This is a genomic window from Yinghuangia seranimata (assembly GCF_029953285.1).
Classification (GTDB): Bacteria; Actinomycetota; Actinomycetes; order Streptomycetales; family Streptomycetaceae; genus Yinghuangia; species Yinghuangia seranimata.
Genome location: NZ_JASAOI010000077.1, coordinates 1 through 57671, shown reverse-complemented (window position 1 = coordinate 57671; position 57671 = coordinate 1). Strand labels below are relative to the sequence as shown.

Genomic DNA, 57671 nt, shown 5'->3' with positions numbered 1-57671 from the left:
ACGCGGCCGGGCTCGCTGATGCCGGCGCCGCTGACGACCAGGGCGCGGACGAGGTCGGGGTGCTCCACGGCCGTCTCGACGGCGATCGCGCCGCCCATCGACACGCCGACGAGGACCACCGGGCCGAGGCCGAGCGCCCGCAGCAGGTCGGCGACGTCGTCGCACTGGCGGAACGGCCGTGAGGCGTTGGCGGATCCGCCGTGCCCGCGGGCGTCCGCGGCGATGACGCGGAAGCGCTCGGAGAGGAAGGCGACCTGCTCGTCCCACATCCGGTGGTCGACGAACCCGGCGTGGAGCAGCACGACGGCCGGTCCGTCGCCGACGTCGCGGAAGGCGAGGTGGCCGTCGGCGACGGCGATGACGGACAGGTCGGAGACGGGCAGGCCGGTGACGGCGTCGGAGATCATGACAACCAAGGTGCCATTGTTCGACGAACATGGCAACCGAGGTGTCATGATGGTGGGGTGACCGAGAAACCCCTCGCGCCGGACGAACTCGCCCTCCGGCTCACCGAAGTGTTCGCCCTGGTCGGACCGCTCTACCGGCGCGTCCAGCGCAAGGTCGAACAGAACGCGCCGATCGAGGGCGTGTCCGTCGGCGTGCGCGCGGTCCTGGACCTGCTGCGCGAGAACGGCCCGATGACCGTGCCGCAGATGGGCCGCGCCCAGGCACTGAGCCGCCAGTTCGTCCAGCGGATGGTCAACGACGCGGCCGAGCACGGCATGGTCGAGGTCACCCCCAACCCCGAGCACCAGCGCTCGTCGCTGATCCGCCTCACACCCAAGGGCGACGCGACCATCACCGCCGTGACCACCCGCGAAGGCGCGTTGCTCCGCGAGGTCGGCGGCGACCTCACCGACGCGGAGGTGACGGCGTGCGTGAAGGTGCTCGGCCACATGCTGGATCTGTTCGCCAACGTGGACGTGAACTGACGCCGGATCAGTCCACCCACGCGACGACCGCGAGTCCACGCGAGGCGGCCTCGACGTAGAACGCGCGCAGCGCCTCGACATGCCCGCGCAGATACGCGCGGAGGTCGCCACGGAACCAGCCGAAGCCGCAGACGCGCGCGGCCTCGTCGGCGTCCGAGGGAAGCCGGTCCAACGCGGCGTCGACATCCATGGCGGCGAGCGCGCCGGCGAGCGCGCTGACGGCGGCCGGCTCCACGAGCATCGGCGGCCCGTCGAAGCCGTCGTAGACGTCGTCGTGGACGAGGTAGTCCAGCGCGGCCCCGCCCTCGGTCGCGATGGCCTGGTCGATCATCCGCAGCACGGCGGGATCGTGGCCCGATCGCCGGAGCATCCGGGCCAGGCCCCAGATCGCCCAGTCGAGGTCCAGGGTGTCCTCCAGCGGAGGGTCCCAGCCCGGCGCGGCGGTCGGCGAGTTCGCCGCCGTCGCGCGGCAACGCTCGAGGTAGGCCGGAGTCACCCGGGCGAGCTGTTGCGTCAGGGCCATACCGAGCAGTCTCGCGACGAGGCCCGTCCCGTGTCGCGTGGATTTTCCCCGGATGCGACACGCCCCCTCCGGGCGGGCGTGGGGCCGGTCGGAGGGGGCGTGACCGTCGGCTGTGCGTCAGCGGGCGCTGCGGAGGAAACGCTTCGGGCGTTCGCCCAGCGCGTCCGCGCGGACCTGGGCGGTCAGGGCCAGGTCGGCCTTGTCGGCGGCGTCGCCGGCTTCGAGGACGGCGTCCCACAGGGCGTCGGAGCCGCGCTGCGGCGGGCTGTCCGGGAGCGTCCCGTAGGTCTTGTGGTACGAGCGCCACGCCATCAGCGCCATCAGCCACTTCGTCAGCGCGTCGAACGCGGTCTTCTGCGCGGTGCGCAGTTCCACGGAGCCGTACAGCCCGGCCTGGGCGGCGAGGCGGGCGGCGTCCTCGGCGTCGGGGTTGGCCAGTCGGGCGAGGCGGAGCTCGCCGGTGCTGGTGGCCTCGCGGCGTTCGCCGCGCAGCCGGGCCATCGAGACCAGGATGTCCTCGTAGGCGGCGGCCCGCCGTTCCCACGTGCGGTGTGAGCGCTCGCGGCGAGCGGACAGGCCCTGCGAGACCCACACACCGAGGATCGTGGCCGCAGAGCCGATTCCCGCTCCGGACAGCCCGGCTATCGCCGGGGTCAGCGTCGTCATGGCGGGTGATTGTGCCACCAGCGATCACGGTCGGGTCAACCCACGTCCGCGTCCGGACAGTTGGGGTACGCGTGGCGAACAAGCCCGGTCAATGGGGCGGATGCGAAGATACTGCCCCGCACGACTGGGAGGATTTCCCCGCATGAGCGACTACCGCGTCCGCGTCGAGGCCGACGCCGATCAGGGCGCCGTGTACGCCGTGAACGCCGCCGCGTTCCCCACGCCGGACGAGGCCGAGCTCGTCGACGCGCTGCGCGAGGACGCCGCGTGGATCGCCCCGCTGTCGTTCGTCGCGACCGACGGCGACGCGGTCGTCGGCCACGTGCTGCTGACCCGCCTGCCGATCGTCGGCGAGGACGGCGAGCACCGCGGCGACGCGCTCGCACTGGCCCCCGTGGCGGTCGCCCCCGAACACCAGGGCCGAGGCGTCGGAGCCCGGCTCGTGCGCGCCGCGCTCGACGCCGCCGCGACGGCGGGCGAGCACCTGGTCGTCGTCCTCGGCGAGCCGGCCTACTACGGCCGCTTCGGCTTCGGCCCGGCGGCCGACCTCGGCGTCGAGTCGCCGTTCGACGTGCCGTCCGAGGTGTTCCAGGCCCTCGCCCTCCCGGCGTACGACAGCGCCGTGCGCGGCCGCCCGCTCTACCCCGAGCCGTTCGGCGTCGTCTGAACCGGCCCGCGGTGTCGGCCTGATGACGCATGATTCGGCGTGACCGGTCGCCCGACCGGGCCACCGGGAGGGCCGTCATGCCGATCACGAATCCGCAGTTCGAGAACCACGTGTTCCTCGACGAGACGCGCGGCGACGACTTCTACCCGGAGCCCCTGGTCGACCGAGGCGCGCTGATCCTCGTCCGACTGTGCGAGCGCATCGAGGAGCGGCAGCCGGCCGACCTGGCCGCGCTGTACGTGCTGACGCACGCGGCGACCGAGGAGTTCAACCGGCTCGAACAGGACTTCGACGCCGCCGACAGCGAGATCGAGACCATGGCGCGCGACGCCGTCTCGATGGACTTCTGGTTCATCGCGAGGGCCTACGGCTTCGAAGACGCCGACATCGAGGAACTGGTCGCCCCTCGCGAGTGGTGACCGGTCCGCCGGACAGGACGTGGCACCCGCTGCGTCGTCCGTGGGCAGCGTCGGCGTGGTCGGTGAACTCCTCTGTATCGCGCCGCTGTTGCGTTCCGCCTCGCGGAGTATGCGTCACGCCAACAGCGGGGCCAGTTCCGTCGAGAACCGGTGCAGGGCGGTCAGTTCGCCCGACGTCAGCGTGTCGAGGCGCTCTGGGGTCGTCGACAGGGCGAGTCCCGCAACGAGGGCGCCGTCCGCCGGGCCGCGGACCGGGACGGCCAGGCACGCGTGCCCGGCCCGCAGTTCGCCGCGTTGGGCGGCGTGTCCGTCGGCGATGATGCGGTCCCGTTCGAGGCCGGACAGGCGCGGATCGGCCGTCGCGGCCAGCAGGAGCTTCCCGAGCGCGCTCGCGTTCGGCCGCGCGCTGAGCAGCGAGTCGGCCGACGGCGGGTGGTCCGGGTCGGGGTCGACGAGCACGATGCGGGCTCCGGAGTAGAGCGCGAGGTGTACTCCCCAGCGGGTCCTGGTGCGCAGCCGGGCGACCGCCTCACGTGCCGCCGTCGGGACGTGCGGTGGCAGCGCGGCGTGGGCCAGCCCCTCCATGCGTCGGCCGAGGGCGAAGCCCTTGAGGTCGGGCAGACGCACCAGGTACTCGTCGGCGACCAGCAGGTTCACGATGCGGTACGCGGTGGCCGGCGCCAGGTCGAGCGTGGTCGCGATCTGCCGCGCCGTCACGCCGGGCCCGGCCTGCGCGACCGCCTCCAGAACCGCCAACGCGGCACGCACCGCACGTGGCTGACGGCCGGTCAGGGAGAGCGCGGGCGGCGGAGCGAGCCGCCCCGGGGCGGGCACGTTGGGGGACGCCACGCGCTCAGCCGTTCCCGCGCGCGGCCGACGCGGTCACGGCCACACCCGTCGTCGCGCCACCCGATTCCGCAGCGGCACACAGGTCCTCGACGGTCGTCTCGTCGTACAGCCCGACCGCCGCCAGCCGGTGCGGCGCCCGCGTACGCAGCCAGTGGACACCCGCGAGCCCCGCGGCGAGCAGCCCCGCGAAGGTGACCGGCACCCACCCGTCGGCCCCCGGCGCCCCCGAGCCCGAATACGTGGCCGAGACCACGACCAGCACCGGCACCACGACGGCCGCGGTCGCGACCGCCGGGACGGTCAACTCGCCGATACGGCGCAGGAACACGGGAGCGGCGACCGACACCAGCAGGTAGGCGGTCATGTGCCCGTACGTGAGCATGCCCATGACCCACGCGAACACCTGCGCGGGATCACGGCCCAGCGCGAGCAGGCCGCACGGCACCGCGGCGACGACCGGGGCCGCGCACAGCGCCGCCACGTGCGGCGTACTGCGGGCCGGATGCGTGCGTCCGAGCGCGGTCGGCGCCACGCCCTCACGCCCGAGCACGAACAGCAGACGGGTGAGCGCCGTCGTGGCCGCGAGCGCGCACGCGAGGAACGACGTCGCGAGCCCCGCGTCGAGTGCCGCCGCCCACCCGCGGGCCGCGTCCGCCCGACCCCCGCCGGGGTGGCGGACCTGCGCGTATGTCGCGAACAGGTACAGCGCCGTCGCGACGCCGACCGTGCCGAGGATCGCGCGCGACACGGTGCGGAACGGCCGCCTCGCCTCGGGCCCGAGCGCGGCGGCGCTCTCGAACCCGATGAACGCCGCCAACGCGGGCACCACCCCCGCCACGATCCCCGCCGGGCCGCCCCCGTCGAGCCCGAGCGGCGCCGCGCCGGGAAGGCCGCCGCCGTGCCCGAGGACGACCACCAGCACCCCCGCGACCAAGGCGATCGACACGGCCTCGAGGGCCAGAGTGACCCGCGCCGACACCCGCGCCCCGACGGCGACGCACGACGCCACGCCCAACGAGCCGACCGCCACCAGTCCCGCGACCGCAGGCGCCGCCGGAAGCGCGGACCAGCCGACACGCACGGCCAACGCATGGGCGTACTGGGCGAATCCGACGAGCGCCGCCATCGCGAGAAACGCGTATCCGATCAGCAGCGCGACCGCGCACACGAGCGCCGCAAGCGGGCCGAGCCCCTTGGCCGTGAACGTATAGAGCGACCCGGGCGCGGCCATCCGACGCGTGAACGCCGTAATGCCGGACGCGACGAGCAACGCCACGACGGCCGCGATCGCCACGGACACCGGCGCCCCCCGCCCCGCGGAAGCCGCGACGAGCGCGGGCGTCGTCGCCATAGCCGCCGACGGCGCGACCGCCGAAACAGACTGCGCGACCACATGCGCCCGAGGCAGCTCCCGACGAGCCAACCCCGCAAGCGGCGACCTGCGCCGCAGCACCGACGAGACGTTCATGGCATGCGGTACCGGTGTGGACGTACGGCTTCGACACCCTGCACACGGACGGCGAGGCCGGCCGCCCGGCGTCCTGCGGGCGTGGCCCGGACAGAGCCCGACTGCCGCCGATGCTCCTCCGCGTGCGCCGCCGACGCCGCTTCCGGTTGCCATACGCGACGCCTTGCGGGTGCGTCCATCACAGCGCCCGGTGACCCTGCGCGGCACCCCGGTCGCGCGGTCGGCGCGGTGCGCGGTTGCCTTCTGCGGCCGGCTGTCGGCGTGCGCAGTGGCGCGTTCGGTGACCCCGGCCCCGCGTCGCTGGTTCGTCCGTCGATGGCCTGCCTCCCTCGCGCGGCGTCGGCTGTCAGGGCCCGTGAGGCTAACCGCAGCGCGTTGCCGGTGTATTGCGCCCGCATTGCGTCGGGGCGCGTCGCAAACCGGAATCCGCGTTGTGCGATTCCCGCTCGTGAAGCCGCCGCGGGTCACGGCGGTGTGACGGCGTCGAAACCCCGGCGGCCCACACTCCCTGCCAAGTGACGCCGTCCCGCAACCACCGGAGACCGCCGTGCCCCGTTCCTCGCCCGTGTCCCCGCAGTCCAGACCGGCCGCCCGCACCGACCGCCAGGCCGCGGCCGGTCCCGCAGCCGTCACCGCCACGTCCCCCGTCGGGGGTACGGCCCGCCTGACCGGCACGCTCGGCCCCGGCGCCGTCGTGTTCATGGTCGTCGCCGCGGCCGCCCCGCTCACCGTCGTGGGCGGGAGCGTCCCGCTCGGGATCGCGCTCGGCAACGGCGCCGCCTTCCCCGCCGCGTTCGCCGTCTGCTGCGTGGTGCTGCTGCTGTTCGCCGTCGGCTTCTCCGCGATGTCGCGGCATGTGCCGGACGCCGGTGCGTTCTACGCCTATGTCGAGCGCGGGTTCGGCCGCGCCGCGGGCCTCGGTGCGGCGATGCTCGCGCTGGTGACGTACACCGCCGTCCAGGCTGCCGTGTACGGCTACGGAGGGGCCGCGCTGCGGGCCCTCGTCGCCGACCACGGCGGCCCCGAACTCCCGTGGTGGCTCTGGTCGTCGGTGATGCTGGCGGCCGTAGCGACGCTCGGGTTCCGGCACATCGAGCTGAGCGGGCGCGTGCTCGGCGTCCTGCTGCTGTGCGAGGCCGGGATCGTGCTGGCGCTCGACGTGGCGGTCGCGGTCAAGGGCGGCGACGGCGGCCTGTCGACGGCGATGTTCCATCCGAGCGCGTTCACCGACGGCTCGCCGGGCATCGGCGTGATGTTCGCCGTCGCCGGGTTCATCGGCTTCGAGGCGACCGCGGTGTTCCGCGACGAGGCGCGCGACCCGGAGCGCACGGTGCCTCGCGCCACCTACCTGTCCCTCGTGCTCATCGGCGTGTTCTACACCGTGTCCGCGTGGGCGATCGTCAGCGCGTGGGGTGACACCAGGGTCGTCGAGCGCGCCGGTGCCGCGCCGGACGCGCTCATCGGCGACACCGCCGACCGCTACCTGGGGTCCGGCGCCGCGGACGCCGTCCAGGTCCTGCTGGTGTCGAGCCTGTTCGCGGCGATCCTGGCCTTCCACAACGTGGTCGCGCGCTACCTGTTCGCGCTCGGGGGAACGGGCGTGGTGCCCGGCGCGTGCGGCCGTCGCCACCCCCGCCACGGTTCGCCGCACGTGGCGTCGCTCGTGCAGACCGGCAGCGCCGCCGTGCTGGTGGCGGTGTTCGCGCTGGCCGACCTCGATCCGGTGCTGGAGGTCTTCTCCTGGATGAGCGGCCTCGCCACCCTCGGCGTGCTCGTGCTGATGGTCGCGACCTGCGCCGCGGTGGTCGTGTTCTTCCGCCGCACACGCGCCGACACCCGTGTGTGGCACACCCTCGCGGCCCCGCTGCTGGGGCTCGCCGGCCTGGCCGGCTGCCTCGCCCTCGTGATGGCGAACTTCCCGACGCTGATAGGCGGTTCGGAGCGGCTGGCGTACGGCCTGGAAGCCCTCGTGGCGGGCTCGTGCCTGCTGGGTGCGGTGCTGTCCCGACTGCCAGGCACCGCGACCCCGGCGTCCGCCGCAGCCGTGTCGGCGACCTGAGCCGCACCGCGATCCCTGAGCCCGAGCCTGAGCCCGGGCCCGAGCACGAGCCGGGCCCGGGCCCGGAAACCCGTACCCGGGCCGCGGGCTCGGTTCGGGCCCGGGACCCGAATCCACCCCGAACCTCGGAACGACACCCTGGAGCACGCATGTCCCTGACCGCCCCGCCCCCCGTCGCCGTCGAAACGCCGCCGCCCGCCCCCGCCCCCGCCGCGCATCCGCTGGAGGCCCTGACCGCCGACGAGATCCGCGCCGCCCGGGGGATCCTGGCCGACGCCGGACTGCTCGGCGACACCGTCCGCTTCGCGTACCTCGGCCCGTTGGAGCCGGTGAAGGCCGACGTCCTCGCGTTCCTCCCCGGCGACGTCCCGGACCGCCGCGTGGAGGCGCTGCTGCTCGACCTGGCCACGGGCGCGCAGAAGTCCGTGGTCGTCTCCGTGACCCGGGGCGCCGTCGACGCGGTCACCCCGATCGACCCGGCCGTCGACGGCCAGGTCCCCATCCTCGACGAGGAGTTCGGATCGGTCGAGGAGATCCTCGCCGTCGACGACGGCTGGGTCGCGGCGCTCGCCAAGCGCGGCCTGGACGTCGCGAAGGTGCGCGCCGTCCCGCTGTCCGCGGGCGTCTACGGGCACGAGGACGAGGTCGGCCGCCGCATCGTCCGCTCGCTCGGGTTCGTCCAGGAGCACGCCGACGACCACCCGTGGGCGCACCCCGTCGACGGGCTGGTCGCGTACCTCGACCTGACCGACCGCCGCGTCACGCGCATCGTCGACGCCGCCGACCTGCCGGTCCCCGCCGAGCCCGGCAACTTCCAGGACCCGGCCTACGTCGGCCCGCAGCGCACCACCCTCAAGCCGATCGAGATCACCCAGCCCGAGGGGCCGAGCTTCACGGTCGAGGGCAACCTGGTGCGCTGGGAGAACTGGAGCCTGCGCGTCGGCTTCAACATGCGCGAGGGCCTGACCCTGCACCAGGTCGCGTTCCGGGACGGCGGCCGCGACCGGCCGGTGGTCTACCGCGCGTCGATCGCCGAGATGGTGGTGCCGTACGCCGACCCGTCCCCGGTGCGCTACTGGCAGAACTACTTCGACACCGGCGAGTACATGTTCGGCCGCTACACCAACTCCCTGGAGCTGGGCTGCGACTGCCTCGGCGAGATCCACTACTTCGACGCGGTCGTGCCCGACGAGCTCGGCGAGCCGCGCACGGTCCGCAACGGCATATGCATGCACGAGGAGGACTACGGGGTGCTGTGGAAGCACTCCGACCTGTTCACCGGCTCGCACGAAGTGCGCCGCCAGCGCCGCCTGGTGATCTCGTTCTTCACCACGATCGGCAACTACGACTACGGCTTCTACTGGTACCTGTACCTCGACGGCACGATCCAGCTGGAGTCGAAGGCGACCGGCGTCGTGTTCACGTCGTCCCTGCCCGACGGGCCGAGCGACTTCGCGACCGAGATCGCGCCGGGCCTCGGGGCGCCGTACCACCAGCACCTGTTCTCGGTGCGCCTCGACATGACCGTGGACGGCGTCGCCAACACCGTCGAGGAGGTCGACGCGGTCCCGGCCCCGGTCGACGCCCGCAACCCGCACGGCAACGGCTTCCTGGCCCGCCGTACCCCGCTGACCCGCGAGTCCGAGGCGGCGCGGCTCGCCGACGGCGCGACGGGCCGCGTGTGGCACGTGGTCAACCCCGAGGTCCTCAACCGCCTTGGGCAGCCCGTCGGATACGCGCTGCACCCCGAGGGCCTGCCGGTGCTGCTCGCCGACGAGTCCTCGGTGATCCGCGACCGCGCCACGTTCGCGACGAAGCACCTGTGGGTGACCCGGTACGACCCGGCCGAGCGGTTCCCGGCCGGAGACCTCGTCAACCAGCACCCGGGCGGCGCCGGGCTGCCGGCGTGGACCGCGGCGGACCGCGAGCTGGAGGGGCAGGACGTCGTGCTGTGGCACACGTTCGGCCTGACGCACTTCCCGCGCCCCGAGGACTGGCCGGTCATGCCGGTCGACTACGCCGGCTTCACGCTCAAGCCGGTCGGGTTCTTCGACCGCAACCCGACGCTGGACGTGCCGCCGACGCGTTCCGCGCACTGCGCCGCGCCCGCCCCCGGGCCGGACGCCGGTACGTCGGGCGGCTGCCACTGACCCCGTTCGCCACCGCGCTCGGTGTGGCGGCGGCCCTGGTCGGGGCCGCCGCCCACCGGCGCGGACGGGTGCGCGGGGTCCTGCCGTACGCGCTGATGGGCGCCGCCATGGCCGCCATGGCGGCGCCCGACCGCGATCCGCTGGGCCCCGGAGGCTGGACGGTCGTCCTGGGCCTCGCCGCCGCCTGGGCGCTCGGCCGCCCGGGCGCGCGGGCGGGACGCCCCGGTACGGCGCTCGACCTGTACGCGATGGCTGTGCTCACGCTCGTCGCCCCGGCGGCGCACCCGGCGGGCCACGCCGGGCACGACGCCGGGTGGTGGCACGGGCCGTACCTGGCGCTGCTCGTGCTGTGGGGCGGCTGCGCGGCGGGCCTGGCGCTGCGCCCTGTGCGCGTCGACCCGGGGGAGGGGCCGCGGAGACGGACCCGTACCGCCGAACTCGCCTGCACAGCCGGCATGTCCGCGGCGATGGCCCTGATGGTCCACGGCATGTGAGCCGCCCGTCGGCAAGGGAGGAACGGAAGCGAAGCGACCTCGAATATGGGCGGCGGGGGCGACGGGCGGGCGGTCAGTACGACTGGAGTTCGAGCAGGGTGCCCTCAGGGTCGCGGACGTGCGCGGTGCGCAGGTTCGGGCCCCAGTCGGGCCGGTCGGTCGCGGCGACGGCGAGGGTGCCGCCGTTCTTCAGGCAGGTCTCGACCGCGTCGTCGACGTCGGTGACGCGCAGCACGAACATGGTGCGGTCCTGCGCCGGCGGCGCGGTGCGCGGCAGGTCGCCGGTGCCGGCCACGGCCGACATCGCGCCCCGGTCGAACAGCACCAGCAGGGCCTCGTCGTCGACGTCCCAGTTCGCGTACGGGCCCGCCGCGGCGCCCTTGACCAGGTGCGCGCCGGCGAGTGCCGGCAGGACGGCCGAGTAGAACCCGAAGCACGCGGCGAAGTCGTCGACGAGCAGGCGGGGGTGCAGTGCGTCCATGGCCTCACTCCAAAAATAGTGGGTGTGCACCCACTATAGGAGAAGACCTAGAATGAGGGCCATGGAGCCCACCCCCGCCGCCCCGCCGAGCCTGCTCGGGCTCAGCACCTACCTGCTGTCCCTCACCGGCAAGACGGCACGCGGTCGACTCGCCGCGCGGCTTGGCGAACGCGGCCTGCGGCTCTGGCACTTCGCCGTCCTGGCCGCGCTCGCCGACTTCGGTGCGCAGGCGCAGCGCGCGCTGTCCGACCGGCTCGGCGTCGACCCCAGCGACATCACCAAGGTCGTCGACCAGCTCGAGGCCGCCGGCCAGGTGTCGCGCGCCCGCGACACGGCTGACCGGCGGCGCGTCGTCGTGACCGTCACCCCGGCCGGCCGCGCCGCGTTGCGCGGGCTGCTCGACGAGGCCGCCGCCGTCCAGGACGAACTCCTCGCCCCACTCGGCCCCGACGAGCGGGCCCAACTGCACGCGCTGCTGCTGCGCGTCTTCACCGCCGCGGGCGACACCCGCGGCGGTGAAGACTGAGCGCGGTCAGCGGTGGTCGACCCCGAGGGCGCCCATAAGCATCGGCAGCGACTCGTGCAGGTGGTGCTGCCAGTACGGCATCGTGTGCGTGCCCTTGCCGAGCGCCAGGGTCATCCGCAGCCGGAACCGGCGCCCCGCGGCCGCGAAGTCGTTCGACATCGGCCCGAACAGCGCCTCGTTCGGATCCCACGCGGTCCCGGGAGGGTCCAGCGGCCCGGGCGTGCCGTCGCCCGCCGAGATGTAGAGCGGGATGCCGCGCAGCCGGTACGCCAGATCCGTCGGGTTGTTGGCCGCCCAGATCGCCGCCTGCGCGTCGCGGTCACCCCACAGTGCGAGCGGATCGGCGCCGTACCCCCGGATGAACGCCGCCTGCCCGGCCGCGAAGTCCACGTCGCCGTACGGTCCCAGCGTGACCCTGCGAGGCGACGTCGTGTTCAGCACACCGCTGTACGACGCGGCCGCCAGGAACATCCCCGGCCGCGCCGCCGCGTACTTGAACGCGCCCTGGCCGCCCATCGACAGTCCGGCCACCGCGCGCCGGTGCCCCGCGCCGTAGCGCGCCTCGAGGAGCGTCCGCAGCTCGTCGAGGTGGAACGCCTCCCACGCCGGGGCGCCGAACTTCCCGTGGTTCCACCAGTTCGAGTAGTAGCTGTAGGGGCCGCCGTCCGGGATCACGACCAGCACGCCGAGGTCCTCGGTGAGCGCCGCGACGTCGGAGTGCTCGCTCCACATGCGGTGGTCGCCGGTCGCGCCGTGCAGCAGGTACAGCACCGGCCAGCGGTGGCCCGAGCCGGCGCGCCAGCCCTGGGGGAGGAGCAGGCGCACCACGGCCGAGCCGCCGAGCGACGGCGACTCGACGGTCAGGTCCAGGACGCGGCCGTCACGCCGCTCTTCCGTCACCCGGATGTGCCGGGGCGGTGCGGCGGGCACGGCGGGTGCCGCAGGCACGCCCGACGGCGCGGCGGCCGCCGACCCGGGCAGGACGGCGGCGAGCGGCAGCGCCGCCATCGGTGCGAACAAGCCGCGACGACTGATCACGGGACCTCCAGGTTCTCGAAACCCCAACCCGGAAGCGGTACTTCCGGGTGTTGTAGGGAGGGTCCGCAGCGCCGGTGCGCGGCCGGTTAACCCGCACGCATCGCTTCAGCGCGCCCGGCGGCGTGCACGGTTCCGCCGTCAGCCCAGCAGCGTCGGGCGGCGGGCGCCGTATCCGGTCGCCTGCTCGAACGCGTGCCCGTACTGCAGCACCGCGAAGTCCGCGCGGTGCGGCCCCACCAGTTGGACGCCGACCGGCAGTCCGCCCGGCGTGAACCCGGCCGGCACCGCCAGCGCGGGGGAGCCGGTCGCCGAGACCAGGTAGGCGGAGCGCATCCAGTCCAGGTACGTCGTCATCTCGGTGCCCGCGACCTCGTGCGGGAAGTCCCACTCGACCGGGAACGGCGCGAGCTGGCTGACCGGCAGCACCAGCACGTCGTAGCGGTCGAAGAACAGCCGTACACGGTGGAACAGTTCGCCGTGCAGCCGCTCCGCCCGCGCGACGTCCTCGCCACGCAGCCCGCGCCCGGCCAGGACGTTCCAGGTGAGCGACGCGTTGACGCGCTCCGGGAAGGCGTCCAGCCACGGCCCGATCAGCGACGCGAACTGCCAGGCCCGCAGCGTCCGGAAGACCTCCTCGGCGCCGGACAGGTCGGGGCAGTCCTCCGTGACCGCGCAGCCCATGCGCTCGAACACCGCCGCCGCGTCGGCGACCACCGCGGCGACCTCCGGCTCGACCGGCACCCGCCCGCCGAGGTTGGGCGACCACGCGACGCGCAGCCCGGCCATGTCCCGGTCCAGCGGCTCCGCGAACGACGTGCCCGGCTCGTCCAGCGCGATGGGGGAGCGCGCGTCGGGCCCGGCGAGCACCGACAGCAGCAGCCCCGTGTCCGCGACCGTCCGCGCCATGGGCCCCTGCACGGCCATGGTCGCCCACGGCGTCGCGTCGGGCCACGTCGGCACCCGCCCCGGCGACGGGCGGAACCCGACCACGTTGCAGAACGACGCCGGGTTGCGCAGCGAGCCGCCCATGTCACTGCCGTCCGCGAGCGGGTGCATGCCGCACGCGAGCGCCGCCGCCGCGCCTCCGCTGCTGCCGCCCGCCGAGCGGGTCAGGTCGTACGGGTTGCGGGTCGCACCGAAGACGGTGTTGACCGTGTGCGAACCCGCCGCGAACTCCGGCACGTTGGTCTTGCCGAGCGGCACCGCGCCGGCCGCGCGCATGCGCTCGACGACCAGCTCGTCGCGCTCGGGCACGTTGTCGGCCAGCAGCGGGCTGCCGTACGTGGTGCGGACGCCGGCCGTGTCGTGGGTGTCCTTGTGGGCGATCGGCAGCCCGTGTAGCGGGCCGAGCGCTTCGCCGCGGGCGTACCGCGCGTCGGCCGCCGCGGCGTACTCCCACGCGGCGTCCGGCACGAGCGTCACGATCGCGTTGACGTCGGGGTTGGTGCGCTCGATACGGGTCAGGTGCGCGTCCAGCACCTCGCGCGCGGACACCGCGCCCGAGCGCAGCAGGGCCGCGAGGTCGCGCGCGGTCATGTCGCACAGGCCACCCGGCGCGGCGGCGGGGGGCGACGCAACAAGGGGGGCGGGCGCGGAGCGCCCTCGAATATGGGTGGTGGGGGGCGACGGGCGGGGGGGGACGGCGGGGACGGGCTGGGCGGCGGACGCCATATCGGTCATCGAACCCTCTTCGCTTCGACATGCCCTGGCCGGACAGTGCGCCCACTTTCGCCGAGCCGAGGGGTTTGTGGACAGACCCCGCTTCAGGATGACGAAAACAGACGCATACTTGACGGATGCAGACACCAACCGTCGGAGAACTCGACCGCCGCATCATCGGCTGCCTGCAGGTGGACGGCCGGGCCTCGTGGCGCCGCATCGCCGCCGCACTCGGCGAGCCCGAACGCACCGTCGCCCGGCACGGCACCCGCCTCCTGGCCGACCGGACCGTCGTCGTGACCGGGCTGTCGATCCACGGCGAGGCCTCGCTCCTGCGCGCGGCCTGCATGCAGGCCGCGACCCGGGTCGCCGCCGCGTCGCTCGCGCGTCGGGACGGGGTGACCTTCACGTACATGCTCACCGGATCCGCCGACTGCGTCGCCGAGATCATGTGCCCGGCGGGCCGGCTCGGCGAGCTGCTGCTCGACGAGATCCCCGGCATCCCGGGCCTGACCCAGTTCACGTCGCTGCCGATCCTGCGCTACTTCCGCACCGTGCACGAGTGGCAGCCCGGCCTGGTCACCCCCGCCGAGGCCGAGGCCGTGCGCGGCTACCCGGCGATCACACCGGTGCCCAGCGACCAGCGCATCGCGTCGCTGTCGCGCGAGGAGCGGCAGATCCTGCGCGCGCTCGCCACCGACGGACGCCGGACGCACGACGAGATCGCGCGCCTGGTCGGGCTGTCCGAGCCGACCGTGCGCCGCCGCGTGGACTACCTGCGCCGCGAGGGGCACGTGCACTTCCGCGCCGTCGTCGACCCGGCCGCGCTCGGCCTGCCCGTCGAGGCCATCCTGTGGATCAAGGCCGCCCCCACCCGGGTCCCGCAGCTCGGCGACGCACTCCTGCTGTCGCCGAACGTGCGGTACGCCGCGGCGGTCATGGGAGAGCACCAGGTCGTCGCGGACGTCACCGTCGCCGACCGCGCCGCCCTGTACGCCTTCGTCACCGAGGCCCCGTGGGTGCGGCACGCCGAGAACGTGGAGACGTCGCTCGTCGTCCGCGCGCTCAAGCGCAGCGGCATCCTCGACCACCGGGCGGACTGAGCCTCCCGACCAGGGCGCCGATGGTGCGTCAGGCCGTCCGATCGTGGCGGATCACGCCATCGAAATGGCGGTTTCCGTCAATCCGGAACCAGCAGTAGGCGATCTTCGCAAGCAGGACGCACCATGGCAGCGGCCCGGCGGATCCGACCTGCCGCCGGGCCCTGACCCGCCCGGGAGACACCGCCATGCCGACACCCGCGCCAGACCACCCGTCGCCGCCCACAGCGCGCTTCGCGCCCGCCCCTCTTTGTGCCGCCACGCCGGAAGGGCTGCCCGACCACCCCGACGCGCTGGTCGTCGACGGCCGGGCCACCGACCGCGCGGCGCTGCTCGCCGCGGCCGCCGCCGTCGCCCAGGACGTCCGCGGCCTGCCCGCCGTCGCCGTCCGCGCGACCGCGTCGCTGGAGACGGTCGCCGCCGTGCTCGGCGGACTGCAGGCCGGCGTGCCCGTCGTCCCCGTGCCGCCGGACTCCGGCCCGCTCGAGCGCGCGCACATCCTGCGCGACTCCGGCGCCGCCGCGCTGCTCGACCCGGGCTTCGGCCCCGCCACCCCCGGGGCCTGGGCCGACACCGGCGTGCCCACGCTCCCGATCGACCTGGCCCGTCAGGCCGGCACGTCCTTCCCCGCGCCGGCGTCCGACACCGTCGCCCTGATCCTGTACACCAGCGGAACCACCGGCGCCCCCAAGGGCGTTCTCACCACCCATGGGGCCGTCGCCGCCGACCTGGACGCGCTCGCCACCGCGTGGGACTGGAGCGCGGACGACGTCCTCGTGCACGGACTCCCGCTGTTCCACATCCACGGCCTCGTCCTCGGCGTCCTCGGCGCGCTGCGCACCGGATCGCGCCTCGTCCACACCGGCCGCCCCACCGCCGAGCGCTACGCCGCGGCCGCCGAACAGCACGGCGGAAGCCTGTTCTTCGGCGTGCCGACCGTGTGGTCCCGCATCGCCGACGAGCCCGCCGCCGCACGGGCCCTGCGCGGCGCACGCCTGCTGGTCTCCGGCAGCGCGCCGCTCCCCGCACCGGTGTTCGCCCGCGTCGCCGAGCTGACCGGCCACCACCCCGTCGAGCGCTACGGCATGACGGAGACGCTCATCACCGTCAGCACCCGCGCCGACGGCGAGCGCCCGCCCGGCACCGTCGGGCACCCGCTCGACGGCATCACCACGCGCCTGGCCGCCGAGGACGGCACGCCCGTCCCCGCCGACGGCCGCACGATCGGCGAACTCCAGGTCAGCGGGCCGACGCTGTTCGCCGGCTACCTGAACCGGCCGGACGCCACCGCCGCCGCGCTCACCCCCGACGGCTGGTTCCGCACCGGCGACCTCGCCACCGTCGACCCCGACGGCCGGCACCGCATCGTCGGCCGCGCCGCCACCGACCTGATCAAGAGCGGCGGCTTCCGGATCGGCGCCGGCGAGGTCGAGGACGCGCTGCTCTCCCATCCCGCGGTCCGCGAGGCCGCCGTCGTGGGCGTGCCGCACGCCGACCTCGGCCAGGAGATCGTCGCGTTCGTCGTCGCCGAGCCGGCGGTCACCGACCGCGAGCTGACCGACTTCGTGGCGGCCGGGCTGTCCGTGCACAAGCGGCCGCGCCGCGTGGTCCGCGTCGACGCGCTGCCGCGCAACGCGCTCGGCAAGGTCCAGAAGAAGCAGCTCAGCACGGACGCGTGAGCCCGGAGGCCCGATGACATCCACCGCCACGGCACGTGCCGCGACCGGCTTCGCGGGCGCGGCCGCCCCCGCCGTCCTCGACGAACTGGACCTCGCGCTGGTCGACGCCGTCCTGATCAGCCCGCGTGCCTCGTGGGCGGCCCTCGCCCCGATCCTCGACGTCGACCCCGCGACGCTGTCGCGGCGGTGGGCCCGGCTCTCCGCCGAAGGCGCCGCCTGGGTGACCTGCCACCCGGGCGGCAGCACCCCGACACCGGCCGGCGTCGCGCTGGTCGAACTCGACTGCCACGCGGGCAGCGTGGCCCGCGTCGCCGACACCCTCGCCCGCGACCCGCAGGCCGTCACCGTCGAACTGCTCACCGGCGACCGCGACATCCTGGTCACCGCCGCCGCCCCCCAGGGCACCGCGCTCACCGAGTACGTCCTCGACCGGATCCCCGCCGTCGACGGTGTCCGCGCCGTCCGCACCACCCCGGTCGTCCGGGTCCACCGCGACACCGGCCACTGGCGCCCCGACGCGCTCGACCGCTCCCAGCGAGCCGCCCTCCGCGCCCACGAACCCGCCCGCGCCGCCCCCGTGTCGGTCGTCGGCTTCGACCGCGAACTCCTCGCGCACCTCGCCGAGGACGGCCGGATGAGCTACGCCGAGCTCAGCGTCCGCACCGGGCAGCCGCAGAGCACGGTGCGCGCCCGCGTGCGCCGGCTCCTCGACTCCGGAACCGCCGTCCTGCGCGGCGACGCGGCGCACAGCCTGCTCGGCTGGCCCATCCAGGCCCACCTGTGGCTGTCGGTCCCCACCGACCAGGCCGCCGACACCGCGCGCGCCCTCGCGTCGTTCAGCCGCACCCGCATGTGCTCCTCAACGGTCGGCGCGGCGAACCTGACGGTCACCCTGTGGCTGCACCGCGTCGAGGAGGTCCAGCGGCTGGAGGCGGCCATCGTCCGCCAGTTCCCGAAGGCCACCGTCGTGGACCGCGCCCTGGCGCTACGCGTGGTCAAACGCGTCGGCCGCATCCTGGACCCGGCGGGACGCGCCGTCGGCCACGTCCCTCCGGACCTCTGGACCGACGCACCCACCGACCCCCGCCCCCGTGTCCGGGCTTAGCACCCGTCCGGAATCCTGCCGACGCCGCGCTGCCTGGAACCACACGCGGGTCGGCCACGGATTCTCGCCGCGTTTGCGCCCGTCCCGGTCGCCTCCTCGTTGAGCTGCGGCGGTGACGCGTTGGCGCCCCGGCGCTACGGGTCCGGTGTCGACCACCCCCGCGAGGGGGGGCGCGGCGCGGCGCGCGGGACCGGCGCCTCGTGTCTCAGGGCCGGCGCGCAACCACGGGCAGCTCCGGGCCCGGCGGCCCTTGTCGCCGCGCTCTCCGGCCGAAGCCGGGGGAGCCTTGCGATGGCACGGCGGCAGAACCCGGGTGCAGTCCAAGGCCGTCCCACCGCGCACGCAGCATGTGTCCGGAACCCCCACCGCCCTCGCCGACGCCGCGCCGCCTGGCGCCTCGCCGCGTTGCGGGACCTCGCGAGCACGACCGAGTACGAGCAGCCGGGTCCGTCCGGCCCTCCCCACCCCTGCGCCTTGCGACGCACGGCCCGAGGGAGGGCCGGAAGGACCCGGCGCGACGTGAGACCCGCCCCGGCCAGGGCCGTCCAGAGGATCCTGCGCGGGCCGCGGCTCGGGCACCGCACGTCGGGCTTGCTCCGCGCCCGTCACCGACAAGACCTCCCGGACCGGTCCCACGGGTGATCCGACGCCGCGCCCACCGCATGGCTGCCCGTCCGGGCAGCGCGACCGCCTTGATGTCGGCGCGCACCGTCGTGCCGGCCACCGCGTCCCGACCAGCAGCGTGTGCGCGGCGCCTCGCGACAGCGCTTCCAGGCCGACGGCGCCCGAGCCCGCGTACAGGTCGAGGACGCGCGCCAGGGAAAGTGCCGCGGCCACGTCGCGGGCCTACGCCGATCCGCCGCGCCCCGGGACGCTCGCCAACAGGACCTTCGTGTACGGCTCGCGCGGCGCGCCGAACACCTCGGCGCACGGGCCGTGTTCGACCAGCCGCCCGTGCCGCAGCACCGCCACCTCGTCGCTGACGTGCCGCACCACCGCCAGGTCGTGCGAGATGAACAGCATCGTCAGGGACAGCGAACGGCGCAGCCCGGTCAGCAGGTTCAGCACCTCGGCCTGCACCGAGCTGTCCAGTGCGGAGGTGACCTCGTCCGCGATGACCACTTCCGGCTCGACGGCGAGCGCCCGCGCGATCGCGATGCGCTGCCGCTGGCCGCCGGAGAACTGCGCGGGGTATCGGTCGGCGGCCTCCGGGTCCAACGCCACCTGCGCCAGCCGCGCCTCGACCGCCGCCCGGTGCCGGGCCAGTCCGCCGCGCCGCGGGTCGATCGCCTCGGCGATGGCCTCGCCCACCGTCATCCGCGGGTTCAGCGACGCGTACGGGTCCTGCGGCACGAGCTGGACGCGACGGCGCAGCGCGAGCGTGGCGGCCCGGCCGCGCGGCCCGGTGACGTCCTCGCCGTCGAGGGCGACGTGCCCGGAGACCGGCCGGACCAGCCCGACGATCACCTTGGCGAGCGTCGACTTGCCCGACCCGGACTCGCCGACCAGCCCGACGGTGTGCCCCTGCCGCAGCGACAGGTCGACCCCGTGCAGCACGGTCTTCCGGCGGGCGCCCCGCCCGAACGCGACGGTCACCCCCTCGGCGCGCAGCACCTCGGCCGGCTCGGCTGTCTCCACCGCGTTCCTTTCGGGTGCACTCCGGGCCGTGCCGGTCGGAGTGGTGTTCATCGGATACCTCCGTGGGGATGGCGGCCTTCCGGCCGGGAGGCGGCGGGTTGCCCGAGTCGCAAGGCGCGAGCGGCTTCCGCCGGGGCGGAACGCCGCTCGCGCGGCCGGCGCGTCAACCGACCGCCTCGACGGCCGCGTCGTGCCGGCCGGCCTTCGGGCCGGCCTGCACCGGGACGGGGGCGCCGGTCTCCGGGAGGTGGCACGCGACCGTGCGCCCCGGCGCGAGCACCCGCACCGGCGGCGGGGTGTCCCGGCACACCGGCAGCACCGCCGCGCACCGGTCGGCGAACGCACAGCCCGCCGGGCGCTCGTCGGGCTGCGGGGGCCGCCCGGGGATCGCCGCGAGCAGGCCGTCCCCGGTCTCGGCGTCCAGCTTCCCGTCCGCCTCCCCGTCCGGCTCCAGGCGCGGGGTCGCGGCCAGCAGTGCCTTCGTGTACGGGTGCCGCGCGTGGCCGTCCCGCAGTTCCGCCGCGGTCAGTTCCTCGACCAGCCGGCCCGCGTACATCACCAGCACGCGGTCGCACAGGTCCGTCACGACGCCGATGTCGTGCGAGATGAACAGCATCGCCGTGCCGTCCCGCCGGTTCGCCGCCCGCAGCAGGGCGAGCACCTCGGCCTGCACCGTCACGTCCAGCGCGGTGGTCGGCTCGTCGGCGATGATCAGCCGGGGCCGGGTCAGCAGGGCGGACGCGATCATCGCGCGCTGGCGCATGCCGCCCGACAGCTCGTGCGGATACGCCCGCAGCCGTGCCTCCGGGTCGACGATCCGTACGAACTCCAGCTGCTCGACCGCGCGTTCCCGCGCCTCGCGGCGGGACACCCCCAGGTGCACCCGCAGCGTCTCGGTCAGCTGGCCGCCGAGCCGCAGCGCCGGATTGAACGACGCCGACGGGTCCTGGTAGACGATCCCGATCTCGGTGGCGAGCCTGCGCCGCACCGCCGCGCCGTCCCGTCCGGGGGCGGCCAGGGCGAGCGGCTCCGCGCCGGGGTTCCGCAGCTCGAGGGCGTGCGCCTCGGCCCGCAGCCCGCCGGGCAGGAGCCGTGCCGCGGCCATCGCGGTGAGGCTCTTGCCGGACCCGGACTCGCCGACCACGCCGACGATTTCGGCCGCGCCGATGTGGAACGTCACACCGTCGACCAGCGCGGTCCCGTCCGGCCGCCGGACGCGCAGGTCGGACACGACCAGCACGGCGTCGTCCGGCACGGAGTGGTCGGTGCCCGTCGCAACCGGCGCCGACGCGGACGCCTTACGGGAACCGGGCTTGACCGCAGCCGAGTTGCCCGAGGTCGACGCCGCCCGCGCGGCGAGCCCGTCGCCGACGAACCCCGCGCTCAGCCCCGCCAGCACGATCGCGACCGCCGGGCCGACCGCCTCGGCCGGGTTCGTGTACAGGCTCTGCAGGCCGGTGCTGAGCAGCTGCCCCCAGTCGTAGTCCGGCAGTTGCACGCCGAGGCCCAGGAACGACAGTCCGGACAGCGCCATCAGCGAGTGCGCGAACGACACCGACACCAGGACCAGCAGCGGTTCGGCGATGTTCGGCAGGATGTGCCGGCGCATCAGCCGCAGGGACGGCACGCCGAGCAGCCGTGCCGTCGCCACGAAGTCCCGTCCCGCGACCGACGCCGCCAGGTTGGCCGTCAGCCGGGCGAACGACGGGCAGCCCGCCACGCCGATCGCGATGACGCACGCCTTCGGGCCCGGGTCCAGGATCGCGGCGATGGTCAGCGCGAGGATGACCGCCGGGTACGAGATCATCACGTCGACCACGCGCAGCCCGACGGCGCGGACGCGCGGGCCGCTCACCCAGATCAGCGTCCCCAGCACGGTCCCCGCGATCGACGCGATGGCCGTGGCCAGCGCGGCGAGTTCGAGCGTCAGCCGGGTCGCCACCAGGGTGCGGGCGAACAGGTCGCGCCCCAACGCGTCGGTGCCGAGCCAGTGTTCGCCCGACGAACCCAGGTGCACGCTCGGCCCCAGCTCGTCGGCGCGGTCGCCCCAGATCCAGGGCGCCACCACGGCGAGCACGAACAGCGCGGTCAGGCCCACGAGTCCGGTCACCAGCATGGCGTTGGGTCGTGCGCGCTTGCGCACGCGGGTCGCGGTCATGAGCCGGCCGCCTTCCCGGACAGGGTGCGCGGGTCGAGCAACCCGAGCACGACGTCGATGAGCAGGTTGATCAGGCACGCCAGCGACCCCAGGACCAGCACGACGCCCTGGACGACCGGCAGGTCGCGCTGCGTGATCGCCTCGACGACGCGCGTGCCGAGACCGGGCCACGCGAACACGCTCTCCGCGATCACCGTGCCGCCCAGCAGCCCGGCCAGCAGCAGGCCCGCGAGTGTGAGCGTGCTGGTCAGCAGGTTCGGCAGCGCGTGCCGCAGGTAGAGCCGGCGGGCCGGCAGCCGCCGCCCGCGCGCGGTCCTGAAGTAGTCCTGGCCGAGCACCACGGCGGTCTCCCGCCGCACGATGCGTGCGATCGTGCACACCGGCCCGAGCGAGATCGCCACGACCGGCAGCACCAGCGCGTCCACCGTCGCGGCACCGGCCACCGGGAGCCAGCCGAGCTTGATGCCGACCACGTACACCAGCAGCGTGCCGAGCACGTACTCCGGCGTCGACCCGACGAATCCGGTGACGAACGTGAACGCGCCGTCCAGCCGCCGTCGGCGGCCGTTCTGGCACAGCACCGCGACCAGCATCCCCAACGGGATCGCGACCACCAGGATCACCACGATGCCCAGCAGCGCGAGCTCCGCCGTGTACGGCAGCCGGTCGGCCACGATGTCCGCGACGTTCTCCTGCGTGTGGAAGCTGCGGCCCAGATCGCCGTGCAGCAGGTTCCCCACGTAGTCGACGAACTGCGCGGGCACCGACCGGTCGAGCCCCAGGTCGTGGCGCATCCGCGTGATCTGGTCCGGCGTCGCGTTCGCGCCCGCCGCCACGCGCGCCGGATCACCCGGCATCAGCTGGACGATCGCGAACGTGATCACCACCAGCGCGGTGAGGACCAGCAGCACGCCGCCCAGCCGCCGCGCGGCGAACCCGAGCCACGGCGGCGCCTCGTCGAGCACGGCCATCGCGCTCAGCCCTTCACCCACAGCAGCGCCAGGTCGGAGTAGCCGCCCGGGGTCACCGCCGAGATGCGCTTGGCGTACACGTTCTTCTGCGGGACCGTCGACAGCGGCACCGTGTCGTACCGCTTGATCAGCGCCGTCTGGGCGGCCTCCCAGTGCGCGCAGTGCTGCGCCGGGTCGGTGGTGCCGAGCGCGGCGAGGAACTCGCGGTCGTAGTCCGCGTTTCCGGTCCCGCCGATGTTGCGGCCCTTGGGCGGGCTGTCGCCGGTCATGAAGCTGCCCGGCGTGGTCATCGTCGCCGACAGGTTGATGTTGACCATCACGCCCAGGTCCCACTGGCCCTGGTTGCCGATGAACTCGCTCGCCCACGTGGCCAGGTCGACGTTGCGCAGTTCGACGTCCGCGCCCGCGTCCTTCAGGATCGCCTGGAGGTAGGCCGTGCCCGCGCCGTTCGAGATGACGTTCAGGCCGAGGACGCGGATCTTGCGGCCGTTCAGTACGCTCTTGGCGGTCGCCGCGTCCATGCCCTCGTACTTGTAGGGCTGCTTGAGCACGCACGGGCTGGTCTCGTCGCTGATGCTGGTCAGCAGCGCGCCCTTGCCGCGCGTCGAGGCGTTGTTGTACGCGGTGCGGTCGATCAGCGCCGCGACCGCCTGCCGCACCTGCGGGTCCGCGCCGGGATGCCCCTCGCGCTCGTTGTAGACCACGAACTGGTTCGAGCTGGACAGCGTGGTACTGGCCCAGTCGGAGCCGAACCGGTCCAGGTCCGGGCCGGTGAGCGCGGCGTGGTCGAGCGCGCCGGTCTGCAGCTCGTTGGCCGCCGTGCTCTCGTTGCCGACCACGGACGCGACCAGCGACGCGGGCGGCTTGCCCTGCGGCATGACCGCGAACCGCGGGCCCCACGTGTAGTCGGCGCGGCGCGCGAAGGTGTACGACGCGCCCCGCTTGGCGTCCTGCAGCGTGAACGGCCCGGTGCCGGGCGCCTTCCCGGCGGCCATCCCCGCGGGGTCCTTCAGGCCCGCGTCGCAGACGATCCCGGTCTGCGGCATCGCCAGCCCGAAGAGCACGTCCGCCCACGGGTGGTCGAGCTCGATGTGGACCTTGGCGGCCGCGTCGTCGCCGGTCACCGCCACCTTGCCGGTGCCGAACACCTGCTTGGCGGCGGGCGCCTTGGTCTCCGGCGCGGAGAAGTAGGTCAGCGAGCGGGCGACCACGGATGCCGTCAGCGGCGTGCCGTCCGAACACTTCGCGTCGCCGCGCACCGTCAGGTCGACCGACGTCGCGGTCGACGACCACGAGGTCGCCAGACCCGGGACGAGCACACCGCCGTCGTCGCGGCGCACCAGCGTGTCGTACAGCAGCCGCGCCGACAGGTAGTCGTTGAGGTTGTCGCCCTTGGCCGGGTCGAAGCTCTTCGGGTCCGAGGTGAACGCGGTGCGCACCACCGCGTCACCGCCGCCGCTGCCCGACGCCCCGCCGGACCCCGACCCACTCCCGGTCCCGCCGGTCGTGCACGCGGCCACCAGCGCGAACGCCGCGGCCACCCCCGCTCCCGCCGACCATTTCCGGCTGACACGTCTCATCGGCTTCCCTCCACACAGGGCCACACAGGTACCCGTCCGCGGCCCGCAGCGGGTGCCGCGGACGTGGTCGCTCGCAGTTCCCCCACACTCGCCGCGCCGCGCGACCGGCCGCCGGGTGCGCCGGAAACCCCCGAACAGACGGGCCCGAGCGCGGTTTTCGCCACGGGGCCCGCCGCCCGCGCCCTCGCCGCGTGCCATCCGGGTCACACGGGTGTTCCAACCGTGTTGACCTCGCAGGTCAGCGGCCCGCCGCGGGCGTGGGGGAATCCGGACCGCGACGTCGGGGACCGCCGCGCGACGGGTCAGCCGCCCAGCGGCGGCGCGGGGGAGTGGGGACCCGGTCCGCGGGGCACGCGCGCACCCCACACGTCCGGCGGGGTGCCCGGCTCCGCGCCACCCCACAGGTCCATCGGGACCGCCGCCTCGGCGCGGCCCCGACCGTCCAGGAGGCGGCCCAGCCGTTTGACCGGCCGCAGCGTCAGCGCGCGCTCGACCACGTCGACGCCCCGGAACCGGTCGAGGAGTTCCGCCTCGAACGCGGGGATTTCCGCGACCCCCGGCAGCCACAGCCGGAGCACGAGGTTGGCGGTACCCGCGACCGCGGCGCACATCCGCACGTCCGGATGCACGGCCAACTCCCGGGCGACCGACGCGAGACGCGCGGGTGGGACGCGCAGCCACAGTGTCACGCCGACCGGCCGGCCCGACTCGGGCTGTGCCACCTCGCATCGCAGCCGCACCGTGCCCGACGCCACCAGCCGCTGCATCCGCCGCGCCACCGTCGTCGCCGACGTCCCCGTGCGGGCCGCGAGGTCGGTGTGCGTGGCGCGGCCGTCCACGCCGAGCGCGCGGACCAGGTCGGCGTCGCCCGGGCCCGGTTCGGCCACCCGCGCCTGGCCGTACGGCACGGGTTGGGAGACCGGCTGTGTCGGGGCGGACGCCGTGAGCCGGCCGCGCTGCGTGGCGTCGAGGGCCCGCAACCGCCAGCCGCCGCCGTCCGCGTACACCGCGGTGACCACGTGGGTCCGCGTCGACACGACGCCGGGCAGCGCGGCGAACCGGTGCTGGACGTAGTGCAGCAGCTCCTCCAGGCGCGCCGTCATCACCGTCACCAGGAGGTCGCGTCCGCCGGTGGCGACGTCGACGGACACCGCGGCCGCGTCGTGGGCCAGCCGCGCCGCGAGCCCCTCGGCCGCACGGCGTTCGGCGGTGATCTCGACGAGCGCGATGCCGCCGTTGGCGGCGCACACGAACTCCGGGTGCGGATGGGCGGTGACCCACGCGCGTCCGTCGGAGACCAGGCGCCGCCAGCGCCGGGCGAGCGCGACCGCGTCGGCCCCGAGCACCGGCGCGAGTTCGGTCCACGGGGCGCGCGGCCGGATCTGGAGCGCGTCGACGAGGCATTGGTCGAGCCGGTCCAGGCCGCCGTCCCGCGCCGGGGCGGGGCTCGACGGGTCACGTGCGGGTGCGGCGGACGGCGGACGCTGCATGGGACCCCCCGGAGCGCGCGGATCCGGCGCGGCCGCCGGCGCCCGGCCACCGTAGCCACCGTGCGGGATGGTTCCACCAGGTCATCGACGTGGCCGATTCCGTCGCCGAACCCGGGAGTTGCCCTCGTGTGAGGGAGAAACCCGCAGCGCGGCGGCACCGTCTCTGACAGCGTGGAAGCGGTCGGCTTGTCCGCCGTCCGCGACAAGGAGGCACCCATGCCGTTCTCGCTGTTCAAGCGGCGCAGGCGGAACACGTCCGCACCCGCCGCACCCCCGGCGCCCCCGTCTGTGCCGCGCGCGACGGTACGCACCGGAAGCGGCTCCGCGGTCAGCCTCGACAAGATCGAGCGCGAGGCACCGGGCCTGGTCAGCCTCTACAAGGCGGCGGGCGTCAGCCTGGAGAAGCACCGGCTCGCGGGCGTGCGCGCGGCGGTCTACCTCGTCCTGGACCGCTCGGGCAGCATGACCAGCTTCTACCGCGACGGCAGCGTCCAGTCGCTCGCCGAACGCGTGCTCGCCGCCGCCGCGCACTTCGACGACGACGGCGTCGTGCCGGTGGTGTTCTTCGACAGCAAGGCGCACAAGGTCCAGGAGATCTCGCTCAGCGACTACCAGGGCCGGATCGGCAAGCTGCACCAGTCCCTCGGGCACATGGGCACGACGAACTACGTGGCCGCGATGGAGGCGGTCATCAACCACTACGAGGACTGCGGCGCGACCGATCCCGCGTACGTCGTCTTCCAGACCGACGGCGCCCCGAACAACGCCAAGCACGCCGAGAAGGTGCTCTGCAAGGCGGCCGGGCTGCCGATCTTCTGGCAGTTCGTCGGCTTCGGCAAGGACGACTTCAAGTTCCTGCACCGGCTCGACGAGCTGCCCGCGCCGCGCTACCGGGTCGTCGACAACGCCGGGTTCTTCGAAGCCGGTCCCGACCCGCGCCGGATGAGCGACGAGACGCTCTACGACCAGCTCATGATCGAGTTCCCGGAGTGGCTGCAGTCCGCCCGCCGGGCCGGCGTCCTGCGGTAGCCCGCGTCGGGCGTGCCGCGGCCCGCCTATGACGCCGTACACACCCGGACGGTTTGTCGGCGGCGCCGGTTAGGCTCGGTACCCGTGGAACCGGACCTTTTCATCGCCGCCGCCGAAGAGCGCCAGAGCAGGGAGCCCGCGCTCGCGCCGCTCGCCGTGCGGATGCGCCCGCGCGACCTCGACGAGGTGGTGGGGCAGGGGCACCTGCTGGGCGACGGGTCCCCGCTGCGCCGCCTGGTGCGGGCCGGCAACGGCGTCACGGCGCCTTCCTCCGTGATCCTGTGGGGGCCGCCCGGCACCGGCAAGACCACGCTCGCGTACGTGGTCAGCCACGCCACCAAGCGCCGCTTCGTCGAGCTGTCGGCGATCACCGCGGGCGTCAAGGAGGTCCGCACGGTCATCGACGCGGCACGCCGCGAGGCCGGCGCGCACGGCCGCGAGACGGTGCTGTTCCTCGACGAGATCCACCGCTTCTCCAAGGCGCAGCAGGACTCGCTGCTGCCTGCGGTCGAGAACCGCTGGGTCACGCTGATCGCCGCCACCACCGAGAACCCCTTCTTCTCCGTGATCAGCCCCCTGCTGTCCCGGTCGCTGCTGCTGACCCTCGAACCGCTCACCGAGGACGACATCCGCGCGCTGGTGCGCCGCGCCGTCGAGGACGAGCGCGGGTTGAACGGCGCGGTGACGCTCGACCCCGACGCCGAGGACCACCTCGTGCGCATCGCGGGCGGCGACGCGCGGCGCGTGCTCACCGCCCTGGAGGCCGGCGCCGGCTCCGCGGTGGACCGCGGCGAGAAGACCGTCGCGCTGGCGACCCTGGAGGCGGCCGTCGACCGCGCCGCGGTGCGCTACGACCGCGACGGCGACCAGCACTACGACGTCGCCAGCGCGCTCATCAAGTCGATCCGCGGCTCGGACGTCGACGCGACGTTGCACTACCTCGCGCGCATGATCGACGCCGGCGAGGACCCGCGCTTCATCGCGCGCCGCCTGATGATCTCCGCGTCCGAGGACATCGGCATGGCCGACCCGACGGCGCTCCAGACCGCCGTCGCCGCCGCACAGGCGGTCGCTCTGATCGGCTTCCCCGAGGCGAAGCTGACCCTCGCGCACGCCGCGATCGCGCTGGCGCTCGCCCCCAAGTCGAACGCGGTGACGCTCGCGATCGAGGCCGCCCTCGCTGACGTGCGCGCCGGCCTGGCCGGCCCGGTGCCGGCGCACCTGCGCGACGGGCACTACAAGGGCGCCGCCAAGCTCGGCCACGCGAAGGGGTACGTGTACCCGCACGACGTCCCCGGCGGCGTCGCCGCGCAGCAGTACGCGCCGGACGCCGTCCACGGCAGGCGCTACTACCAGCCGACCCGCCACGGCAACGAGGACCGCTACGCGAACATCGCCGAGTGGCTGCGCGGCAAGCTCGGCCGCGAGGGCTCGGGCCCCGAGGCGGGCGGCGCGGCTCAGCCGTCCTGAGCGACGACGAACCGCAGTTCGCCGTCGGCCCGGGTCAGGTAGCCCGCCGACGGGTCGGGGAAGTGCGTGCCGAGCACCAACGTCCCGGTGTCGGCGTAGCGTTCGACGAACGCCCGGCGGGTCGCGGTGGCCTGGGCGGGGTCCTCGTCGGACGGGCTGCCCACCTCGGGCGCGACGAACTGCACTGCGTGGTGCACCAGGTCGCCGGTGACGACGGCGCGTTCGACGCCCGCCGGGCCCGCTGACTCGATGAGCACGGCGACCTGTCCGGGGGTGTGCCCCGGCGCGGCCTCCAGGGTGATGCCGTCCGCGACCCGGTGCCCCGGTTCGACGAAGTCGACGAGGTCGGCGGCGAGCAACGGGTCGACGGTGTCGGCGAGTTCGGCGCGACCGTCGGACTCCGCCCCGGTCCGCCAGAACTCCCACTCGGCGCGCGGGATCAGGTAGCGGGCGTTCGGGAACGTCGGCACCCACGCGCCGTCCACCAGGCGGGTGTTCCAGCCGACGTGGTCGAAGTGCAGGTGCGTGCACACGACGGTGTCGATCGTCTCGGGCGGGTAGCCGGTGTCCTTGAGCACGTCGAGCCATCCCGTCTGCAGCGGCGGGACGATCGGGTGGGTGCGGTCGTTGCCGATGCACGTGTCGATCAGGATCCGCCGGTCGCCGGTGTCGACGAGCAAGGCGTGAAAGGACATCGTGAAAAGCCCGCCGGGAGAGGCATAATGCGGCGCGAGCCACGGGTAGCGGTCCAGAAGCCCTTCGTCCGAGGTGCGGAGCGCCCCCGCCACCGGGAGGGGGAACTCCACCTCGACGACCTTGTGCACCGTTGCCGAACCCACCCGCCACGTCGCCATGACCGAAAACCTCCGAAGGTGCGAAAGTCCGCCACCGACCTGCCGAACAGGCCGCAGGGGCACACACTCTCACTCAGGCGACTGCTTGAACACAGGGGTTGAAACAAAGCGTTGGCGCGCGGTACAAATCAAGCACCGGGCGCCGTCCGCTTCCGCTCAAGGATCTTCCAGGGGACGGCCGGTGGCGTACGGCGCCCGACCCGAACCGCCCCGGCCGGCGCTGCTTTACGGCGATCCGCCGCGGTCCGGTCAGAACCCGCGGGTCCGCTTCGCCGCGGCCCGCTTCTCGCGGCCGCCGCGCTGCGGCGCGGGGAGCACGAACCGCGCCACCTCGCTCCCCAGGTTCACCCCGACGGCCAGTGCCAGCGCCAGCCCCGCCGCGTTCACCAGCCCCAGCCAGCCGCGGTCGGTGTGCCCGAGCGCGAGACCCAGCATTCCCTGGTACATCGCGCTACCGGGCAGCAGCGGCCCGATCGCGGGGATCACGTACGGCAGCGCAGACGTACGCCCGGCGCGGGCCAGCAACTGCCCCAACAGGCCCACGACTCCGGTCGCCACCACGGTCGCCAGGATCGGCGAGGCGCCCGCGATGCGCAGCACCTCGAAGATCGCCCAGCTCGACGCGCCGCCCGCCGCCGCGATCGGCAGCGCACGCGGCCGCACCTGCACGAGCACCGCGAACGTGAGCGACACGCCCGCGGCGGCCAGCAACTGCACCGGCGGCCGCGACGCCGGGTAGAACGAGCCCTCGACGCTCAGCTCGACGCCGAGCTGGTTGCCGCCGTACAGCACGATCGCGACACCGCAGATGATGCCGATGATCAGGTAGAAGACTTCCATCAGCCGTGCCGACGCGGTGATGTAGAAGCCGGTCAGGCCGTCCTGCACCGCCGCGACCAGTGCTCGTCCCGGCAGCAGCGCGAACAGGCCACCGGTGACCACCGCGTAGGGCAGGATCCCGATGTCCGCCTTGATCAGCCCCACCGCGATCGCCGCGGCCGGCATCGCCGCCAGCACGAACTGGTAGAACTCCGGCACGCCGCGCTTGGCCAGCCCCTGCGCCAGCTGGTCGCCGATGACCGCCGCGACGAACGCCGCACACGCCACCACCGGCCCACCGCCGACCAGCACACTCGCGGTCGCCGCGATGCCGCCGGTCGCGACCAGCACCAGCCGCCTCGGGTACGGGTGCCGGTTGCGGCGGATCTCGACCAGCCGGTGGTAGGCGTCCTCCAGCGTCACCTCGCCGGTGGTGATGTCCTCGACCATCCGGTGCGCCTCGGCGAGCCGGGTGAAGTCGGTGGCCCGGCGGCGCACCACGCGCTCCGCGGTGATCGGCACGTCCACCAGCGACGGCTGGTAGGACAGCGTGAGCACGGTGAACGTGACGTTCGGCGTGCAGCGCTCCAGACCGTACGCGTCGGTGATGCCCAGCATCGCCGCCTCGACGTCCTCGCCGCCCTCGCCGCTCGCGAGCAGCAGCTCGCCGGTGCGCAGCGCGAGGTCGAGCACGCGCGGCGCGACGTTGGACGGCTCGGTCTTGTCCGGCGGCGGAAGGGCGGTCGAGCCGCTGAACCGCAGCCGGGTGCGCATGCGGTCCTGCCACGGGAGCGCCGACAGCGGCGGCGGATGCCACGGCAGCCGGGTGCCCGTCGTCTCGACGCGCTCGACCTCGGCGGCGTCCGCCGCCGCGGCCTGGTCCCCGTCACCGTTCCCGGTGGTGTCGGGTCGCCCGGGGCGCTCGAACACCGTCGCCGTCCTTCCTTCTGATCGCTGGGGCCCCTCCACAGTGCCCTATGAACGCGGTAACCCTTCAATCGGAACGGCATGGCGCGCCGAAAACAAGGTGTCGGAGGTCGATCAGACAGCGGACGAAAGACCGCGAAATACGTGAAGCGAACAGGCATCAACCGCTAGGTGCGGTCGGATTCGGTCACGGCCGGGCCGTGGAACAGCGTCCGCAGCGCCTCGCCGAGCTCCGCCGCATCGGACACCGGGGCGTCGAACTCGAACCGGACGTCGACCGTGCGGTCGGCGCCGACGCAGCGCAGCCGCAGCCCGTGCCGGTCCAGCACCACCGGGACGACGCGGTCGCCCGGCACGGCCGCCCCGGCCAGCCGGCACACCCGCTCCAGCTCGGCGCCGTGCCCGGCGGACAGGTGCTGGAGCAGCTCGGCCTCGTCCTCTGCCAGCGGATCGGGCGCGGCGTCGGCGTACTCGTCCGGCTCGACGTGCTCGGCGCCCCACAGGTCGTCGACCAGCACCTCGCCCGGCTCCAACCGCACCACCGCACCCGAGCGCTGTCCCGCGCGGGTCAGCAGCGCGGGCTCACGGCCCGCCGCCGCGAGCCGCGCGGTGGCCTCGGCGAGCTCGGCCCCGGTCGGGGCGGACAGCCACCCGGCGATCCAGCAGTGCGCGCGGACCCGCTGCGGGACCGCCACCGGCGCGACGTCCACCAGGTGCAGCACCGCCGCGACGTCGTCCCGCGCGGTCAGCACCGCGGCGCCGACCTCCGGCGGGAGGAGCAGGAGCACGGAACCGTCGGGCTCGACGGCGCGCGCGGCCGGCACCACCTGCCCCTCACCGAGCGCACCGGGCAGCTCGACGACCGCGGACGCGGCGTGGCCGGCCAGCGTCCGCGCGCGGGTCGCGGCGGCCGGGCGCGAGCCCCGCGCCCGCCGGGCCGCGCACGGGTCGTGCTGCGGGGAGGCGGCGGGGGAGTGCGGCGTGGGGCGTGGCATGCGGGCCTCCTGGTGCGAGGGGACGGCCCGGGGCGGACTTCCCTCCCGAGGCGCCGTGGCGATAAGGTTAGGCTTACCTAAGAAGGCCGCGGCTGGCAAGTACCCACCGATCCGGAGGACCCGTTGAACCAGGCCCGCCCCAAGGTCAAGCGCAGCCGTGCGCTCGGCATCGCCCTGACGCCCAAGGCCCAGAAGTACCTCGAGAACCGCCCCTACCCGCCGGGCGAGCACGGCCGCGGCCGCAAGCAGGCGTCGGACTACAAGGTGCGCCTGCTGGAGAAGCAGAAGCTCCGCGCGCAGTACGACATCAACGAGACCCAGATGCGCGCCGCCTTCGACGCCGCCCACAAGCACCAGGGCAAGACCGGCGAGGAGATGGTCGTCTCCCTCGAGCGCCGCCTCGACGCGTTCGTCCTGCGCGCCGGCTTCGCGCGCACCGTCTACCAGGCCCGCCAGATGGTCGGCCACGGCCACTTCGAGGTCAACGGCGGCAAGGTCGACCGCCCCAGCTACCGGCTGCGCCCCGAGGACGTCGTCACGGTGCGCGAGCGCAGCCGCGGCAAGGCGCTGTTCGAGGTCGTCCGCGCCGGCGGCTTCGCGGCCGAGACCACGCCCAAGTACATCGAGGTCAACCTCGGCGCGCTCGCCGCCCGCCTCGACCGGCTGCCGCTGCGCCGCGAGATCCCGGTGGTCTGCGACGAGCAGCTCGTCGTCGAGTACTACTCGCGCTGACCCGCGCTGACCCGCGCTGACCCGCGCTGACCCGCGCCGACCCGCGCGACGCGCAGCACGTGCCGCGCGGCCGAATATGTACCGAAAAGGTGAGGGCCCTGCTCCGACTGCGGAGCAGGGCCCTCGTGCCCTGTGCCACAGGGCAACCCTCAGTACCCATAACGACGCTCTCCCGACAAGGTCACGCCCGGTCCGTGCACACCACCCCGCATGGCCGGTAGTGTCAGGCGACTCTCCCGCTACGGCGCGGTAGGGTCGGGGTCCCGGGGTCGCCCGTGCGGCTGTGTCCCAGGTGACGCCCTCTCACTTTGTCGACAGCCGTTGCATTTCGGCCGCTGAAGGAGCGCATCGAACGTGTCGGGTGGAGAAGTCGCGCTGATGATCATCGCGACGTTCTGGGCGATCCTCGTCGCCTTCCTCGCGGTGGTGCTGGTCAAGCTGGTCTCGGTGCTCAGGGAGGCCACCCGCCTGGTCTCCGACATGGCGGACCGGACCCCCCAGCTGCTCGACGAGATGACCGACGCGGTGCGCGCCACCAACGCCCAGCTCGCGCGCGTCGACCAGATCGCCGGCAACGTGCAGACGATGTCCGGCAACGCCACCGCGCTCTCCTCGACCGTCGCCGCCACGCTCGGCGGCCCGCTGGTCAAGACCGCGGCCTTCTCGTACGGCGTCCGCCGCGCCCTGTCCGGGCAGCAGCGCGCCGAGATGGCCAAGCGGGTGCGCGCCACCGCCAAGGCCGAGCGGATCGCGCGCCAGCGCGCCGCCCGGGGGAGGTCCTGACATGGCCCGGCTGTTCTGGATGGCGGTCGGCGCCGGCGCCGGCATGTGGGCCGCGCGCAAGGTCAAGGACAAGGCGCAGAAGTACACGCCCGAGGGCGTCGCGGACAACGTCACCGGCATAGGGGACGCCATCCGCTACTTCGCGGACGAGGTGCGCGCCGGCATGGCCGAGCGCGAGGCCGAGCTGTACCGCGCGATCGGCGCCGACGTCACCGCCGCGGCCGCGCCGCCGCTGCCGCCCCCGCCGATGCTGACCGGGCGCGACCACCGCGCGCTGCCCGCGGCGCGCGCTCCGTACCCCGCGCGCGGCGGCCGGGACGCGTACGACCCGTACGACCGCTACGACGCGTACTACGAAGGCCGCGCGGGCGACGAGCCGTACGACCGCCGCGACACGCGCGACACTTACGACAGGCACGAGAACCAGCAGGGCTTCCGCCTCGGCATCCCCGAGCCAGCGCCCGCACCGCAGCCGCACGACCGCCGCGACCGCGGCGCGAGGTATGACCGGAAGGACCGACGACGCTGATGGATTCCGCAGAGATCCGGAGCCGCTGGCTGCGCTTCTTCGAGGAGCGCGGGCACACCGTCGTGCCCTCGGCGTCCCTGGTCGCCGACGACCCGACGCTGCTGCTGGTCAACGCCGGCATGGTTCCGTTCAAGCCGTACTTCCTCGGCGAGGTCAAGCCGCCGTACCCGCGCGCGACCAGCGTCCAGAAGTGCGTCCGCACGCTCGACATCGACGAGGTCGGCAAGACGACCCGCCACGGGTCGTTCTTCCAGATGTGCGGCAACTTCTCCTTCGGCGACTACTTCAAGGAGCGGGCGATCACGCTCGCCTGGGAGCTGCTGACCACGCCGATCGCCGACGGCGGCTACGGGCTCGAGCCCGAGAAGCTGTGGATCACCGTCTACCTCGACGACGACGAGGCCGAGACGATCTGGCGCGAGAAGGTCGGCGTGCCCGCCGAGCGCATCCAGCGGCTCGGCAAGAAGGACAACTTCTGGTCGATGGGCGTCCCCGGCCCGTGCGGCCCGTGCTCGGAGATCAACTACGACCGCGGCCCCGCGTACGGCGAGGAGGGCGGCCCGGCCGTCAACGGCGAGCGCTACCTGGAGATCTGGAACCTGGTCTTCATGCAGTTCGTCCGCGGCGCGGGCATCGGCAAGGACGACTTCGAGATCCTCGGCGACCTGCCCGCCAAGAGCGTCGACACCGGCCTCGGCCTGGAGCGCCTCGCCACGATCCTGCAGGGCGTCGACAACCTGTACGAGATCGACACGTCGCGGATGATCCTCGACCGCGCCGCCGAGCTCACCGGCCACACCTACGGCGGCGACCTCAGGTCCGACGTGTCGCTGCGCGTCATCGCCGACCACATCCGCACCGCCGTCATGCTCATCGGCGACGGCGTCGTGCCCGGCAACGAGGGCCGCGGCTACGTGCTGCGCCGCATGATGCGCCGCGCGATCCGCAACATGCGCCTCCTCGGCGCGCAGGGCCCGACCATCCGCGAGCTGGTCGAGGTCACCATCGACGCGATGGGCCCGCAGTACCCCGAGCTGGTCGAGGACGCCAAGCGGATCGACTCCGTGGCGACCGCCGAGGAGGCCCGCTTCCTCGACAAGATCGTCACCGGCACGTCGATCCTCGACGCCGAGATCGGCAAGACCAAGGCGTCCGGCAGCGACGTCCTCCCGGGCAGCGCCGCGTTCGCGCTGCACGACACGCACGGCTTCCCGATCGACCTCACCCTCGAGATGGCCGCCGAGCAGGGCCTGGCCGTCGACGAGGACGGCTTCCGCCGCCTGATGGCCGAGCAGAAGCAGCGCGCCAAGGAAGACGCCCGCGCCAAGAAGCACGGCCACGCCGACCTGTCCGCGTACCGCGAGGTCGCCGACACCACCGGCGCCACCGAGTTCACCGGCTACACGCTCAACGACGGCGAGGCCACGATCGTGGGCCTGCTCGTCGACGGCGTCCCGGCCCCGGCCGCCAACGAAGGCGACGAGGTCGAGGTCGTGCTCGACCGCACGCCGTTCTACGCCGAGGGCGGCGGCCAGCTCGCCGACACCGGCCGGATCCGCGTCGACAGCGGCGCGGTCGTCGAGGTCCGCGACGTGCAGCAGCCGGTCCCGGGCGTCACCGTGCACCGCGGCACCGTGCAGGTCGGCGAGGTCGTCGTCGGCGCGTCCGCGTACGCCTCGATCGATCTGGACCGGCGCCGGGCGATCGCCCGCGCGCACAGCGCCACCCACCTCACCCACCAGGCGCTGCGCGACGCGCTCGGCCCGACGGCGGCGCAGGCCGGCTCGGAGAACGCGCCGGGCCGCTTCCGCTTCGACTTCGGCGCGCCGTCCGCGGTGCCCGGCGGCGTCCTCACGGACGTCGAGCAGAAGATCAACGAGGTGCTGGCCCGCGACCTCGACGTCGTCGCCGAGGTCATGAGCATGGACGAGGCCCGCAAGCAGGGCGCGACCGCCATGTTCGGCGAGAAGTACGGCGACCGGGTGCGCGTCGTCACGATCGGCGACTACTCCAAGGAGCTGTGCGGCGGCACCCACGTGCACAACACCGCGCAGCTCGGCCTGGTCAAGCTGCTCGGCGAGTCGTCCATCGGCGCCGGCGTGCGCCGCGTCGAGGCGCTGGTCGGCGTGGACGCGTACCGCTTCCTGGCGCGCGAGCACACCATCGTCAACCAGCTCACCGACGTGGTGAAGGGCCGCCCGGAGGAGCTGCCCGAGCGCGTCTCCGGCATCGTCGCCAAGCTGCGCGAGGCCGAGAAGGAGATCGACCGGATGCGCGCCGCGCAGGTGCTGCAGGCGTCCGGCGCGCTCGCCGAACAGGCCGCCGACGTCAACGGGACCGCGCTCGTCGCGCACCGCGTCGCCGACGGCACCTCCACCGACGACCTGCGCAAGCTCGCGCTCGACGTGCGGCAGCGGCTCAACGCCCGCCCCGCCGTCGTCGCGGTCGTGTCGGTCGTCAACAACAAGCCCATGGTGGTGGTGGCCACCAACGAGGCGGCGCGCGAGCGCGGCGTCAAGGCCGGCGAGCTGGTCCGCGTGGCAGCGCAGACCCTCGGCGGCGGCGGTGGCGGCAAGGACGACGTGGCCCAGGGCGGTGGCGCCAACGCGGCCGCCGTCGAGGACGCGCTCGCCGCCGTCACCCGCACCGTCGCCGAGCGGACGGCCTGAGGCTTGGGAACGCGGGTCCGGGAATGCCACAGTGCGGTGTGGCACCCCCGAACCGAGGTGCCTGTGGGGAGGCATCGATGAGGCGCGGCGTACGTGTGGCGGTCGACGTCGGCGACGTCCGGATCGGGGTCGCCGCGTGCGACCCGGACGGTCTGGTCGCGTCGCCGGTCGAGACCGTGAAGGCGGGCCGCGGTGACGCCCGGCGCATCACCGACATCGTCGCCGAGCGCGACGCCGTCGAGGTGATCGTCGGCCTGCCGCGGTCGCTCTCCGGCAAGGAGGGCCCCGCGGCCGGAAAGGCGCGCGCGTTCGCGACCCGGCTCGCCGGGCTCGTGGCGCCGGTCGGCGTGCGGCTCGTCGACGAGCGGCTCACGACCGTGACGGCGACCCGCGACCTGCGGGCCTCCGGCGTCCGCGGCAAGAAGGCGCGTACCGTCGTCGACCAGGCGGCGGCCGTCGTCATCCTGCAGAACGCGCTCGAGACCGAGCGGGCCTCCGGGCGGCCGCCCGGGCAGGCGGTGAAGGCTCCGGCCCCGAAGGACTCGGGAACCGGGGCGGGAACCGAAACCGCCGACGGCACGACTCCACAGACAGCCCTTCCACCCGCGGCCCCAGCCCCGACCCAGGCGGAGACCACCCCAGATGAGTGACCTCGGACTGTTCCCGGACTCGGAGCCGCGCACCAGTCGGCGCAAAGGCAAGAACGGCTCCTCGCGCGGGCGCAAGAAGGAGAGCAAGGGCCGCAGTGGCTGTGCGGTCTTCATCGCCTTCGCGATCGTCATCGGTCTCCTCGGCGCCGGCGGCTGGTACGCCTACGGCTTCGTGAAGGACCGTTTCGGCCCGCCGCCGGACTACAGCGGCGCCGGCAACGCGAGCGACACGATCGTCGTCGTCGTGAAGCCGGGCTGGGTCGCGTCGAACATCGGCAACGAGCTCAAGCGCGTCGGTGTCGTCAAGAGCGTGGACGCCTTCACCAAGGCGTACACCGGCGACAAGCAGCAGCGGAACATCGAGGCCAGCGCCTACGTGATGAAGAAGCACCAGTCGGCGAAGTCGGCGTTCGAGTTCATGGTCGACCGCAACAACCGGCAGAACATCAACCCGGGCGAGGGCCTGCGCGCCACCAAGGTCTACGAGGTCATCGCCAAGAAGCTGGGCGTCCCGCCCGCCGAGGTCGAGGCCGCCTCCAAGGACCCGTCGCTCGGCCTGCCCGCGTGGGCCAACAACAACATCGAGGGCTTCCTGTTCCCGGGCCAGTACGCGGCCGCGCCCGGCATGAAGCCGGTCGACGTGCTGCGCGACATGGTCACCACGGCGAAGAACAAGTACACCGCGATGCAGCTGGAGCAGAAGGCGCAGGCCGCGGGCAAGACGCCGTACCAGATCCTGACCATCGCGAGCATGGTCCAGGCGGAGGTGCGCCGCACCGAGGACTTCGGCAAGGTCTCCCAGGTCATCTACAACCGGCTCGGCAAGGACATGACGCTCGGCCTCGACTCGACCGTCAACTACGCGCTGAACAAGAGCTCGCTGCAGCTGACCACCGACGACCTCAAGGTCGACAGCCCCTACAACACGCGCATCAAGAAGGGGCTGCCGCCGACTCCCATCGGCAACCCGGGAGTGCCGGCCATCAACGCCGCGCTCGCGCCGCCGCAGGGGAACTTCGTCTACTTCGTGACGACCAACCCGGAGACGGGCGAGACGAAGTTCACCGACAGCTACACCCAGTTCCAGCAGTACAGCAACGAACTCCAGAAGTGGCACAAGGACAACCCGGGCAAGTGACGGCACCCATGGAAAACCACCGCGCGGCGGTACTCGGCTCGCCGATCGCCCACTCGTTGTCCCCGGTGCTGCACCGGGCCGCGTACGAGGCGCTCGGGCTCGACGGCTGGCGGTACGACGCGTTCGAGGTCGACGAGGCCGGCTTGCCCGGCTTCGTGGCGGGCCTCGACGCGTCGTGGGCCGGACTGTCCCTGACCATGCCCCTCAAGCGGGCGATCCTCCCGCTGCTCGACGAGGTGTCGGTCACCGCCACGGAGGTCGAGGCGGTCAACACCGTCGTCCTCGACCCCGAGGGGCGGCGCCTCGGCGACAACACGGACGTGCCGGGCCTGGCCGCCGCGCTGCGCGAACGCGGCGTCACGCGCGTCGAGTCCGCGGCCATCCTCGGCGCGGGCGCCACCGCCACCTCGGCGATGGCGGCCCTGCGCGGCGTGTGCGACGGCCCGGTCCGCGCCTACGTCCGCGGCGCGCTGCGCGCCCACGAGATGTTCGAGGCCGGCGAACGCCTCGGCGTCGAGATCCAGGTCCGGCCGTGGGAAGACGCCCACAAGGCCCTCGACTACCCCCTCGTCATCGCCACGACCCCGAAGGGCGCCAACGACCACCTGGCCGACCGGGTCCCGGCCACCCCCGGCGTCCTCTTCGACGTCGTCTACGACCCCTGGCCCACCCCCCTGGCCGCCACCTGGACCAAAACCGGCGCCACAGTAGTCGGCGGCCTGGACCTCCTCGTCCACCAAGCCGTCCTCCAGGTAGAACTCATGACCGGCCACCCAGGCCCCCTGGCCGCCATGCGATCCGCCGGCGAAGCAGCCCTGGCCAACCGCTGACCCGCCCCCGACGCGAGGTGCGATGCCGACGCGGGATCGCCCCTCCGGAACGCTCGAGCAGCATTCGTCGGCCCCGCTCCGCCCCAACGGCCGAGCGGGGCCAACGCGGTTCCCGGGCCCAGGGCAGCGATGCGACGGCAGGCTGAGCCGGCCCGCTTGCCGGGCGCGACCGCGCTCACACGCGCGGCACGACGCACACGACTCCGGTCACGCGCGCCCTCGCACTCTGCGGTCCGCTTCGCCCACGCCCAGCGCTGCGGAGATGACGACGGGCTGAGGGCTCGCCCGAAAGCCGGATCCCCGAGCCCGCTGAGCTGACGCGCGGCGCGCCGACGTGTCACGACGGACACGGCGCCGCGCACCCTCGCCCTCGCGCTCTGCCCGCGTTTCCGACCCGTCCAACCCCGCCTCCCCGGCAGCCCCCGCACACGACCCTGGCCTCTTGCCCAGTCGGGGATCGGGCTGGCCACAGGGCACTCGCGCGTAGACGGCTCGCGGCCATGCGGACGCGCGGCGCGGCAACGGGACTCGGCCTCGGCCATGCGTCGGACCTCCGCGCGCGATCGCGGTGGGCCGTGCGTTGATCGTGCGTTTGTTCGTCCGGGAAGCCCGCGCGCACGGCAACTCCTCGGCGTGCTCGGGGAGTCCGGCAGGTTCGCGACCGTGCGGACGCGTGCGGCGGGGCACCGGGACTCGGCCTCGGTCACGCCCTCAGGCGCTCCCACCCCACCCACCCACCCACCCACCTCCTCCCGCGCCCTGACGGCGGTCACGCGCCGGCGCCGGTGCCGCGTCCTTGTCGGCCCTGGCTCGTCGGCCCTCTCGCCTGCGCGGCGGTTCGTCGCCCACCCACCTCCTCCCGCGCCCCTGACCTCGGTCGTGCGTCGGACCTCCGCGCGATCGCGGTGGGCCGTGCGTTGATCGTGCGTTTGCTCGTTCGGGAAGCCCACGCGCACGGCAACTCCTCGGCGTGCTCAGGGAGTCCGGCAGGTTCGCGACCGTGCGGCGGGGCACCGGGACTCGGCCTCGGTCTCGCCGCCAGGAGCCCCCATCACCACCCAACTCCTGCCACACCCTGACGTGGGTCGCACGCCAGCGTCCGGCGCCGCGTCCTTGTCGGCCCTGGCTCGTCGGCCTTCTCGCCTGCGCGGCGGTTCGTCGCCCACCCACCTCCTCCCGTGCCCCCGACCTCGGCCGTGCGTTGGACCTCCGCGCGATCGCGGTGGGGCGTGCGTTGATCGTGCGTTTGCTCGTTCGGGAAGCCCGCGCGCACGGCAACTCCTCGGCGTGCTCGGGGAGTCCGGCAGGTTCGCGACCGTGCGGACGTGTGCGGCGGGGCATCGGGACTCGGCCTCGGTCACGCCCTCAGGCGCCCCCACCCCACCCACCCATCTCCTCCCGCGCCCTGACGACGGTCACGCGCCGGCGCCGGCGCCGCGTCGTTGTCGGCCCTGGCCCGTCGGCCTTCTCGCCTGCGCGGCGGTTCGTCACTCACCCAACTCCTCCCGCGCCCCCGACCTCGGTCGTGCGTTGGACCACCTCCGCGCGGTGGCGGTGGGGCGTGCGTTGGGCGTTGCGTTTGCTGTCGGGCGGATTCCTCGTCCGCGAGGGAACTCCCGGGCGTGGTTGGGGAGTCGCGCCGGTAGGGTCGTCGGTGAACGGCTGACCGGTTGGGGGGACGGGGTGACGCTGGTGTCGAGTAGCGGTGGGGGCCACGGGTCGGGTGGCGGGCACGGCAGTGGTGGCGGGCACGGGTCGGGTGGCGGGCACGGGACGACCGGTGGGCGGGGCATCGGTGGCGGCGGGCATGTCGGGAACTCGTCGGGGGGCGGGGGGTCCTGGTCGTGGGAGGAGTTCCTGCTCTTCATCGTCGTGCTGCTGCTGATCGCGCTTCTCGTGGCTGCGATCCGCGCAAGCCTTCGTCGGCAGGTTTCGGCGCCGGTCGGGCAATCGCGGGCGGGGTACGCCGTGGCTGCCGCTCCGCCTGTGCCGCCTCGGCCCGTGGGGCGGCCCGTACCGCCTCCGCCCGTCGCGCGGCCCGTTCCGCCTCCGCCGGTTCAGCCGCCCGGTGGGCAACTCGCCTCGCCTGGACTGGGCTTCGCCGTGCCGGCGGTGGATAACCCCGCTGCGCCAGCCCTCGGCTTTGTGGTGCCGCCGCCCACGGGCCCCACGCCCGGGGACGGTTCGCCGACCTGCTAGCCGGCCGTACCGTCGAACGCCCGGTCGGATCATCGGACTTAACGGCGCGCCTGTGGATCGCTCAGCGTGTCTGTTCGGTAATCCACCGTAGTCTCTGCCGTGTGTTCATTGGATCTCCTCTCGTCTGCGCAGCCCTCGGGTTCGCCGCGGGACTGGTCCTGCGGCTGCCCGTCGAGCGGTTGGTCGCGGCCGCGCCCGTCCCCGCCCCACCCGCCGCGCTCGTGCGTACCCGTCCGCCGGGAACGCTGAGCCTCGCGGGCCTGACCGCGGCCGTGTTCGCGTCGTTGGCCTGGCGCCTCGGCCCCGGCCTCGACCTGCTGGCCTTCCTGGTCCTCGCGGCGTGCGGTGTGGTCCTCGCGCTCGTCGACCTCCGTACGTTGCGGCTGCCCGACGCGGTCACCGGCGCGATGCTCCTGGCCGGTCTCGCGCTGCTCGGCATGGAGTCGCTCGCCGTCGGCGATCCCACGGCCTATGCCCGGGCCCTCGCCGGCGCGCTGCTGCTGGCCGGGTACCACCTCGCGCTCGCGGTGTTCCGGTGCGGTGCCCTCGGCCTGGGCGACGTGAAGCTGGCCGCCGTGCTCGGCCTGCACCTGTCGTGGCTGGGGTGGGACAACCTGTTCGCGGGCGCGTTCCTGTCCTTCGCCGGCGCGGGCCTCGCCGCCGCCGTCCTGCTGCTCACGCGCCGCGCGCGTCTGGACACCGCTCTGCCGTTCGGGCCCTGGATGCTGCTGGGCGCCCTCGGCGGCGTCCTGTACGGCGACCAGCTGATGTCCGCCTATGCGGGGTGGTGAGCCGACCACGGAAACCAACCAGTGCGCACTGTCATTCTTCTGATTGTGTGTCAGGTTGCTGGCGCGTCAACGCGCCACTCCCGCACCGCCTGTGACACGCCTCCCTGCCCGGCGGTGCCTTTTCGCGTGCGCCCCGAGCGGTAGACCCCGGAAGGACGCACACGCGAATACCCGGTCTCGGCGCCGCACTCGCCGGACTCCTTGCGACCACGCCGCCCGCCGCCGCGGACCCGGGGGCGACGGGCTGCCCGCCGCGCCCACCGCCGCGCAGATCACCGCGCTGGGCATCCCCGACGCCGGTCCGGCGGCGGTTCGCGGCGCCCAGCGCGAGGGCACCGTCACGCTCATCACCGGCGACAAGGTGACCGTCCGTACCGTGCAAGGCCGTTCGACCGTGACGGTGAAGCCCGCGAAGGGGCGCGAACGGATACCCGTCACCGTCGTCACCACGGACGCCGGCATCGCGGTGGTCCCCGCCGACGCCCTGCCGGTGCTGCGATCCGGCAGGATCGACCCGCTGTTCTTCGACGTGACGAGCCTCATCGCGGGGGAGTACGACGACGCCCACACGCCGGACATCCCGAAGCTGTCGAAGCGCCGCCCCGGGCTGTCGGCCGAGGCCGCGACGCCGTGGGGCAGCGTGCGGACCCACCGTCGTCGACGACGTCAGCAACGGCCAGATCAACATGGCGCCGGCCTGGCAGTCCGGCTACACGGGGGCCGGCGTCCGCGTCGCGGTGCTCGACACCGGGTACGACGCCACGCACCCCGACCTGCAGGGCGTCGTCGTGGACGCGAAGAACTTCGTCCCGCTGCCGACGAGCGCCACCGTGGACGAGGAAGGCCACGGCACGCACGTCCTGTCGACGCTGGCCGGTTCCGGGGCCGCGTCCGGCGGCCAGTACAAGGGCGTCGCGCCGGACGCCGACGTCGTCGTGGGCAAGGTGTGCGTCGGCGTGTGGTGCCGGGAGTCGGACACCATCGACGGCAGCCGGTGGGCGATCGAGCCAGCCCATGCGCAAATCGTCACCATGAGCCTGCGCTTCCCGATGTCCCCCGCGAGTCAGCCGATCATCGACATGGTGAACACCTACTCGCTGTGGGGCGCACTGTTCGTCGTCGGTGCAGGCAACAGCGGACCGGGGACCGTCGGCTCGCCCGGCGGAGCGGCGGCCGCGCTGACCGTCGGCGCGACGCAGGGGATGTCCGGCGTGTGGCAGGGCTCGAGCCGCGGTCCGGTGTTCGACCACCTGGTCAAGCCCGAGATCGTCGCCCCGGGCGTCGGCATCGTCGGGGCGCTGGCGGCGAACGTGACGCCCCAGTACCCGGTCGGCACGTACTACCAGCGGCTCACCGGCACGTCGATGGCGACGCCGCAGGTGGCCGGTGCCGCGGCCCTGATCCTGCAGCAGCACCCGACGTGGCCCGGCCTGTACGTGAAGGCCGCGCTGACCGCGAGCGCGACACCGCTCGTCGGAGCGACCGTGTTTGACCAGGGCCTCGGACTGGTCGACGTCGGCGCGGCGACGCAGCAGGCCGTCCTGCCCTGCATCTCCCCGCTGCTCACGCTCCCGGCACCGCACAGCCCGGGGCAGACCGCTGCGAGCACCACCATGGTCGCCAACGGCGGGACCCAGCCGGTGACGCTGACCTTCACCGCGACCGCCGTCACCCTGCAGGGCGCCCCCGCCCCCGCCGGACTCGCGACCGTCTCCGCCGCACCGGTGACCATCCCCGCCGGAGGCGCGACCGGCATCGCCGTCACCGGCCACGCCGACGGCGCCCCGACCGGTGACTACGCCGTGCTCCTGACAGGACGCGACACGTCCGGCACGGTCGTCACCACCGCGCTGGTGAGCCTGAACGTCGAGTAGCCGCCCCCACAGGCCGCGGCGAACCGGGGGACACCCCCCCGGCCCGCCGCGGCCTGCCTCGGTGCGGCCTGTCTCCGTGCGGCTCGTCTGGCACGCAGGCCACAAGCTCGCCCGCCGCCCGTCGCCTGCCGTCCGTCGCCTGCAGTCCGTCGCCTGCAGTCCGCCGTCCGCCGCCCGTCGCCTGCCGTCCGCCGCCGTGCTGCCACGCCTTCCCGCGTGCGCCCACCCGCGCCCGGTCCGATGGCTGGCTCCGCCTGCCGCGTCACCCCGCGCGTGCCCGTCGTCGGCTTGCGGAGGCGGTCTCCCGAGGCCGGGTCTCGGCGGCTCATAGGTCGGGGTCCAGTGCTCGCACGCCTGCCCGGCTGCCCCGCGGCCCGCCTGGCACACATGACAGGCTGGCCTCGCGGCCTCGCGGCCTCGCGGCCTCGCGGCCTCGCGGCCTCCCAGCCCCGCTGCCCCGCTGCCCCGCGTGCGCTCAGTTGTCCGGCCGGGCGGTTCGCCTGCCGCGTTGCCCTGCGCGGGTCCCTCGTCGGCTCGCGGCGGTGGTTTCGCGGGGCCTGGGCTCGGCAGCCGCGTCGGGGTCCAGTACTCGGACGCCTGCGCGGCGTGCGCGTGCGGGCATGAAAGGATCGGGAAAGGTCATCCCCGCCGCCGAAGCGGGGTCCCCGGCGCTCGCCGGGCCGCACTGGAGGAACACCCTTGGGTAACTTGCGCTGGCTGACCGCGGGCGAATCGCACGGGCCCGCCCTCGTCGCGACCCTTGAGGGGCTCCCGGCCGGAGTCCCCGTCACCACGGACGCGGTGGCCGACGCGCTCGCGCGGCGCCGGCTCGGGCACGGGCGCGGCGCGCGCATGAAGTTCGAACGGGACGAGGTGACCTTCCTCGGCGGCGTCCGGCACGGCAGCACGCTCGGCAGCCCGGTCGCGATCATGGTCGGCAACACCGAGTGGCCCAAGTGGGAGACCGTCATGTCGGCCGATCCGGTCGACCCCGACGTGCTCGCCGAGCTGGCCCGCAACGCGCCGCTGACCCGGCCCCGCCCCGGGCACGCCGACCTCGCCGGCATGCAGAAGTACGGCTTCGACGAGGCCCGCCCGATCCTGGAGCGGGCGAGTGCCCGCGAGACCGCCGCGCGGGTCGCGCTCGGCGCGGTGGCGAGCGCCTTCCTGGAGGCCGCGGCCGGCATCCGGATCGTGAGCCACGTCGTCGAGTTCGGTGCCGCGAAGGCGCCCAGCGGCGTCGTCCCGGTCCCCGAGGACACCCCGCGCCTCGACGCCGACCCGGTGCGCTGCCTCGACCCCGAGGCGAGTGCCGCGATGGTCGCCGAGGTCGACGCCGCGCACGAGGCCGGCGACACGCTCGGCGGCGTCGTCGAGGTCCTCGCGTACGGCCTGCCGCCGGGCCTCGGCACCCACGTCCACTGGGACCGCCGGCTGGACGCGCGGCTGGCCGCCGCGCTCATGGGCATCCAGGCGATCAAGGGCGTCGAGCTCGGCGACGGCTTCGAGCTGGCGCGCGTGCGCGGCTCGCAGGCGCACGACGAGATCGTGCTGACGGAGCAGGGCGTGCGCCGCACGACCGGCCGCTCCGGCGGCACCGAGGGCGGCATGTCGACCGGCGAGGTGCTGCGGGTGCGCGCCGCGATGAAGCCCATCGCGACCGTCCCGCGCGCGCTGGCGACGTTCGACGTGCGTACCGGCGAGCCCGCGCAGGCGCACCACCAGCGTTCCGACGTGGCCGCGGTCCCCGCCGCGGGCATCGTCGCGGAGGCGATGGTCGCGCTCGTCCTGGCCGACGCCGTGGTGGAGAAGTTCGGCGGCGACTCGGTGCCCGAGACGCGCCGCAACCTCACCGCCTACCTGGACTCGCTCGCGGTCAAGTAGGCGCCGTCACACCCCGGGAGCCCGGGGACCCGAGGGACACAGCAGGGGAGTTCCCGATGAACGCAGGCACCGGCACCGGTCCACTGGTGGTCCTCGTCGGCCCTCCGGGGGCGGGCAAGACCACCGTCGGGCTGCTGCTCGCCGAGCGGTTCGCGGTCGCCTTCCGCGACACCGACGCCGACATCGAGAAGACCGCGGGCAAGCCGATCCCGGACATCTTCGTCGACGACGGCGAGCCGCACTTCCGCGCGCTGGAGCACCAGGCCGTCGCGGACGCGCTCGTCGGGCACGACGGCGTCCTCGCGCTCGGCGGCGGAGCCGTCATGGACCCCGCCACGCGCGCCCTGCTGGCCGCCCACAAGGTGGCCTTCCTGGACGTTGAACTCGCCGACGCGGTGCGCCGCGTCGGCCTCGACGCCCCCCGCCCGCTGCTGGTCGGCAACCCGCGCGCCCGCTGGCGCGAGCTGATGGCGCAGCGCCGACCGCTGTACGAAGAGGTCGCCACGGTCGTCGTGGCCACCGCCGGACGGACCCCGGAGCAGGTCGCCGACGAGCTCGCGGCGGTCCTCGCCGCGGCCGCCACGGCCGGGCCCGCGTCCGCCCACGACGAACCCGAGGACCAGGAGCGATGAGCGCAACCACCGAGCCCGTCCGCATCACCGTGGGCGGCGACGCCGAACCGTACGACGTGCTGGTCGGCACCGGCCTGCTCGGCGAACTGCCGGGCATGCTCGGCCCCAAGGTGCGGCGTGTCGCGGTCATCCACCCCGAGGCGCTGACCGTCGCGGGCGAGGCGGTGCGCGAGGACCTCGCCGAGCAGGGCTACGAGGCCATCGCGATCCAGGTGCCGAACGCCGAAGAGGCCAAGGACGTCCAGGTCGCGGCCTACTGCTGGTCGGTGCTCGGGCAGACCGGCTTCACCCGCTCGGACGCGATCGTCGGCATCGGCGGCGGAGCCACCACCGACCTCGCGGGCTTCGTCGCGGCGAGCTGGCTGCGCGGCGTGCGCTGGATCGCGATCCCGACCACGCTGCTCGGCATGGTCGACGCGGCGGTCGGCGGCAAGACCGGCATCAACACCGCCGAGGGCAAGAACCTCGTGGGCGCTTTCCACCCGCCGGCCGGCGTGCTCGCCGACCTCGCGACGCTGGAGACGCTCCCGGCCAACGACTACATCAGCGGCCTCGCCGAGGTGGTCAAGGCCGGCTTCATCGCCGACCCGGTCATCCTCGACCTGATCGAGGCCGACCCGGCCGGCGCGCGCACCCCCTCCGGGCCGCACACCGCCGAGCTGATCGAGCGCGCCATCCGGGTCAAGGCCGAGGTCGTCACCGCCGACCTCAAGGAGTCCGGCAGCCGCGAGTTCCTCAACTACGGCCACACCCTCGGGCACGCCATCGAGAAGGCCGAGCGCTACAAGTGGCGGCACGGCGCCGCGGTCAGCGTCGGCATGGTCTACGCCGCCGAACTCGGCCGCCTCGCGGGCCGTTTGGACGACGCCACCGCCGACCGGCACCGGACCATCCTCGAGTCCCTCGGTCTGCCGCTGACCTACCGCGGCGACGCGTGGCCGAAGCTCCTCGACACGATGCGCATCGACAAGAAGTCCCGCGCCGATCGGCTGCGGTTCGTGGTCCTCGACGGCCTCGGCAAGCCGGCCATCCTCGAGGCCCCCGACCCGGCGATGCTGGCGGCCGCGTTCGGAGAGGTGGCCCGCGCGTGACCGCGACGAAGGTCCTCGTCCTCAACGGCCCCAACCTGGGCCGCCTGGGCAGCCGTGAGCCGGACGTGTACGGCGCCACCTCGTACGCGGGCCTGGTCGCCGAGTGCGAGAAGGCCGGCGCCGAGCTCGGCTTCGCCGTCGAGGTCCGTGAGACCAACGACGAGGGCGAGCTGATCCGCTGGATCCACCAGGCCGCCGACGAGAAGACGCCGGTGGTCATCAACCCCGGTGCCTTCACGCACTATTCGTACGGCCTGCGCGACGCGATCGCCCAGCGCACCGCGCCCCTCATCGAGGTGCACATCTCCAACCCGTACGCCCGCGAGCAGTTCCGCCACACGAGCGTCGTCGCCGCGGTCGCCAGCGGCACCATCGCCGGCTTCGGCATCAACTCCTACGTCCTCGCCCTCCGCGCCCTCGCCGACCAGCTCAACGGCTGACGGGCTGACGGGCTGACGGGCTGACGGGCAAGGCAATCGGCCCTCGGGCGGGGTGAACTCCCGCCCGAGGCGCTCCTCTTGGTGCGTCGGACGCTTTACACGTGACGTGTCCGACATGTGTGCACGGATTGACGCGGCCGTACCGGAACCCCTACGTTTCGAACGACATTGCGATGCTGTGGGGAAGCCGGTGGGAATCCGGCGCGGACGCGCCACTGTGATCGGTTCCGTCGCGCCAAGGCACCCTTGGGGCATCGCGGCAGCCGTCAGTCAGACCCTCCACGTCGTACACCACCGAGCGGGCGCGTGCCCCGAAGGAGGAATGACCGTGGCTACGGCTGCTGTTCCCACCCCCACCTCTGCACCGGTTCCGGTCGCCATTCCGGTGCGCGAAGTGCTGCCCTGGGCCGCCTTCATGGGGTTCCTGGCGCTGTTCCTGATCTACTTCGTGGGCGCTGAGCAGGGCGCTTTCGCGATCTTCTCCGGCAACGGCGTGCACGAGTTCGTGCACGACGGACGCCACCTGCTCGCGTTCCCCTGCCACTGAGCGGGCGGGGACCAACGCCATGATGCGCAACCTCCTGGTCCGCGGCATGCTCGTCGGTGTCGTGGCCGGTCTACTGGCCTGGGCGTTCGCCTGGGTGTTCGGTGAGCCCGAGGTCCGCCACGCCATCACCTTCGAAGAGGCCCACTCCGCCCACGACCACAACCCGGCGGCCATGCCGGGCATGGACATGGGCGGGCACGACCACGGCGACGAGTCCGAACCCGTCAGCCGCGGCGTGCAGAGCACGGTGGGCCTCCTCACCGGTGTCGGCGTGTACGGGATCGCGATCGGAGGGCTGTTCGCCCTCGTGTTCGCGCTCGCGTACGGGCGCCTCGGCCCGCTGGGCGCCCGCGCGACGGCGGGCGTGCTGGGGCTCGTCGGCTTCGTCGCCGTCGTGCTCGTCCCCTTCCTGAAGTACCCCGCACAGCCCCCGGCGGTCGGCGATCCCGACACCATCACCGAGCGGACCGTGCAGTACTTCGGGCTCATCGCGGTCAGCATCGTCGCGGCGGTCGCCGCGGCGGTCGTGGCGCGGCGGCTGGTGCCGCGCCTCGGGACGGCCAACGCCATCCTGGCGTCGGTCGGCGGCTACATCGTGGTGATGGCACTCATCGCTCTGGCGCTGCCCTCGCCGGAGACCGTCCCCGAAGGCTTCGACGCGACCGTCCTGTGGCGGTTCCGCATCGCCTCCCTCGGGGTCCAGGCGGTCATCTGGTCAACGTTCGGCCTGTTGTTCGGCGTGGTGGCGGCCAAGGTCGTCGAACGCCCGCGCGACGTCGCACTGGCGGCCTGACCGCCGGGAGACCTCCGGCCTCAGGCGCTTCGGGTGGTGCCCGTTCTCCGCGAACGGGCGCCACCCGCGCGTGTTTCCGGGCCCGCCGCTCAGCGCCTGACCAGCCCCAGCTGCGTCCCGATGACACCGGCCACCGCCGGGTTCGACAGGTACTCGTCGATGTCGTGCGCGCGGTCGCGCGGGTTGTCCACCGACGACTCGCCCGTCAGACCCGACCACGTGCCGCGCAGCGGGCACCCGATCGCGACGCCGTCCGCCGGGGCCCAGCCGTTGAACCACATCGCCACCCGCGCCGGGCAGTGCGGCCCGTGGGTCAGCAGCCGGTCGTAGACGGTGTCCATCCCGAGCGGCGCGCCGACCGTGACCAGCGCCGTGACGTCCGGGCCGACGCCGCCCGCCAGCAGGTCCATCGCGACGACCGTGCCGAGGCTGTGCGCCACCAGCACGATGCCGCCCGACGACGGCACCGTCTCACGCACGCACCCCAGCACCTGGTCGCGCACCCGCCCGTCGTCCAGGTACAGCGCCACGTCCCGGAACGCCGCCGCGATCACGAGCCGGTCCATACCGGAGTGCCGGGCCAGCCAGTCCAGCGGCTTGCGGGTCAGCTTGACCACGTTGCCGAGCCCGAAGCCCTCATCGGCCGCGACGTCGTCGCCCTCGGGCATACCTGCCTCGGCGGCGGCCTGGCGCAGCAGCCGCTGGTACAGCGACCGGGCGGACGCCGAGACCGGCGCGGCCGCCGCCTCCGGGTCCCGCGCCACCGCGTCGAAGCTCGTCGGCAGCGCCTCCTGCGGCCGCAGCGCGCCCGCGAGCCGGTCCCCGTAGTACGGGAAGAACACGTCCGCGGCGTCGATCGGCGGGAACCCCAGCCGCGCGAAGCCCGCGTTGAGCCCGTTGACCCACGACCGCCGCAGGTCCTCGGGCGCGTGCCCCTCCTGACTGCGGCCGTGCAGGAACACCAGCTGCCGCGTCGTGCCGAACGCCTCCGACCGCCCGGTCACACCGGTCAGCACCGGCACCGACTCGGCTGTGCGCGGCCCCGGCACGGTCACCGCCGCCGCGGCGCCCGGCAGCGACTCGGCCGCCGGCATCGCCGCCGCGCCCAGCTCGGTCAGCGCCTCCCGGGACGCCGGCGCCACCGTCGCCGCCAGGTGCCGCATCACCACGCTGATCCGCGCGCCCTCGTTGGCGATCCACGCCACCGCGCCGTCGCCCTGGTCCGCGGTCCACACCCCGCCGTCGACGTTCAGGGTCTGGCCCTTGTCGTCCGTCTTGGGCACGCCGCGGTGGTGCAGGGCCACGACCTCCCACTGGTCGTTGAACACGGGCGAGCCCGAGTTCCCCGGCTCGGTGTCGGTCGTGTAGTGGATGAACTCGTCCAGCCGGACTAAGAGTTCGTTGCCCCGGATGCAGATCTCCTTCAGCCGCCCCGAGGGGTGGCCGACGATGTTCACCGAGTCGCCGATGACGAGCTTGCCCTCCGACCCGTCGAGCCGGTTCCACCCGAACGTGTCGCCGGCGCGCCGGCCGTCGAGCCCGGGCGCGACCGCGACCAGCGCGTAGTCGAGGTTCTCGTCGGCGGCGAAGAACACCGCCGGAGCGAACGTGAAGCGCACGGTCGGCGCCGGCATGCCGTCCATCCCCACGTCCGCGCCGAACTCGACGAACGCGTCGTCGGGCGCCGCCGCGTCCGGGAACACGTGGTGATTGGTCAGCAGCAGCCGTGGGCTGACCAGGAACCCCGTCGCCATCGGCTGCGTGACCCCGCCCGCCGTCGACCAGATGCGGCCCACCGTCGCCGCGGCCCGCACCCCGCGCGGCAGGAACGCCGAGGACTGCAGGTCGTTGGAATCGCCGATGATCCGCTCGTCGGTCCGCAGCCGCTCCGCGTCCGGCGGGATCGCCAGCAGCGCCTCGCCCGGCACCGCCCCCGCCTCGACCAGCCGCCGTGCGCGCCGTGCGAGCCGCTCCGGCTCGTCCGGGAAACGCATGCCCGCCGCGCGCCTGCGCGCGATCTCCTCCCGCTGCGCCTCGGCCGCCCGATGGCGCGCCCCCGCGGCCTCCGTCTGGCGGACCAGCCGCTCGCTCAGCGCCGGATCGGCAACGCCGTTGAAACGGTCGCCGATGTGCATCCGAACCACCCCCCGATGCGTGGATTTCGACCCCTGCGAAAAGCGTAGGACCGGCGAACCGCCCGGGGACCCGGAATGGGCCGACCTCCGGGAAAGTCCCTCGAACGGTGGACGAATCCGGGCATCACGGCCCGCATAAATCGAACAAGCACTCGAATCCGGCGTCGCGCGAAGCCCCGCCGACACACCGGCCCCGCACGCGGTTCCGGCCACACGACTGTGCGAAAGCCAACCCGTTCCCCGCGCCGCGGCGGGCCCGCTCACCCAGCCGCGCCGACCGGCGCCGCGTACCAGGCCGGTCGGCCCCCGCGGGGTTACGCTGAGCGCATGCCCGAGGCCCACGCCGCCCGCCGTGACCGCCTGCGTGCCCGTGTGGCCGCGACCGGCGCCGACGCGGCGCTGATCACCAACCTCGTCAACGTGCGCTACCTGACCGGCTTCACCGGGTCGAACGCCGCGCTGCTGGTGTACGCGGGCGTCGCCGACGGGGCCGAGGGCCGCGCCTCCGCGGTGCTGTCCACCGACGGCCGCTACCTCGCCCAGGCCGCCGATCAGGCGCCCGACATCGAGCTGCTCGACGAGCGCGCCTGCGCCCCCGCCCTGGCCCGGCGGGCCGCGACGGACAAGGCCCGCCGCCTCGCCGTCGAGGAGCACGCCGTCACCGTCGAGCTGTACCGCGCCCTCGGCGAGGCCGCCGACGGCGTCGACCGCGTCGACCTGGGCCGTGCCGTCGAGGAGCTGCGCCGCGTCAAGGACGCCGACGAGCTGGCGACGCTGCGCATCGCGTGTGAGATCGGCGACCAGGCGATCGCCGAGATGATCGAGTCGATCCTGGTCGGCCGCACCGAGCGGCACATCGCGCTGGAGCTGGAGCGGCGGATGGCCGACCACGGCGCGGACCGTCCGGCGTTCCCGACCATCGTGGCGTCCGGCCCGCACTCGGCGATCCCGCACCACAGCCCGGGGGACCGCAGGGTCGAGGACGGCGACTTCCTCAAGATCGACTTCGGTGCCTGCTACCGCGGTTACCACGCCGACATGACCCGCACCTTCGTCATCGGCAACGAGCCGGCGGAGTGGCAGGTCGAGGTGTACGACGTGGTCTTCGCGGCGCAGAAGGCGGGCCGCGAGGCCCTCGCGCCCGGCACCGAGACCGCCACCGTCCACCACGCCGCCAAGGCGGTGATCGACGCCGCCGGCTACGGCGAGTACTTTCCGCACGGGCTCGGACACGGCGTGGGACTGGAGATCCACGAGGACCCGCGCATCGGTCCCGGCTCGGACGGTAAGCTGGACGCTTGCATGCCGGTCACCGTCGAGCCGGGGATCTACCTCCCGGGGCGCGGCGGGGTCCGCATCGAAGACACCCTCGTGGTCCGTCCCCTTGAGGAAGGCGGGCCCGAGCTACTCACCATCACGACCAAGGAGCTGCTCGTCCTGTAGCGCGCCGAGCGCACGCAGGGGCAGGCGGCCGGTCCGAAGCAACGCAGGAGATCCCGCACCCGTGGCCACGACCAACGACCTGAAGAACGGCATGGTGCTCAAGCTCGACGGTGGACAGCTCTGGTCCGTCGTGGAGTTCCAGCACGTCAAGCCGGGCAAGGGCCCCGCCTTCGTCCGCACCAAGCTCAAGAGCGTGATGTCCGGCAAGACTGTCGACAAGACGTTCAACGCGGGCATCAAGATCGAGACGGCCAGCGTCGACCGCCGCGGCATGCAGTTCTCCTACAAGGACGGCGCGGACTTCGTGTTCATGGACACGGAGACCTACGAGCAGCTGCACATCAGCCCGGAGACCGTCGGCGACGCCGCGAACTTCCTCCTCGAGGGCTTCGAGGCGACCGTGGCGATCTACGAGGGCGCGCCGCTGTACGTCGAGCTGCCGGCCTCGGTCGAGCTCCTCATCGAGTACACCGAGCCGGGCGTCCAGGGCGACCGCTCCACCGGCGGCACCAAGCCGGCGAAGCTGGAGACCGGCTACGAGATCGGCGTCCCGCTGTTCATCACCACCGGTGAGAAGGTCAAGGTCGACACCCGTTCCGGTGACTACCTGGGCCGCGTGAACAACTAGTGGCTGGTGCCCGCACCAAGACCCGTCGCCGCGCGCTGCAGATCCTCTTCGAGGCCGACCAGCGCAACGGCGATCCGGTGACCGTGCTCGCGGACTGGGTGGGGCGCTCGCGCACCGACCCGGACATGCCGCCGGTCGCGGAGTACACCATGCAGCTGGTCGAGGGCGTCCAGGCGCACCGCACGCGCATCGACGACCTGATCGCGACCTACGCGGTGGGCTGGACGATGGACCGCATGCCGACCGTCGACCGCAACGTGCTGCGGCTCGGCGTGTACGAGCTGCTGTGGGAGGACGACGTCCCGGACGCCGTCGCCATCGACGAGGCGGTCGAGCTCGCCAAGGAGTTCTCGACCGACGACTCGCCGCAGTTCGTGAACGGTCTGCTGGCCCGTCTGAAGGACCTGAAGCCGACCCTGCTGCGCTAGGCGCACTCCGTCGTCACCGTGACGCCCGCGAAGCCTCCGCTTCGCGGGCGTCGTGGTTTTCCGGGCACCCCGCGATCCCGGTCGAACCTGACGAAACATCAACGAACCGGGCACAGTGCGGTGTTCGTGTGATGAACAGGGCCCGGGCAAATTGGTCTGGTCCACCTGGGAATGCTGGTGGCAGGCCCCGGCAGGGCCTACGTTCATGACCATGGTTTCCGCCGTGGGCCCAGAATCCGTCGACCCGACGGGCCCCGACACCTCGCCGCTTCCCGGAATAGTGCGCATCGGCTACGGGCTCGGCTCGTTCGGCACCGGCATATTCGGCGCCGTACCAGGCCTGTTGCTGCTGTACTACCTGACCGACGTGCTCGGCGTCGCCCCGCTGCTCGCCGGCGTCGTCGTGTTCCTGCCGAAGGCGTGGGACGCCGTCGCCAACCCGTACGCCGGCACGCTGTCCGACCGCACCGAGCACCGCTGGGGCCCGCGCCGGCCGTGGATGCTCGGCGGCGCGCTGACCCTCCCGTTCCTGTTCGCCGCGATGTTCGCGGGACCGCCGCTGGACGGCGAGTGGGCGGCGCTCTACGTCGGCGTGATGTACCTGCTGGCGGCCACCGCGTTCGCCGCCTTCCAGGTGCCGTACATAGCGATGCCGTCCGAGATCACCACGGACCACCACGAGCGCACGCGCATGATGTCGTGGCGGGTCGCGTTCCTGAGCGTCGCGATCATGCTGTCGGGCGGCCTCGCGCCGATCATCGCGGGACACTCCGGCAACGACGACCCCGGGACGATGAACGGCTACCGCGTCATGGGCCTGGTGCTCGGCGCGATGCTGATGGCCGGCATGCTCGCCGCTTTCTTCACCACGGCGCGCGCCACCACGGTCGTGCGGGCGACGGCGGGGGAGAAGTCGATCCTCAAGCAGCTCGCCATCGCAAGGACAAATCGTTCCTTCATGAACCTGCTGGGCATGTACGTCGTCCAGGCGATCGGCGCCGGGGCGATGCTCGCGGGAGTGCAGTACTTCGCCACCTATGTGCTCGACGACTCGTCCGCCACCACATGGCTGTTCGCGGCGCTCGTCCTGCCGTCGATCGTGGCCATGCCCGGCTGGTCGCGCGCCGCGCTGCGGTACGGCAAGCGCAACGCGGCCTTCGCCGCCTCGTGCTGCTTCCTTGTCGCCGCGCTGCTGATGACCTCCGCCGAACACGTCCCGGCGGGTGCCGTCTATGTGTTCACCGGCATCGCGGGCATCGGCTACGCCGGCATGCAGATGCTGCCGATGTCGATGATCGGCGACGCCGTGGCGGTCGACGCCATGATCACCGGCGAACGCCGCGCGGGTGTCTTCACCGGCGTGTGGACCGCCGCCGAGATGCTCGGACTCGCGCTCGGCGCGGGCGTGTTCGCGGCCGTCCTCCAGGTCACGGGTTTCGTCGCGTCGGACGCCGACCACCGCGTCCCGCAGCCCGACTCGGCGCTGACCGGCGTTCTGCTCGGCTTCACGCTGCTGCCGGCCGTACTGCTCGTCGTCAGCATGCCGTTCATCCTGCGCTACGACCTCACCGAGGCCAAGCTCGCCGCCCTCCTGGACCGGCACAAGGCCGCACCCGCCGGGAACGCCGCGGAGCCGGACCCGGAGGAGGCCGACATGCCGTCCCCTTTCGACCTGGAGAACCTCGAGAAGGAGTCCCGGTGACCGACAGCGCCCGTCAGCCCGCGGCCGTCCTCGCCGAACTCGCCGCACTGCGCGCCGCGGACCTGCCGGTGTACGGCGGCCGCACGCTCGCGTACGTGTACGACCCCGGCCTCGGCCCCGAGACCGTCCGGCTCGCCGAGGACGCCTACGCCGCGATGGCCGGCGTCAACGGCCTGGACATGACGGCCTTCCCGAGCGTGGTCGCGCTGGAGAACGAGGTCGTCGGCACCGCGGCGCGGCTGCTCGGCGGCGGTCCGGACACCGTCGGCACGGTCACCTCCGGTGGCACCGAGAGCTGCCTCATGGCGGTCCTCACCGCGCGCGAACACGCCCGCGCCACCCGCGGGGTGACGGCGCCGCAGCTGGTGCTTCCGGTGACGGCGCACGCGGCGTTCCACAAGGCGGCGCACCTGTTCGGCCTGGAGGTCGTCGCGGTACCGGTCGACGGCGAGACCTTCACTCCCGACCCCCGGGCGATGGCGGCGGCGATCACCGACCGGACCGCGCTCGTGGTCGTCTCCGCGCCGTCGTACGCGCACGGCGTCGTAGACCCGGTCGCCGAGGTCGCGGCGGCCGCGGCCGAGCGCGGCGTGCTGTGCCACGTCGACGCGTGCATCGGGGGCTGGCTGCTTCCGTACCTGCGGCGGCTGCCGGAAGTGGGCGCGGAGCTGCCGGCGTTCGACCTCGCCGTCGCCGGCGTCACGTCCCTTTCCGTCGATCTTCACAAATACGCGTACACGCCGAAGGGTGTGTCCGTAGTCTTGTTCCGCGATCACGAAATGCGACGCCACGGCTACTTCGCGTGTGCGTCGTGGCCGGGCTATCCGGTGGTGAACGCGACGCTTCAGGGGACCAAGTCGGCGGGTCCGCTGGCCGCGGCATGGGCGGTGCTGCGGGGGATCGGCGACGAGGGGTACCTGGACCTCGCGCGGCGCGCGCTGCGCACGGCCCGGGAGCTCCGCTCAGGCCTGCCCAAAATAACGGGCCTGAGCGTCCTGGGCGACCCACCCGGATCCCTGCTGGCCGTGGCGAGCACGGACCCGGACCTCGACGTTTTCGTCGTCGCCGACTGCCTGCGCGCGCACGGCTGGTACGTCCAGCCCCAGCCCGGCTTCGGCGGTCTCCCGCGCACGATCCACCTGACCGTCACCGCCGCGGCCGACGGCAAGGCCTCCGACCTCCTCGCCGCCCTCACCGACGCCGCCGACGAGGCCCGCCGCCTCGGCCCCGCGACCGTGGACCCCGCCCTGGCCGAAGCCGCCGCCCTCATCGACCCGACGACCCTCACCCCGACCGACGTCGCCAGCCTCCTCGACCTCGCCGGCCTCACCCCCGACGGCGCCCTCCCGGACCGCATGGCCCCCGTCCTCGCCCTGATGGAAACCATGCCGCCGCCCCTCGCCGAACGCCTCCTCCCCGACGTCATCGGCAGGCTGTTCCACCTGAGGGGCTGATCCGCCGCCGCCACGCCTGCGAAGCCCGCGGCCGCGCGCTCGGCGGACGAGGCGCCGACCGCGCAGCGGATCGCGTTCCGAGTCGGCGACGACGCAGGGACGGTCGGTGCGCGGTTGCGCGAGCCGCCCGCTCGATCAACGGCCTGACACGAGCCGTCTGGCTCGCCCACCTCTTCGAAGGGCCTACGCAGGCGGGCTGCTGGCTAACATCCACGCGTTGGTCACGACCGAGTGACCGCAGCCGGGAGCCGGTGTCGCCCTCTGCGCTCCCTGGTCCCGGCCGCGCGCTGTCGCGCGCGGCGGTGTGGGGTGGCCGCGCGCTGTCGCGCGCGGCGGTGTGGGGTGGCCGCGCGCTGTCGCGCGCGGCGGTGTGGGGTGGCCGCGCGCTGTCGCGCGCGGCGGTGTGGGGTGGCCGCGCGCTGTCGCGCGCGGTGGTGTGGGGTGGCCGCGCGCTGTCGCGCGCGGCGGTGTGGGGTGGCCGCGCGCTGTCGCGCGCGGCGGTGTGGGGTGGCCGCGCGCTGTCGCGCGCGGTGGTGTGGGGTGGCCGCGCGCT

Annotated in this window: 49 protein-coding genes, 2 pseudogenes and 1 riboswitch (1 of these 52 running past the window's edge); of the genes and pseudogenes, 33 read left to right on the top strand and 18 right to left on the bottom strand. The window is 73.8% G+C overall.

Annotated features, from left to right (window positions below; genetic code table 11):
* On the bottom strand, positions 1–407 hold the 5' end (the start) of the coding sequence (locus QI554_RS38945) for an alpha/beta fold hydrolase (RefSeq protein ID WP_281477390.1). The gene continues 439 nt to the left of window position 1, outside the view; the window shows 407 of its 846 coding nt (coding positions 1–407); the start codon lies at positions 405–407; its stop codon lies beyond the left edge, outside the window.
* 57 nt (positions 408–464) lie between these two features.
* Between QI554_RS38945 and QI554_RS38940 the strand changes: the two genes are divergently transcribed.
* Positions 465–932 carry a MarR family winged helix-turn-helix transcriptional regulator gene (locus QI554_RS38940; protein ID WP_281477389.1) on the top strand — a complete coding sequence of 156 codons (468 nt, stop codon included), beginning with the start codon at positions 465–467 and terminating at the stop codon, positions 930–932.
* Positions 933–939: 7 nt separating this feature from the next.
* Here QI554_RS38940 and QI554_RS38935 read toward each other — a convergent pair whose 3' ends face one another.
* Positions 940–1455 carry a DUF1877 family protein gene (locus QI554_RS38935; RefSeq protein ID WP_281477387.1) on the bottom strand — a complete coding sequence of 172 codons (516 nt, stop codon included), beginning with the start codon at positions 1453–1455 and terminating at the stop codon, positions 940–942.
* A 117-nt stretch (positions 1456–1572) separates the two neighbouring features.
* On the bottom strand, positions 1573–2121 hold the full coding sequence (locus tag QI554_RS38930; RefSeq protein ID WP_281477385.1) for a hypothetical protein: 549 nt from the start codon (positions 2119–2121) through the stop codon (positions 1573–1575).
* Positions 2122–2263: 142 nt separating this feature from the next.
* On the opposite strand from QI554_RS38930, the gene QI554_RS38925 reads away from it, so the two are divergent.
* Together QI554_RS38925 and QI554_RS38920 are read left to right on the top strand one after the other, a co-directional pair.
* On the top strand, positions 2264–2788 hold the full coding sequence (locus QI554_RS38925) for a GNAT family N-acetyltransferase (RefSeq protein WP_281477383.1): 525 nt from the start codon (positions 2264–2266) through the stop codon (positions 2786–2788).
* 77 nt (positions 2789–2865) lie between these two features.
* Entirely contained in the window at positions 2866–3207 is a 342-nt protein-coding gene (locus QI554_RS38920; protein WP_281477381.1) for a DUF5713 family protein, read from the top strand.
* A 114-nt stretch (positions 3208–3321) separates the two neighbouring features.
* On the opposite strand, the gene QI554_RS38915 is transcribed toward QI554_RS38920, so the two are convergent.
* Entirely contained in the window at positions 3322–4056 is a 735-nt protein-coding gene (locus QI554_RS38915) for a helix-turn-helix domain-containing protein (protein ID WP_281477379.1), read from the bottom strand.
* A gap of 4 nt (positions 4057–4060) precedes the next feature.
* Complete coding sequence (locus QI554_RS38910; RefSeq protein ID WP_281477378.1) at positions 4061–5524, bottom strand: APC family permease; 1464 nt, start codon at positions 5522–5524, stop codon at positions 4061–4063.
* Positions 5525–6071: 547 nt separating this feature from the next.
* On the opposite strand from QI554_RS38910, the gene QI554_RS38905 reads away from it, so the two are divergent.
* The 3 genes from QI554_RS38905 (at position 6072) to QI554_RS38895 (ending at position 10227) form a co-directional block, all read left to right on the top strand.
* A complete protein-coding gene (locus tag QI554_RS38905) occupies positions 6072–7583 on the top strand; it encodes an APC family permease (RefSeq protein ID WP_281477376.1) in 1512 nt (503 codons plus the stop codon).
* A 149-nt stretch (positions 7584–7732) separates the two neighbouring features.
* Entirely contained in the window at positions 7733–9733 is a 2001-nt protein-coding gene (locus QI554_RS38900; RefSeq protein WP_281477374.1) for a primary-amine oxidase, read from the top strand.
* A 23-nt stretch (positions 9734–9756) separates the two neighbouring features.
* Positions 9757–10227, top strand: coding sequence for a DUF5134 domain-containing protein (locus tag QI554_RS38895; RefSeq protein WP_281477372.1), 471 nt, complete (start codon positions 9757–9759; stop codon positions 10225–10227).
* Positions 10228–10300: 73 nt separating this feature from the next.
* Here QI554_RS38895 and QI554_RS38890 read toward each other — a convergent pair whose 3' ends face one another.
* Positions 10301–10708 carry a VOC family protein gene (locus QI554_RS38890; RefSeq protein ID WP_281477370.1) on the bottom strand — a complete coding sequence of 136 codons (408 nt, stop codon included), beginning with the start codon at positions 10706–10708 and terminating at the stop codon, positions 10301–10303.
* A gap of 61 nt (positions 10709–10769) precedes the next feature.
* Between QI554_RS38890 and QI554_RS38885 the strand changes: the two genes are divergently transcribed.
* The gene (locus QI554_RS38885) at positions 10770–11234 is read left to right on the top strand and encodes a MarR family winged helix-turn-helix transcriptional regulator (protein WP_281477369.1); all 465 of its coding nucleotides are present in this window, start codon (positions 10770–10772) and stop codon (positions 11232–11234) included.
* Positions 11235–11240: 6 nt separating this feature from the next.
* Here QI554_RS38885 and QI554_RS38880 read toward each other — a convergent pair whose 3' ends face one another.
* Both QI554_RS38880 and QI554_RS38875 read right to left on the bottom strand, forming a co-directional pair.
* Positions 11241–12272, bottom strand: a complete 1032-nt coding sequence (locus QI554_RS38880) for an alpha/beta hydrolase (protein ID WP_281477368.1) — start codon at positions 12270–12272, stop codon at positions 11241–11243.
* 138 nt (positions 12273–12410) lie between these two features.
* Entirely contained in the window at positions 12411–13808 is a 1398-nt protein-coding gene (locus tag QI554_RS38875) for an amidase (protein WP_425528131.1), read from the bottom strand.
* 260 nt (positions 13809–14068) lie between these two features.
* On the opposite strand from QI554_RS38875, the gene QI554_RS38870 reads away from it, so the two are divergent.
* The 3 genes from QI554_RS38870 (at position 14069) to QI554_RS38860 (ending at position 17815) form a co-directional block, all read left to right on the top strand.
* Positions 14069–15034, top strand: coding sequence for an Lrp/AsnC family transcriptional regulator (locus QI554_RS38870; RefSeq protein WP_281477366.1), 966 nt, complete (start codon positions 14069–14071; stop codon positions 15032–15034).
* A gap of 185 nt (positions 15035–15219) precedes the next feature.
* Positions 15220–16710, top strand: a complete 1491-nt coding sequence (locus QI554_RS38865; protein ID WP_281477363.1) for an AMP-binding protein — start codon at positions 15220–15222, stop codon at positions 16708–16710.
* 13 nt (positions 16711–16723) lie between these two features.
* Positions 16724–17815 carry an Lrp/AsnC family transcriptional regulator gene (locus QI554_RS38860; protein ID WP_281477361.1) on the top strand — a complete coding sequence of 364 codons (1092 nt, stop codon included), beginning with the start codon at positions 16724–16726 and terminating at the stop codon, positions 17813–17815.
* Positions 17816–18541: 726 nt separating this feature from the next.
* Here QI554_RS38860 and QI554_RS38855 read toward each other — a convergent pair.
* The 6 genes and pseudogenes from QI554_RS38855 to QI554_RS38830 all read right to left on the bottom strand — a co-directional run.
* Positions 18542–18640 (bottom strand): annotated as a pseudogene (locus QI554_RS38855) (RsmD family RNA methyltransferase); the annotation flags it as partial.
* A 21-nt stretch (positions 18641–18661) separates the two neighbouring features.
* On the bottom strand, positions 18662–19453 hold the full coding sequence (locus QI554_RS38850; protein WP_281477360.1) for an ABC transporter ATP-binding protein: 792 nt from the start codon (positions 19451–19453) through the stop codon (positions 18662–18664).
* 163 nt (positions 19454–19616) lie between these two features.
* Positions 19617–21611 carry a dipeptide/oligopeptide/nickel ABC transporter permease/ATP-binding protein gene (locus tag QI554_RS38845; RefSeq protein ID WP_281477359.1) on the bottom strand — a complete coding sequence of 665 codons (1995 nt, stop codon included), beginning with the start codon at positions 21609–21611 and terminating at the stop codon, positions 19617–19619.
* On the bottom strand, positions 21608–22603 hold the full coding sequence (locus QI554_RS38840; RefSeq protein WP_281477357.1) for an ABC transporter permease: 996 nt from the start codon (positions 22601–22603) through the stop codon (positions 21608–21610). Before QI554_RS38840 ends, QI554_RS38845 begins: the two co-directional genes overlap by 4 nt.
* Positions 22588–24162 carry an ABC transporter substrate-binding protein gene (locus tag QI554_RS38835; protein WP_281477356.1) on the bottom strand — a complete coding sequence of 525 codons (1575 nt, stop codon included), beginning with the start codon at positions 24160–24162 and terminating at the stop codon, positions 22588–22590. The genes QI554_RS38840 and QI554_RS38835 overlap by 16 nt, the downstream gene beginning before the upstream one ends.
* Positions 24163–24464: 302 nt before the next feature.
* Entirely contained in the window at positions 24465–25652 is a 1188-nt protein-coding gene (locus QI554_RS38830; protein WP_281477355.1) for an Lrp/AsnC family transcriptional regulator, read from the bottom strand.
* A gap of 216 nt (positions 25653–25868) precedes the next feature.
* Between QI554_RS38830 and QI554_RS38825 the strand changes: the two genes are divergently transcribed.
* Both QI554_RS38825 and QI554_RS38820 read left to right on the top strand, forming a co-directional pair.
* Positions 25869–26681, top strand: a complete 813-nt coding sequence (locus QI554_RS38825; protein ID WP_281477354.1) for a vWA domain-containing protein — start codon at positions 25869–25871, stop codon at positions 26679–26681.
* A gap of 84 nt (positions 26682–26765) precedes the next feature.
* Positions 26766–28151, top strand: a complete 1386-nt coding sequence (locus tag QI554_RS38820) for a replication-associated recombination protein A (protein ID WP_281477353.1) — start codon at positions 26766–26768, stop codon at positions 28149–28151.
* Here QI554_RS38820 and QI554_RS38815 read toward each other — a convergent pair.
* The 3 genes from QI554_RS38815 to QI554_RS38805 form a co-directional block, all read right to left on the bottom strand.
* Positions 28139–29005 carry an MBL fold metallo-hydrolase gene (locus QI554_RS38815; protein WP_281477352.1) on the bottom strand — a complete coding sequence of 289 codons (867 nt, stop codon included), beginning with the start codon at positions 29003–29005 and terminating at the stop codon, positions 28139–28141. The two genes, QI554_RS38820 and QI554_RS38815, sit on opposite strands and share 13 nt — an antisense overlap.
* A gap of 249 nt (positions 29006–29254) precedes the next feature.
* The gene (locus tag QI554_RS38810) at positions 29255–30754 is read right to left on the bottom strand and encodes a threonine/serine exporter family protein (protein WP_281477351.1); all 1500 of its coding nucleotides are present in this window, start codon (positions 30752–30754) and stop codon (positions 29255–29257) included.
* Between the two features lie 164 nt (positions 30755–30918).
* Entirely contained in the window at positions 30919–31746 is an 828-nt protein-coding gene (locus QI554_RS38805) for a DUF2470 domain-containing protein (protein ID WP_281477350.1), read from the bottom strand.
* A 123-nt stretch (positions 31747–31869) separates the two neighbouring features.
* On the opposite strand from QI554_RS38805, the gene rpsD reads away from it, so the two are divergent.
* The 15 genes and pseudogenes from rpsD to QI554_RS38730 all read left to right on the top strand — a co-directional run bounded on the left by rpsD (position 31870) and on the right by QI554_RS38730 (position 49328).
* Positions 31870–32478, top strand: coding sequence for a 30S ribosomal protein S4 (rpsD, locus tag QI554_RS38800; RefSeq protein ID WP_281477349.1), 609 nt, complete (start codon positions 31870–31872; stop codon positions 32476–32478).
* A gap of 354 nt (positions 32479–32832) precedes the next feature.
* A complete protein-coding gene (locus tag QI554_RS38795; RefSeq protein ID WP_281477348.1) occupies positions 32833–33261 on the top strand; it encodes a DUF948 domain-containing protein in 429 nt (142 codons plus the stop codon).
* 1 nt (position 33262) lies between these two features.
* Positions 33263–33790 carry a DUF6167 family protein gene (locus QI554_RS38790; protein ID WP_281477347.1) on the top strand — a complete coding sequence of 176 codons (528 nt, stop codon included), beginning with the start codon at positions 33263–33265 and terminating at the stop codon, positions 33788–33790.
* Positions 33790–36459 carry an alanine--tRNA ligase gene (gene alaS / locus QI554_RS38785; protein WP_281477346.1) on the top strand — a complete coding sequence of 890 codons (2670 nt, stop codon included), beginning with the start codon at positions 33790–33792 and terminating at the stop codon, positions 36457–36459. The genes QI554_RS38790 and alaS overlap by 1 nt, the downstream gene beginning before the upstream one ends.
* Before the next feature lie 77 nt (positions 36460–36536).
* A pseudogene (ruvX, locus tag QI554_RS38780) lies at positions 36537–36983 on the top strand (Holliday junction resolvase RuvX); the annotation flags it as partial.
* 118 nt (positions 36984–37101) lie between these two features.
* Positions 37102–38247, top strand: a complete 1146-nt coding sequence (mltG, locus tag QI554_RS38775; protein WP_281477345.1) for an endolytic transglycosylase MltG — start codon at positions 37102–37104, stop codon at positions 38245–38247.
* Between the two features lie 8 nt (positions 38248–38255).
* Complete coding sequence (locus QI554_RS38770) at positions 38256–39077, top strand: shikimate dehydrogenase (protein ID WP_281477407.1); 822 nt, start codon at positions 38256–38258, stop codon at positions 39075–39077.
* Between the two features lie 2300 nt (positions 39078–41377).
* Entirely contained in the window at positions 41378–42067 is a 690-nt protein-coding gene (locus QI554_RS38765) for a prepilin peptidase (protein ID WP_281477344.1), read from the top strand.
* Positions 42068–42753: 686 nt separating this feature from the next.
* Complete coding sequence (locus tag QI554_RS38760) at positions 42754–43941, top strand: S8 family serine peptidase (RefSeq protein ID WP_281477342.1); 1188 nt, start codon at positions 42754–42756, stop codon at positions 43939–43941.
* A gap of 699 nt (positions 43942–44640) precedes the next feature.
* A complete protein-coding gene (gene aroC, locus QI554_RS38755; RefSeq protein WP_281477340.1) occupies positions 44641–45825 on the top strand; it encodes a chorismate synthase in 1185 nt (394 codons plus the stop codon).
* 56 nt (positions 45826–45881) lie between these two features.
* Complete coding sequence (locus tag QI554_RS38750) at positions 45882–46457, top strand: shikimate kinase (protein ID WP_281477338.1); 576 nt, start codon at positions 45882–45884, stop codon at positions 46455–46457.
* The gene (aroB, locus tag QI554_RS38745) at positions 46454–47548 is read left to right on the top strand and encodes a 3-dehydroquinate synthase (protein WP_281477336.1); all 1095 of its coding nucleotides are present in this window, start codon (positions 46454–46456) and stop codon (positions 47546–47548) included. The genes QI554_RS38750 and aroB overlap by 4 nt, the downstream gene beginning before the upstream one ends.
* Entirely contained in the window at positions 47545–47988 is a 444-nt protein-coding gene (gene aroQ, locus QI554_RS38740; protein ID WP_281477334.1) for a type II 3-dehydroquinate dehydratase, read from the top strand. The genes aroB and aroQ overlap by 4 nt, the downstream gene beginning before the upstream one ends.
* Positions 47989–48129: 141 nt before the next feature.
* Positions 48130–48254, top strand: a riboswitch (cobalamin riboswitch).
* A gap of 56 nt (positions 48255–48310) precedes the next feature.
* Complete coding sequence (locus QI554_RS38735; RefSeq protein ID WP_281477332.1) at positions 48311–48535, top strand: CbtB domain-containing protein; 225 nt, start codon at positions 48311–48313, stop codon at positions 48533–48535.
* 19 nt (positions 48536–48554) lie between these two features.
* On the top strand, positions 48555–49328 hold the full coding sequence (locus QI554_RS38730; RefSeq protein ID WP_281477330.1) for a CbtA family protein: 774 nt from the start codon (positions 48555–48557) through the stop codon (positions 49326–49328).
* Positions 49329–49417: 89 nt separating this feature from the next.
* Here the strand turns inward: QI554_RS38730 and QI554_RS38725 are convergent, their stop codons facing one another.
* Positions 49418–51463: a trypsin-like serine peptidase gene (locus QI554_RS38725; protein WP_281477328.1), complete on the bottom strand. Its 2046-nt coding sequence runs from the start codon at positions 51461–51463 to the stop codon at positions 49418–49420.
* Positions 51464–51790: 327 nt separating this feature from the next.
* Here QI554_RS38725 and QI554_RS38720 point away from each other — a divergent pair, with 327 nt between their 5' ends.
* The 6 genes from QI554_RS38720 to QI554_RS38695 all read left to right on the top strand — a co-directional run.
* The gene (locus tag QI554_RS38720; protein ID WP_281477325.1) at positions 51791–52906 is read left to right on the top strand and encodes an aminopeptidase P family protein; all 1116 of its coding nucleotides are present in this window, start codon (positions 51791–51793) and stop codon (positions 52904–52906) included.
* Between the two features lie 61 nt (positions 52907–52967).
* Positions 52968–53534, top strand: a complete 567-nt coding sequence (efp, locus tag QI554_RS38715) for an elongation factor P (protein ID WP_281477324.1) — start codon at positions 52968–52970, stop codon at positions 53532–53534.
* Positions 53534–53962 carry a transcription antitermination factor NusB gene (nusB, locus tag QI554_RS38710; RefSeq protein WP_281477323.1) on the top strand — a complete coding sequence of 143 codons (429 nt, stop codon included), beginning with the start codon at positions 53534–53536 and terminating at the stop codon, positions 53960–53962. The genes efp and nusB overlap by 1 nt, the downstream gene beginning before the upstream one ends.
* A 211-nt stretch (positions 53963–54173) precedes the next feature.
* On the top strand, positions 54174–55664 hold the full coding sequence (locus QI554_RS38705; RefSeq protein ID WP_281477321.1) for an MFS transporter: 1491 nt from the start codon (positions 54174–54176) through the stop codon (positions 55662–55664).
* Positions 55661–57118: a pyridoxal phosphate-dependent decarboxylase family protein gene (locus tag QI554_RS38700; RefSeq protein ID WP_281477319.1), complete on the top strand. Its 1458-nt coding sequence runs from the start codon at positions 55661–55663 to the stop codon at positions 57116–57118. Before QI554_RS38705 ends, QI554_RS38700 begins: the two co-directional genes overlap by 4 nt.
* Positions 57119–57420: 302 nt before the next feature.
* On the top strand, positions 57421–57671 hold a 251-nt coding region (locus QI554_RS38695; protein WP_281477317.1), incomplete at its 3' end, for a hypothetical protein.

Coding starts and splice junctions, on each gene's coding strand:
- QI554_RS38935 (WP_281477387.1), bottom strand. CDS start 1,455: ATGGCCCTGACGCAACAGCTCGCCCGGGTGACTCCGGCCTACCTCGAG.
- QI554_RS38930 (WP_281477385.1), bottom strand. CDS start 2,121: ATGACGACGCTGACCCCGGCGATAGCCGGGCTGTCCGGAGCGGGAATC.
- QI554_RS38925 (WP_281477383.1), top strand. CDS start 2,264: ATGAGCGACTACCGCGTCCGCGTCGAGGCCGACGCCGATCAGGGCGCC.
- QI554_RS38920 (WP_281477381.1), top strand. CDS start 2,866: ATGCCGATCACGAATCCGCAGTTCGAGAACCACGTGTTCCTCGACGAG.
- QI554_RS38910 (WP_281477378.1), bottom strand. CDS start 5,524: ATGAACGTCTCGTCGGTGCTGCGGCGCAGGTCGCCGCTTGCGGGGTTG.
- QI554_RS38900 (WP_281477374.1), top strand. CDS start 7,733: ATGTCCCTGACCGCCCCGCCCCCCGTCGCCGTCGAAACGCCGCCGCCC.
- QI554_RS38890 (WP_281477370.1), bottom strand. CDS start 10,708: ATGGACGCACTGCACCCCCGCCTGCTCGTCGACGACTTCGCCGCGTGC.
- QI554_RS38885 (WP_281477369.1), top strand. CDS start 10,770: ATGGAGCCCACCCCCGCCGCCCCGCCGAGCCTGCTCGGGCTCAGCACC.
- QI554_RS38875 (WP_425528131.1), bottom strand. CDS start 13,808: ATGACCGCGCGCGACCTCGCGGCCCTGCTGCGCTCGGGCGCGGTGTCC.
- QI554_RS38870 (WP_281477366.1), top strand. CDS start 14,069: ATGCAGACACCAACCGTCGGAGAACTCGACCGCCGCATCATCGGCTGC.
- QI554_RS38865 (WP_281477363.1), top strand. CDS start 15,220: ATGCCGACACCCGCGCCAGACCACCCGTCGCCGCCCACAGCGCGCTTC.
- QI554_RS38860 (WP_281477361.1), top strand. CDS start 16,724: ATGACATCCACCGCCACGGCACGTGCCGCGACCGGCTTCGCGGGCGCG.
- QI554_RS38845 (WP_281477359.1), bottom strand. CDS start 21,611: ATGACCGCGACCCGCGTGCGCAAGCGCGCACGACCCAACGCCATGCTG.
- QI554_RS38835 (WP_281477356.1), bottom strand. CDS start 24,162: ATGAGACGTGTCAGCCGGAAATGGTCGGCGGGAGCGGGGGTGGCCGCG.
- QI554_RS38830 (WP_281477355.1), bottom strand. CDS start 25,652: ATGCAGCGTCCGCCGTCCGCCGCACCCGCACGTGACCCGTCGAGCCCC.
- QI554_RS38825 (WP_281477354.1), top strand. CDS start 25,869: ATGCCGTTCTCGCTGTTCAAGCGGCGCAGGCGGAACACGTCCGCACCC.
- QI554_RS38815 (WP_281477352.1), bottom strand. CDS start 29,005: ATGGCGACGTGGCGGGTGGGTTCGGCAACGGTGCACAAGGTCGTCGAG.
- QI554_RS38805 (WP_281477350.1), bottom strand. CDS start 31,746: ATGCCACGCCCCACGCCGCACTCCCCCGCCGCCTCCCCGCAGCACGAC.
- QI554_RS38790 (WP_281477347.1), top strand. CDS start 33,263: ATGGCCCGGCTGTTCTGGATGGCGGTCGGCGCCGGCGCCGGCATGTGG.
- alaS (WP_281477346.1), top strand. CDS start 33,790: ATGGATTCCGCAGAGATCCGGAGCCGCTGGCTGCGCTTCTTCGAGGAG.
- mltG (WP_281477345.1), top strand. CDS start 37,102: ATGAGTGACCTCGGACTGTTCCCGGACTCGGAGCCGCGCACCAGTCGG.
- QI554_RS38770 (WP_281477407.1), top strand. CDS start 38,256: ATGGAAAACCACCGCGCGGCGGTACTCGGCTCGCCGATCGCCCACTCG.
- QI554_RS38760 (WP_281477342.1), top strand. CDS start 42,754: ATGGCGCCGGCCTGGCAGTCCGGCTACACGGGGGCCGGCGTCCGCGTC.
- QI554_RS38750 (WP_281477338.1), top strand. CDS start 45,882: ATGAACGCAGGCACCGGCACCGGTCCACTGGTGGTCCTCGTCGGCCCT.
- aroB (WP_281477336.1), top strand. CDS start 46,454: ATGAGCGCAACCACCGAGCCCGTCCGCATCACCGTGGGCGGCGACGCC.
- QI554_RS38735 (WP_281477332.1), top strand. CDS start 48,311: ATGACCGTGGCTACGGCTGCTGTTCCCACCCCCACCTCTGCACCGGTT.
- QI554_RS38730 (WP_281477330.1), top strand. CDS start 48,555: ATGATGCGCAACCTCCTGGTCCGCGGCATGCTCGTCGGTGTCGTGGCC.
- QI554_RS38725 (WP_281477328.1), bottom strand. CDS start 51,463: ATGCACATCGGCGACCGTTTCAACGGCGTTGCCGATCCGGCGCTGAGC.
- QI554_RS38720 (WP_281477325.1), top strand. CDS start 51,791: ATGCCCGAGGCCCACGCCGCCCGCCGTGACCGCCTGCGTGCCCGTGTG.
- QI554_RS38705 (WP_281477321.1), top strand. CDS start 54,174: ATGGTTTCCGCCGTGGGCCCAGAATCCGTCGACCCGACGGGCCCCGAC.